Origin of the sequence: Leeia oryzae DSM 17879 (assembly GCF_000376945.1) — a bacterium.
Lineage (GTDB): Bacteria > Pseudomonadota > Gammaproteobacteria > Burkholderiales > Leeiaceae > Leeia > Leeia oryzae.
On record NZ_AQXU01000013.1, the window covers coordinates 1 to 57,671 of the forward strand.

At 55.0% G+C, this 57,671-nt stretch carries 49 protein-coding genes (1 of these 49 running past the window's edge); 28 read left to right on the forward strand and 21 right to left on the reverse strand.

Going from position 1 to position 57,671, the window contains the following annotated elements; translation table 11 throughout:
• The 3 genes from F552_RS20620 to F552_RS0101610 all read left to right on the forward strand — a co-directional run.
• Positions 1-1,076 (forward strand): putative Ig domain-containing protein (locus F552_RS20620; RefSeq protein ID WP_033374466.1); only part of this gene is annotated, 1,076 nt, incomplete at its 5' end.
• Positions 1,077-2,441, forward strand: coding sequence for an efflux RND transporter periplasmic adaptor subunit (locus F552_RS0101605; RefSeq protein ID WP_018149963.1), 1,365 nt, complete (start codon positions 1,077-1,079; stop codon positions 2,439-2,441).
• Entirely contained in the window at positions 2,441-4,540 is a 2,100-nt protein-coding gene (locus tag F552_RS0101610) for a site-2 protease family protein (RefSeq protein WP_018149964.1), read from the forward strand. Before F552_RS0101605 ends, F552_RS0101610 begins: the two co-directional genes overlap by 1 nt.
• A 13-nt stretch (positions 4,541-4,553) precedes the next feature.
• Here the strand turns inward: F552_RS0101610 and F552_RS0101615 are convergent, their stop codons facing one another.
• Positions 4,554-5,558 (reverse strand): sensor domain-containing diguanylate cyclase, encoded by a 1,005-nt coding sequence (locus tag F552_RS0101615; RefSeq protein WP_018149965.1) that lies wholly within the window; start codon positions 5,556-5,558, stop codon positions 4,554-4,556.
• 354 nt (positions 5,559-5,912) lie between these two features.
• Here F552_RS0101615 and F552_RS20895 point away from each other — a divergent pair, with 354 nt between their 5' ends.
• From F552_RS20895 to F552_RS20445, 4 genes are all read left to right on the forward strand, one after another.
• A complete protein-coding gene (locus tag F552_RS20895; protein WP_281168671.1) occupies positions 5,913-6,683 on the forward strand; it encodes a beta/gamma crystallin-related protein in 771 nt (256 codons plus the stop codon).
• 233 nt (positions 6,684-6,916) lie between these two features.
• Positions 6,917-7,231 carry a BON domain-containing protein gene (locus F552_RS0101625; RefSeq protein ID WP_018149967.1) on the forward strand — a complete coding sequence of 105 codons (315 nt, stop codon included), beginning with the start codon at positions 6,917-6,919 and terminating at the stop codon, positions 7,229-7,231.
• A gap of 195 nt (positions 7,232-7,426) precedes the next feature.
• A complete protein-coding gene (locus F552_RS0101630) occupies positions 7,427-16,246 on the forward strand; it encodes a glycoside hydrolase family 94 protein (protein ID WP_083917397.1) in 8,820 nt (2,939 codons plus the stop codon).
• 110 nt (positions 16,247-16,356) lie between these two features.
• Entirely contained in the window at positions 16,357-16,533 is a 177-nt protein-coding gene (locus F552_RS20445; protein ID WP_018149969.1) for a hypothetical protein, read from the forward strand.
• A gap of 97 nt (positions 16,534-16,630) precedes the next feature.
• Here F552_RS20445 and nhaA read toward each other — a convergent pair whose 3' ends face one another.
• The 4 genes from nhaA to F552_RS20900 form a co-directional block, all read right to left on the reverse strand.
• Positions 16,631-18,697, reverse strand: a complete 2,067-nt coding sequence (gene nhaA, locus F552_RS20270) for a Na+/H+ antiporter NhaA (RefSeq protein WP_018149970.1) — start codon at positions 18,695-18,697, stop codon at positions 16,631-16,633.
• Positions 18,698-18,809: 112 nt separating this feature from the next.
• Positions 18,810-20,234, reverse strand: a complete 1,425-nt coding sequence (cls, locus tag F552_RS0101645) for a cardiolipin synthase (RefSeq protein WP_018149971.1) — start codon at positions 20,232-20,234, stop codon at positions 18,810-18,812.
• A gap of 62 nt (positions 20,235-20,296) precedes the next feature.
• Positions 20,297-20,455, reverse strand: a complete 159-nt coding sequence (locus tag F552_RS20275) for a DUF3309 domain-containing protein (RefSeq protein ID WP_018149972.1) — start codon at positions 20,453-20,455, stop codon at positions 20,297-20,299.
• A gap of 47 nt (positions 20,456-20,502) precedes the next feature.
• A complete protein-coding gene (locus tag F552_RS20900) occupies positions 20,503-20,844 on the reverse strand; it encodes a collagen-like protein (RefSeq protein WP_018149973.1) in 342 nt (113 codons plus the stop codon).
• Between the two features lie 348 nt (positions 20,845-21,192).
• Here F552_RS20900 and F552_RS0101660 point away from each other — a divergent pair, with 348 nt between their 5' ends.
• From F552_RS0101660 to F552_RS0101685, 6 genes are all read left to right on the forward strand, one after another.
• A complete protein-coding gene (locus F552_RS0101660) occupies positions 21,193-21,573 on the forward strand; it encodes a hypothetical protein (protein WP_156802192.1) in 381 nt (126 codons plus the stop codon).
• 132 nt (positions 21,574-21,705) lie between these two features.
• The gene (locus F552_RS0101665; protein ID WP_018149975.1) at positions 21,706-22,410 is read left to right on the forward strand and encodes a Crp/Fnr family transcriptional regulator; all 705 of its coding nucleotides are present in this window, start codon (positions 21,706-21,708) and stop codon (positions 22,408-22,410) included.
• A 62-nt stretch (positions 22,411-22,472) separates the two neighbouring features.
• Positions 22,473-22,745, forward strand: a complete 273-nt coding sequence (locus F552_RS0101670) for a hypothetical protein (protein ID WP_018149976.1) — start codon at positions 22,473-22,475, stop codon at positions 22,743-22,745.
• A 200-nt stretch (positions 22,746-22,945) separates the two neighbouring features.
• Complete coding sequence (locus tag F552_RS0101675; RefSeq protein ID WP_018149977.1) at positions 22,946-23,200, forward strand: GlsB/YeaQ/YmgE family stress response membrane protein; 255 nt, start codon at positions 22,946-22,948, stop codon at positions 23,198-23,200.
• Between the two features lie 122 nt (positions 23,201-23,322).
• Positions 23,323-23,637, forward strand: coding sequence for a BON domain-containing protein (locus F552_RS0101680; RefSeq protein WP_018149978.1), 315 nt, complete (start codon positions 23,323-23,325; stop codon positions 23,635-23,637).
• Between the two features lie 167 nt (positions 23,638-23,804).
• Positions 23,805-24,356: a DUF1003 domain-containing protein gene (locus tag F552_RS0101685; protein ID WP_018149979.1), complete on the forward strand. Its 552-nt coding sequence runs from the start codon at positions 23,805-23,807 to the stop codon at positions 24,354-24,356.
• Here F552_RS0101685 and F552_RS0101690 read toward each other — a convergent pair.
• The 6 genes from F552_RS0101690 to F552_RS0101715 all read right to left on the reverse strand — a co-directional run bounded on the left by F552_RS0101690 (position 24,353) and on the right by F552_RS0101715 (position 27,421).
• On the reverse strand, positions 24,353-24,745 hold the full coding sequence (locus tag F552_RS0101690) for a hypothetical protein (RefSeq protein ID WP_018149980.1): 393 nt from the start codon (positions 24,743-24,745) through the stop codon (positions 24,353-24,355). The genes F552_RS0101685 and F552_RS0101690 overlap by 4 nt on opposite strands.
• Complete coding sequence (locus F552_RS18200) at positions 24,742-25,185, reverse strand: phage holin family protein (protein ID WP_018149981.1); 444 nt, start codon at positions 25,183-25,185, stop codon at positions 24,742-24,744. The genes F552_RS0101690 and F552_RS18200 overlap by 4 nt, the downstream gene beginning before the upstream one ends.
• Before the next feature lie 9 nt (positions 25,186-25,194).
• The gene (locus tag F552_RS0101700) at positions 25,195-25,497 is read right to left on the reverse strand and encodes an ElaB/YgaM/YqjD family protein (RefSeq protein ID WP_018149982.1); all 303 of its coding nucleotides are present in this window, start codon (positions 25,495-25,497) and stop codon (positions 25,195-25,197) included.
• A gap of 26 nt (positions 25,498-25,523) precedes the next feature.
• Positions 25,524-26,060, reverse strand: coding sequence for a ferritin-like domain-containing protein (locus tag F552_RS0101705; protein WP_018149983.1), 537 nt, complete (start codon positions 26,058-26,060; stop codon positions 25,524-25,526).
• Positions 26,061-26,094: 34 nt separating this feature from the next.
• Positions 26,095-26,961, reverse strand: coding sequence for an OmpA family protein (locus F552_RS0101710; RefSeq protein ID WP_018149984.1), 867 nt, complete (start codon positions 26,959-26,961; stop codon positions 26,095-26,097).
• A gap of 82 nt (positions 26,962-27,043) precedes the next feature.
• Entirely contained in the window at positions 27,044-27,421 is a 378-nt protein-coding gene (locus tag F552_RS0101715) for a DUF4398 domain-containing protein (RefSeq protein WP_018149985.1), read from the reverse strand.
• A gap of 262 nt (positions 27,422-27,683) precedes the next feature.
• On the opposite strand from F552_RS0101715, the gene F552_RS0101720 reads away from it, so the two are divergent.
• Positions 27,684-27,938, forward strand: a complete 255-nt coding sequence (locus F552_RS0101720) for a GlsB/YeaQ/YmgE family stress response membrane protein (RefSeq protein ID WP_018149986.1) — start codon at positions 27,684-27,686, stop codon at positions 27,936-27,938.
• Positions 27,939-27,991: 53 nt separating this feature from the next.
• A complete protein-coding gene (locus F552_RS19870) occupies positions 27,992-28,627 on the forward strand; it encodes a sterol desaturase family protein (RefSeq protein ID WP_018149987.1) in 636 nt (211 codons plus the stop codon).
• A 39-nt stretch (positions 28,628-28,666) separates the two neighbouring features.
• Here the strand turns inward: F552_RS19870 and F552_RS20675 are convergent, their stop codons facing one another.
• On the reverse strand, positions 28,667-29,479 hold the full coding sequence (locus F552_RS20675) for a Dps family protein (protein WP_018149988.1): 813 nt from the start codon (positions 29,477-29,479) through the stop codon (positions 28,667-28,669).
• A 365-nt stretch (positions 29,480-29,844) separates the two neighbouring features.
• On the opposite strand from F552_RS20675, the gene F552_RS0101735 reads away from it, so the two are divergent.
• From F552_RS0101735 to mgtA, 3 genes are all read left to right on the forward strand, one after another.
• Positions 29,845-30,552 (forward strand): Crp/Fnr family transcriptional regulator, encoded by a 708-nt coding sequence (locus F552_RS0101735; RefSeq protein WP_018149989.1) that lies wholly within the window; start codon positions 29,845-29,847, stop codon positions 30,550-30,552.
• A gap of 212 nt (positions 30,553-30,764) precedes the next feature.
• Positions 30,765-31,160: a hypothetical protein gene (locus tag F552_RS0101740; protein WP_018149990.1), complete on the forward strand. Its 396-nt coding sequence runs from the start codon at positions 30,765-30,767 to the stop codon at positions 31,158-31,160.
• A 156-nt stretch (positions 31,161-31,316) separates the two neighbouring features.
• Positions 31,317-33,908, forward strand: coding sequence for a magnesium-translocating P-type ATPase (gene mgtA / locus F552_RS0101745; RefSeq protein WP_018149991.1), 2,592 nt, complete (start codon positions 31,317-31,319; stop codon positions 33,906-33,908).
• A gap of 27 nt (positions 33,909-33,935) precedes the next feature.
• Here the strand turns inward: mgtA and F552_RS0101750 are convergent, their stop codons facing one another.
• Positions 33,936-35,408, reverse strand: a complete 1,473-nt coding sequence (locus F552_RS0101750) for an RNB domain-containing ribonuclease (protein WP_018149992.1) — start codon at positions 35,406-35,408, stop codon at positions 33,936-33,938.
• 310 nt (positions 35,409-35,718) lie between these two features.
• Between F552_RS0101750 and F552_RS18210 the strand changes: the two genes are divergently transcribed.
• Positions 35,719-38,265: a sensor domain-containing protein gene (locus F552_RS18210; RefSeq protein ID WP_018149993.1), complete on the forward strand. Its 2,547-nt coding sequence runs from the start codon at positions 35,719-35,721 to the stop codon at positions 38,263-38,265.
• Between the two features lie 204 nt (positions 38,266-38,469).
• On the forward strand, positions 38,470-39,123 hold the full coding sequence (locus F552_RS0101760) for a peroxiredoxin (RefSeq protein ID WP_018149994.1): 654 nt from the start codon (positions 38,470-38,472) through the stop codon (positions 39,121-39,123).
• An 84-nt stretch (positions 39,124-39,207) separates the two neighbouring features.
• Here F552_RS0101760 and F552_RS0101765 read toward each other — a convergent pair whose 3' ends face one another.
• From F552_RS0101765 to F552_RS0101780, 4 genes are all read right to left on the reverse strand, one after another.
• Positions 39,208-40,107 (reverse strand): transporter substrate-binding domain-containing protein, encoded by a 900-nt coding sequence (locus F552_RS0101765; protein WP_018149995.1) that lies wholly within the window; start codon positions 40,105-40,107, stop codon positions 39,208-39,210.
• A 193-nt stretch (positions 40,108-40,300) separates the two neighbouring features.
• A complete protein-coding gene (locus F552_RS0101770) occupies positions 40,301-40,765 on the reverse strand; it encodes a DUF7793 family protein (RefSeq protein WP_018149996.1) in 465 nt (154 codons plus the stop codon).
• A gap of 91 nt (positions 40,766-40,856) precedes the next feature.
• Entirely contained in the window at positions 40,857-41,201 is a 345-nt protein-coding gene (locus tag F552_RS18215; protein ID WP_051078240.1) for a ribbon-helix-helix domain-containing protein, read from the reverse strand.
• Between the two features lie 59 nt (positions 41,202-41,260).
• Positions 41,261-41,842 (reverse strand): DJ-1/PfpI family protein, encoded by a 582-nt coding sequence (locus F552_RS0101780; protein WP_018149998.1) that lies wholly within the window; start codon positions 41,840-41,842, stop codon positions 41,261-41,263.
• Positions 41,843-42,282: 440 nt separating this feature from the next.
• Here F552_RS0101780 and cysB point away from each other — a divergent pair, with 440 nt between their 5' ends.
• A complete protein-coding gene (cysB, locus tag F552_RS0101790; RefSeq protein ID WP_018149999.1) occupies positions 42,283-43,206 on the forward strand; it encodes an HTH-type transcriptional regulator CysB in 924 nt (307 codons plus the stop codon).
• 95 nt (positions 43,207-43,301) lie between these two features.
• Here cysB and F552_RS0101795 read toward each other — a convergent pair whose 3' ends face one another.
• Together F552_RS0101795 and F552_RS0101800 are read right to left on the reverse strand one after the other, a co-directional pair.
• Entirely contained in the window at positions 43,302-44,234 is a 933-nt protein-coding gene (locus F552_RS0101795) for an exopolyphosphatase (protein ID WP_018150000.1), read from the reverse strand.
• A 251-nt stretch (positions 44,235-44,485) separates the two neighbouring features.
• Positions 44,486-45,322: an HDOD domain-containing protein gene (locus F552_RS0101800; RefSeq protein WP_026182296.1), complete on the reverse strand. Its 837-nt coding sequence runs from the start codon at positions 45,320-45,322 to the stop codon at positions 44,486-44,488.
• A gap of 498 nt (positions 45,323-45,820) precedes the next feature.
• Here F552_RS0101800 and F552_RS0101805 point away from each other — a divergent pair, with 498 nt between their 5' ends.
• The 3 genes from F552_RS0101805 to F552_RS0101815 all read left to right on the forward strand — a co-directional run bounded on the left by F552_RS0101805 (position 45,821) and on the right by F552_RS0101815 (position 51,064).
• Entirely contained in the window at positions 45,821-46,954 is a 1,134-nt protein-coding gene (locus tag F552_RS0101805; protein ID WP_018150002.1) for an enoyl-CoA hydratase/isomerase family protein, read from the forward strand.
• Positions 46,955-47,177: 223 nt separating this feature from the next.
• The gene (locus F552_RS0101810; RefSeq protein ID WP_018150003.1) at positions 47,178-49,148 is read left to right on the forward strand and encodes an aminotransferase class I/II-fold pyridoxal phosphate-dependent enzyme; all 1,971 of its coding nucleotides are present in this window, start codon (positions 47,178-47,180) and stop codon (positions 49,146-49,148) included.
• A gap of 80 nt (positions 49,149-49,228) precedes the next feature.
• On the forward strand, positions 49,229-51,064 hold the full coding sequence (locus F552_RS0101815) for a phosphoenolpyruvate carboxykinase (GTP) (protein ID WP_026182297.1): 1,836 nt from the start codon (positions 49,229-49,231) through the stop codon (positions 51,062-51,064).
• Positions 51,065-51,146: 82 nt separating this feature from the next.
• Here F552_RS0101815 and F552_RS18220 read toward each other — a convergent pair whose 3' ends face one another.
• Together F552_RS18220 and F552_RS0101825 are read right to left on the reverse strand one after the other, a co-directional pair.
• Positions 51,147-51,365, reverse strand: a complete 219-nt coding sequence (locus tag F552_RS18220) for an MreC domain-containing protein (RefSeq protein WP_018150005.1) — start codon at positions 51,363-51,365, stop codon at positions 51,147-51,149.
• A 154-nt stretch (positions 51,366-51,519) separates the two neighbouring features.
• Positions 51,520-53,796: an arginine/lysine/ornithine decarboxylase gene (locus tag F552_RS0101825; protein WP_018150006.1), complete on the reverse strand. Its 2,277-nt coding sequence runs from the start codon at positions 53,794-53,796 to the stop codon at positions 51,520-51,522.
• A gap of 491 nt (positions 53,797-54,287) precedes the next feature.
• Here F552_RS0101825 and surE point away from each other — a divergent pair, with 491 nt between their 5' ends.
• From surE to rpoS, 4 genes are all read left to right on the forward strand, one after another.
• Positions 54,288-55,034 carry a 5'/3'-nucleotidase SurE gene (gene surE / locus F552_RS0101830; protein ID WP_018150007.1) on the forward strand — a complete coding sequence of 249 codons (747 nt, stop codon included), beginning with the start codon at positions 54,288-54,290 and terminating at the stop codon, positions 55,032-55,034.
• A complete protein-coding gene (locus F552_RS0101835; protein WP_211208204.1) occupies positions 55,027-55,686 on the forward strand; it encodes a protein-L-isoaspartate(D-aspartate) O-methyltransferase in 660 nt (219 codons plus the stop codon). Before surE ends, F552_RS0101835 begins: the two co-directional genes overlap by 8 nt.
• Before the next feature lie 37 nt (positions 55,687-55,723).
• Positions 55,724-56,698, forward strand: coding sequence for a peptidoglycan DD-metalloendopeptidase family protein (locus F552_RS0101840; protein WP_018150009.1), 975 nt, complete (start codon positions 55,724-55,726; stop codon positions 56,696-56,698).
• 201 nt (positions 56,699-56,899) lie between these two features.
• On the forward strand, positions 56,900-57,671 hold the 5' portion of the coding sequence (gene rpoS / locus F552_RS0101845; protein WP_026182300.1) for an RNA polymerase sigma factor RpoS. The gene runs 173 nt beyond the window's last position; only the first 772 of its 945 coding nucleotides appear in the window; the start codon lies at positions 56,900-56,902; its stop codon lies off the right edge, out of view.

Sequence of the window (57,671 nt, forward strand, 5' to 3'; positions counted from 1 at the left end):
CACAGACGATCACCGTCACGGTGACGAATGTAGATGAAGTGGCACCAGCCTTTAGCAGTGCGACGACCGGCAACGCTGACGAGAACCAGAACCTGCTGTATACCGCACAGGCCACCGATACGGTGGATTACACCAATCAAACGGTGACCTACAGCCTGAAAGCGAGCACAGGTGATATCAGTCTGCTGGACATCAATAGCAGTACCGGTGCAGTGACGCTCAAGAGCGGCAATCTGGATTATGAGTCCGGCAAGACCAGCTACAGCTTTACCGTTGTTGCTGCAGATGCCACGGGTAACCAGCGTGAGCGTGCAGTGACAATTGCCGTGAACAATCTGGACGAATCAACACCTGTTCCACCGCCACCAGCGCCTGATCCGTCACCTGCACCAGCACCGGTGACGGAGCCGGTTACGCCTCCAAGCACTGAATTGCCTACAGCGCCGCAGGAGCCGAGTGTTCAGCAAGCCGTAACAGATACAAAAGTTGAGGTGCCATTTGCAAACGTAGCGCCGGCATCTGTCGATCTGGCCCAGCCTGGTGACAGGGGTGATCGTCCGGTGGTCGAGACGCCATCGGGCTTGTCATTGCCCTCACAGTCCGAGATCAATGATCATCTGACGCAGCCAGCACCCGGGGCGTTCAGGATTGCCGTGCTTAAAGCCGATGATGTCAGCCTGATTGTCTTTAATGGTGTGCCTGATCAGGCGTTTGAAGTCAGTGCGACACTGGATTTCAAACTGCCAGCCGATGCATTTGTGCATACAAAAGAAGATGCGGTGGTCAAGATTTCTGCCCAGCTGGCCGATGGTCGTCCGCTGCCTGGCTGGATAAAGTTTGATGCAACCACAGGGCGTTTTCTGGGGCAAGCGCCAGACGGGCAGGAAATGGAGCTGCAGATTCTGGTGATTGCCAGAGACAATGACGGTAGAGAGGCATCGGCCATTTTCAAACTGAAGCTTGGCAAGCCAAGAGAAACCAAAGTTGGGTTGAATGACCAACTGATGCTAAGCAAACAGCTACCGGCAAACCTGCAACGGCTTGGTCGCTTGCTAAGTACCGCACGGAGTACGTAATTGGCAGACGTCAGTCAGGTACCCAATCCGCTTTTGTCTTTGATTGAACTCGGGCGCCGTGCGCGCCGGGCCAGCTCTGCTGCAGAGCTGGCTTTTTTGCTTGTCAATGACAGCATGTTGCTGGTGCCTTATCGTCAGGCGGCATTATGGCTTGAGCACCAAGGCATGGTGGCCTTGTCTGGCGTGATTCAGCCAGAACCCAATGCCCCATATGTACAGTGGCTGTCCCGTGTGTGCAGCCACCTGCACCAGACCCGGCAACAAGCCGAGCATATCGATGTCAGCAGCCTGCCGGAAGACTTGCAAGCGGAGTGGGGTAAATGGCTGCCGGCGCATGCACTCTGGCTACCCGTTACGAGCGGGACAACCGGGCAGGAGAGCGCTGGCGGGGTGATTTATGCGGGTGCAGACAACTGGCACGAATCCAGTATTCCCTTGCTCTCTGAGTGGGTTGATGACTGGACCCATGCCTGGCAGGGGTTCCATCGGCCAAGTGTAAAGCAACGCCTGCTAGCCTGGTGGATGGTGCATGGGCATCGTCCCGACTACCCCTGGTGGAAGCGCCCCAAGACATGGTTGCTGGCGGCTCTGGTGCTGATTTTGCTGTTTCCTGTGCATTTGAGCGTTTTGTCGCCCGGAGAGCTGATTGCCGCCCATCCGGTTGCCGTCCGGGTTCCCATGGATGGCGTGTTCGGCCAGTTTTTGGTAACACCCAATCAGATGGTCAAGAAGGGACAAGTGCTGTTCGAGATGGATCAGGTCGCCTTGCGCGGGCGCCTGGATGTGACCCGGCAGGAGCTTGCCACAGCCCAGGCCGAATACCGCCAGCAGGCAGCGCAGTCTCTGGAAGACGGCAAGACCAACATGCAGCTGGCCACCCTCTCCGGACGTATCGAGCAGAAGCAGTCCGAACTGGATTACCTGCTGGCCTTGCAGGGGCGTTCTCGGGTGGCAGCTTCCAAGAGCGGTATTGTGATTTTTGATAATCCGAGTGACTGGATCGGCAAACCGGTGCAGACCGGCGAGCGCGTCATGCGTATTGCGTCTCCGGATGATGTGGAAATCGAGGTATGGGTCGGGGTGGCTGATGCCGTGCCGTTTCCGGATCATTCCCCCGTAACACTCTACCTTTCATCGGCCCCGTTGTCGCCGGTTTCCGGACAGCTGACCTATATGGGCTATGATGCGATTGCGCGACCGGATGGCAACTTTGCCTACCGGTTGCGTGCCAAACTGCTGCAACCCTCGGCCGGTTATCGTATCGGCCTGAAAGGGACGGCCAAGGTCTCTGCCAACTGGGTACCGCTGGTGTACTGGGCTACCCGTAAACCCTTGGCCGTGATTCGTCAGGCGACAGGCTGGTAATGGCACTGCCCCCGTTACGACAAGAATTATCGCTGCTGCCTGGCCCCGCCTTGCTGGATGGCCAGCCCAGCCATACCTTGCATGATCCGGTGCGGAATGTGTACTTTCAGCTGGATTGGCCTACCTTCGAGATCCTGAGCCGCTGGATGATGTCAGACCCGGCGCATATCATTCAGGACATCGAGCAGCATACAACCCTCACCATTACCGAAGATGACCTGATTGCCGTTGCCGAGTTTCTGGCCCAGAACGAATTGCTGCAGGTACAACCCGGACAGGCCGGCAAGATGGCAGGGCACCTGCAAAAGCTGTCTGGTAACTGGTGGCAATGGCTGCTACACCACTATTTGTTTTTTCGGGTACCACTCGTCAAACCAGACCGCTTGATTACTCGGCTGGAAAGATACACCCGGTTTGTCTTTACCCCCTGGTTTGCCTTGGCAACCTTGCTGGCATTGCTGTTTGGCGTGGTGCAGATTTATCGTGGCTGGGACAGTTTTTCCAGCACCTTGCTGGATCAGTTTTCCATCAAGGGCGTGCTGGGTTACGGGCTGACGCTGATCCTCGTTAAGGTACTGCATGAGCTGGGGCATGCCACCACGGCCAAACGGTTTGGGTGCAAGATACCGACAATGGGGGTTGCCTTTCTGGTCATGCTGCCGGTTGCCTATACCGACACCAATGATGTATGGCGCCTGACCAGCAAACAGCAACGCCTTGCCGTGGCTGGCGCAGGTATCCTGACAGAGCTCATGATTGCAATCTGGGCCGGTTTTCTTTGGTATTGGCTGCCAGACGGGTTGGCCAGATCCATCGCTTTCATGCTGGCCACTACCACCTGGGTGGCGACCGTGCTGATCAATGCCAGCCCGTTCATGCGTTTTGACGGTTACTTCCTGTTGTCAGACTTTTTGGGGCTGCCAAACTTGCACACCCGTGCCTTTGCCTTGGCCCGCTGGCATCTGCGCGAAGTGCTGTTCGGGATCCATGCCCCAAAGCCGGAGGCGTTCTCCGCGGCACGAGAACGCCGGCTGATCCTGTTTGCATGGGCGACATGGATCTACCGGTTATCGCTGTTCATTGGTATCGCGTTTCTGGTGTACACCTTCTTTATCAAGCTGCTGGGCATCTTGCTGTTTCTGGTCGAGGTGATGTGGTTTATCTGGCGTCCGTTCAAGCTGGAGTTCAAGGTCTGGCGCGAGCTTTGGCCTGCTATCCGGCAAGGAAAGCACACCCGACGCACGATGATCCTGGCCAGTGGCATTGTGCTGGCGCTGCTGATGCCCTGGCAAGCCAGCGTGACATCCAGTGGCTTGTTGAGGCCGCAGCAGTATGAAGTCATCTACGCACCCAAACACAGCCGCCTTGCACACAAGTTTCTGCCTGATGATGCCGTAGTCAGGGCGGGCCAGCCCTTGCTGCAGCTGGATTCACCCGAACTGGCGTTTAACATGGCGAGTAGCGAAGCCAAATTACAGGCACTGCAAACGCTGGTAGCCGTGTCCGGATTTAGCGAAGAGCAAAAGAAACAGCTGCAAGGCATGCAGGGGCAAGTACTGGCCGCCATGTCAGAACAGCTGGCACAGCGAGACATCAAGGAAAAGATGTTGCGTGTCGCGCCGTTTTCCGGGCGTTTTCGCTGGATCAACCCCGACATTCGCGAAGGGGAATGGTTGTCCGAGTCTGAGCCGTTGGCACTGATGATCGGGCAGGGCGGATATCAGGTCACCATGATGTTGCCGGAAGACGATGTGGTCCAGCTGGTCAAAGGGGATGAAGGACGGTTCTACCCGGAAAGTGCGCCGTTGCAAAGTGTCAGCCTGAAAGTCGCATCGATTGCCGAAGAGCCTGTTCATTATCTGCAAGAGCCGTTGCTGGCGAGCCAGCATGGCGGGAGCTTGCTGGTAAGGGAAAAGAACAATGTGCTTGTTTCCGATGTGGCGCTTTATCAGGTCACGTTAACCGCAACAGACATGCCCAAAGATTTGCTCATGCATGGCTGGCGGGGCAAAGTGGTGGTGCATGGCCGCTCCAGAATTCCCGTTGTGTCGTGGGTTCGGCATGCTGTGGCGGTATTCTGGCGCGAGGCAGGCTTTTAGGTTGGGACTGTCATTAATGGAAGGCGCTGATATTTTCCGCCCGGTGTTCTTCCTTGATGCGGTACATCCGCCTGTCTGCCAGGTCTAGCAGTTGTTCCAGGTTGCTACCGTCAACAGGGAAGAGTGCACCGCCCACACTGGCATGCAAATGAAAGGTTTTTTCTTCATGGCTGAACGGGGTATTCAGCGTTTCATAAAATCGCTGAATCGTGACATCCAGGTCAGTCTGGTTGCTGATGGATGGCAGCAGCACGCCAAACTCATCGCCACCCAGTCGCGCGGCAGTATCTGTCTTGCGGGTAAAGTTGTCTAGCCGCTTTGCAAATTCCATCAGGAATACGTCACCTACCCGATGCCCGAAAACATCGTTGATCTGTTTCAAGCCATCCATGTCCAGAATCAGAATGCCAAAGCTGCGCGGGGTGCGGACATTTTGATGAACAAGGTTCTGCAAGCGGTCCATAAACAGGGATCGATTGGCCAAGCCCGTCAGCTCATCATGCGTTGCACGATAAAACAGGGTCTCTTTACCGTATTTGGTGGCAAAGAACATGGTTGCACCAATCACTTCGGATAGCTGTTGCAATAACTCGGCATCGTCTTCGGTAAACCGGTTGGTGTCGACTGACATGGCTTTTAGCACGCCAACCACCGCATCGCCGTGCTTGAGCGGTAGCGCAATCATGGAGCGCAAGCCAATGCGCTGGCAGGCCTTTCTGTCTACACGATGATCGGTTTCCGAATCTTCACAAACCACGGTTTTTCCGGAACGAATGCAGTAACCGGACAAACTGTTGTTTTTCCTGAGCCGCAGGCCCAACTGAGCTTGCGCGATACCTGAGGTGGCGCGGTAGACCATCTGGTTACCTTCGACCAATTCGATGACCGCTCCCTCTGCATCAATAATGGTGATCAGCCGATCTACCACCAGTTGCATGACACTCCCCAGATCCAGCCCGAGCTTGGAAATCTCTGTCTGAAGCTGAATGACAGACATCAACTGTTTTCTGGACAGCATATTGTCCTCCGCGTGGCCATCTGTGTCCGGGAGTATACGTCACTCCGCAGGGGTGAAAAAGCAAATGTTTGAAAATGTTATTGTACGGATCATATGCTTATTTTGTGGGGGTCTGCACTATCATGTGCTGACTTACTGTGTGCGCCAACCTGTTTTCAATATTCTACGCTTATGTCTGTCACCGTACAGATGCACCACTGTGAAGAGGCCATGATCAGGTATCCGGTCTTGTGCATGTCGTTATTGAAACCCGGGATAAGCTGAACACAGAGATTAGCTTTGACATGTGCACCTTCTTCAGGAGGCATCCCTATGAAAGCAATCTTTAAAATGGCGCTGACACTTGCCATTACGATGATTACCACCCAGGCGTTCGCCGATATTGTCTTTTATGAAAACGAAGGCTTTAGCGGTCGATCTTTTACAACGAACAGGCAAGTCAGCAATCTATACAACAATGGCTTTAATGACCGAGCCTCTTCGGCCATTGTCTTGAGTGACCGATGGGAGGTCTGTTCTGATTCTGGATTTAACGGGGATTGCATTTACTTGCGACCAGGGCGGTATTCGTCATTAGACGCGATGGGCATGAATAATAGTGTTTCTTCTGCCCGCATGATCAGCGGGACGGCCCGCTATGATGAGCAACGCTATGCCCCGGACCCTGAGCCCGTTTATGACAACCGTCGTCGCAATCGTGAGCGTTTGTATACTGCCTATGTGACGTCAGTCCGTGCGGTGATTGCAGATTCCGGACAGCGCTGCTGGATTGAGCGCGATCAGGTCGAGCCAGACCGTAGCCGTAGCAATGTGCCGGGTACCGTGCTTGGTGCCGTGATCGGGGGCGTACTTGGCCACCAGATCGGTAGCGGAAGTGGTCGGGATGTTGCCACTGTTGGCGGGGCAATTGCCGGTGGGGTGATCGGTTCAAATATCAGTCGTGACCGAAATAACCAGACCTATTCAAGAGATGTTCAGCATTGCAGTAACGCCAGCTATCAGACATCCCCTGACTATTGGGATGTGACGTATACCTTCCGAGGCATACAGCATCGAATCCAGATGACATACGCCCCAGGGCGCACCGTCACGGTCAATGCACGCGGTGAACCGCGCGCGTCGTAATTGCTGTTTCTTTTCATGGCCCTGCGGGGCCATTTTTTCTCATGCCATCTTTTTGTCCACCACCTGTCACGGATGTCTGACGGCATCCATCACCCGGGCTTATGTACGCTAGCGTACCGACCGGAGTCAGGGGGAAGGCTAGCCTTGTCTTGTTGGCGTACCCAATGTGTGTATTTGGGGCGCCGGGGTTGGTTGGTGGCATGCCTGATTCACACACTTCTGGAGGTTCCATCATGAAACCCATCGGTAAATATCTTTCTGCATTTTTCATCGCTTTTTCGTTGCTGTCTGTTGCGGGCTGCGGTTCCATGCACCGGCATCAGGAAACGGGCGCCTACATGGACGACAGGACCCTTAGCATCAAGGTGAAAGAGGCCATTTTTGATGACCCGACGCTGAAGGTGTTCGAAATCAATGTCACGACTTATCAGGGGGTAGTGCAACTGAGCGGATTTGTCCGCTCGCGGACCGATGCAAATCGGGCCATGACGGTTGCACGCAATGTCCGCGGGGTCACGAACGTAGTGGATGACATGCAGATCAAGTAAGTAAATCGTGATTGGCCACGGCCCCTGCAGAATCTGTTGTTCTGCCGGGGCCGTAGGCACATCTGCTTTTTGCCCGTGGTGCGCTGATGATCACCGGCAAGCTCCGGATGAGATGCATCTTTAAGGGAAAGGCCCCGACCATTGATTGCTGCTACCAGGTTTCTCGACACGCTCCGTGATTATCTGCAGCCTTGCATGACGCTGTTGCGTCGCGGCAGATGGTCTCCGGCCAGCCCGGAGGAAGAACCACCGCTAAGATCCGAATTGCTCAGTGCCGAGCAGATGGCAAGGCATGGCAAGGCGTTGGCGGCGTTGCACCCGTTGGCTAGCGGCTCCGCACCAGACCTGCTGCTACCACGGCTGGCGGCCAATGAAGCGGCATTGATCAGCGTGTGTGATGTCCTGATGCTCTCTGGCGCCCACAAGCGCCGCAGCACGCCGGCGGGTGGTTGGCTGCTGGATAACTTTTACCTGATAGAAGAACAGATACGTACCGCCAAACGGCACTTGCCCAGAGGATACAGCCGGGAGCTGCCCCGCCTGGCGCATGGCCCCTCTGCCGGGCGTCCGCGCGTGTACGACATTGCACTGGAGATGGTCTCGCATGGGGATGGCCGGGTTGATACCGAGAGCCTGAGCCGGTTCGTGACTGCGTACCAGAGCGTGACCCCGCTCAAACTGGGCGAATTATGGGCGATTCCGATCATGTTGCGGCTGGCCGTCATCGAGAACCTCCGCCGTGTCGGGATGCAGATTGCCATTGGCGCCAATGAACGTCATCTGGCCGATGTGTGGGCCGACAAGATGATCGCAATGGCCGAACAAGACCCCAAAAACCTGATTCTGGTGATTGCTGACATGGCGCACTCCGGCCCGCCAATGGTCAGCGCTTTTGTGGCAGAACTGGCGCGGCGATTACAGGGGCGCGGGCCGGCACTGGCTTTGCCGTTGAACTGGATTGAGCAGCGCCTTGCCGAATCCGGCATGACCATCGAGCAGCTGGTGCAGCTGGAAAACCAGCAGCAAGCGGCGGATCAGGTATCCATCAGTAACAGTATTGGCAGTTTGCGGGTATTGGGTGCCATGGACTGGCGCGAGTTTGTGGAAACCATGAGCCTGGTAGAACAGACCTTGCTGGATGACCCGAGTGATGTCTACCGGCATATGGATTTTGCGACACGGGACCGTTACCGTCATGCCACCGAAGCCATTGCCAGACAGGGACAACTGGCTGAAATCGAGGTCGCCCACAAGGCGGTCGCACTGGCGCGCGCAGGTGCCGGGCACCCGGACAGTGTGGGGGAACGGGCAGGGCATGTCGGCTTTTATCTGCTGGATAAAGGCTTGCCCATGCTGGAAGAGGCGGCTGGTGTACGCCTGCCGTATACCGAGGTTTGCCGGCGCTGGCTGGGCCGGGTGCCGCTGCTGCTGTATCTGGGCGGGATTACCCTGTTGACCGCGATCATGACGGTCACCATGCTGATGCAGATGGCCGCTGCGGGCGTACCCGACGCGCTGTTGTGGCTGACGGGTGGCTGTTTGCTGTTGGCGGGCAGCCAGCTGGCGGTGGCACTGGTGAACTGGCTGGCCACGCTGCTGGTGATACCCCATGCCTTGTCCAGAATGGACTACACCACCGGTATTCCTGCGCATGCACGTACGCTGGTGGTGGTGCCGACCATGCTGACCAGCGCGGCCAATGTCGACAAGCTGATCGAGGACCTGGAAGTCCGGTTTCTGGCCAACCGGGATGATTCGCTGCACTTTGGCCTGTTGACGGATGTACGGGACGCGCCGCAGGAAATTTTGCCGGAAGATGCACAACTGGTGGCGCTGGCCAGCAACCGGATTGATGAACTGAACGAGAAATATGGTCATGCCGAAGGGCGAGTCACCGATGATATTTTCTTCCTGTTTCATCGGGCACGGCGCTGGAACCCGCAGGAAAAGATCTGGATGGGCTACGAGCGCAAGCGGGGCAAACTGGCAGATTTGAATGCCCTGTTGCGTACCGACAAGCAGGGGGGCGGGCGCGAGGCATTTTCCCGCATTGTGGGCAATATCGGTATTTTGTCCAGCGTGAAGTATGTCATTACTCTGGATACGGATACGCAATTGCCACGCGATGTGGCGCGGCAATTTATCGCCGCCATGGCCCACCCGCTGAACCAGCCCTATTACCACGAGACCAAACAGCGGATTACCGAAGGCTATGGCATTTTGCAGCCCCGGGTTGCGATCAGCCTGCCGGGGACAAATCGCTCCCGCTATGCGCGTTTGTATGGGGGGGAGCCAGGCATCGACCCTTATACCCGGGTGGTGTCGGACGTATATCAGGATGTCTTTGGGGAAGGCTCGTTTATCGGCAAGGGCATTTACGATGTCGATGCGTTTGAACTGGCGCTGGGCGGACGCTTTCCGGAAAACCACGTACTGAGCCATGATCTGCTGGAAGGCTGCCACGCGCGGGCTGGCTTGTTGAGTGACGTGCAATTGTATGAAGAGTATCCGGCCCGTTATCACGCTGATGTAAGCCGCCGGCATCGCTGGATACGTGGTGACTGGCAATTGGCCGGCTGGCTGCTGCGGCGTGTGCCTTGCCAATGGCGGGCTATCGGGTCGCAACGCCGACGTAACCCGTTGTCGGCTTTGTCGCAATGGAAGCTGATGGATAACTTGCGCCGCAGTCTGGTGCCCACGGCGCTCACGCTGCTGTTGCTGCTGGGCTGGATGACTTTGCCATCGGCCTGGGGCTGGACCGCGGCTGTCATCGGTATCTTGCTGGCGCCCGTCTGGTGCGCTGCGATGCTGGATCTGATCCGCAAGCCGGATGATGTCTTGTTCCGGCAGCATCTGGCGGTGATTGTGCATTCGCTGGTGCGGCATTTCATGCAGTTTCTGTTTGAACTTGCCTGTCTGCCGTATGAGGCCTTTTATACGCTGGATGCGATTCTCCGCACCAGCTGGCGCATGCTGGTTATCCGCAAGCGTTTGCTGGAGTGGACACCGTCCAACGAGGCAGAGCACCATTGGGCCAGACGCAATGGGTTGCTGGCTAGTTATCGGGCAATGTGGTTTGCGCCACTGCTGGCGACCAGTGCCTGTGTGCTGATGACGGTCATTGCACCGCAAGCCTTGATCGTGGCAGCGCCCATTTTGCTGCTCTGGTTTGCCGCTCCGGGCATTGCCTGGTGGATCAGTCGTCCGCTGGTACGCCGGGACGCCGCATTGACGCTGGCACAGATCCTGTTTTTGCGTGCGCTCACGCGCCGGACCTGGGCGTTCTTTGATACCTTTGTCGGTCCGGCAGATCACTGGCTACCGCCAGACAATTATCAGGAATACCGGGTTGCGGCCATTGCCCACCGGACATCACCCACCAATATCGGACTGGCACTGCTGGCCAACCTGACCGCTTATGACTTTGGTTATCTTCCGTCCGGCAAGCTGATCGAGCGTACCACCCAGACCCTGGACACCATGGGCACCATGGAAAGGTTCCGCGGGCATTTTTATAACTGGTATGACACAGAAACGCTCGCGCTGTTGCCCCCGCTTTACATTTCTACCGTGGATAGCGGCAATCTGGCCGCGCATCTGCTAACCCTGCGTGCGGGCCTGGCAGTTCTGGACGATGACCGGATCATTCACCCCCGGCTGTTCGATGGCCTGAGCGATACCCTTAACCTGTTCAACGATACTGCAGCGGGAGTGGCGGCTGCCTCGCTGATCATGTTCCGGCGAGAGTTATCGGTTGCTGCCTTGGCACCACCGAAATACTTTGGGGATGCGTATCAATGCCTTACCCGTCTGTCCCGCATGGCTGTGGAATTGGCCGAGCATGTTTTGATGGGTGTGGTCGCCAAGAGCGATGAAACGCTGGAGTCACAGAACAACCGTCAGGATGCAACAGTATGGGCGACTGCATTGGAACGGCAATGCCAAGAAGCGCTGGATGAGCTGACGTATCTGGCCCCCTGGCTATTATTGCCCGCCGCGCCAGACGCTCTGCACACCCTACGCGACATGACCCAGCTTACCGCGATTCCGACCCTGCGAGGTCTGACCAGTCTGGATGCAGAATGGCGTCCGGAAATCATGCGGTGCTTTGCCTCCGCGGTCACCATGGAAGAACGCGACTGGCTGATTGAACTGCAAACCAGCCTGGCAACGGGGGTAGCACGGGCCAGGGCACGCCTGGATGCGATGGATCAGCTGGCCGGGCGATGCCTTGAGTTTGCCGAGATGAAATACGACTTTCTCTTTGACAAGACCCGGCATCTGCTGAGTATCGGTTACAACGTGGCAGAGCACCGGGCTGACCCCGGTTATTACGATTTGCTGGCGTCCGAGGCGCGGCTGGGCTGCTTTGTGGGTATTGCCCAAGGGCAACTGCCGCAGGAAAGCTGGTTTGCCCTTGGCCGCTTGCTCACCAGTACGGGGGGAGACCCGGTGTTGTTGTCCTGGAGCGGCTCCATGTTCGAATACCTGATGCCGCAGCTGATCATGCCCACCTACGACAACACCTTGCTCGACCAGACCTGCAAAGCCATGGTGGCGCGGCAGATCGAATATGGCAAGCAGCGGGGCGTGCCGTGGGGGATGTCGGAATCGGGTTACAACATGGTTGATGTGAACCTGAACTACCAGTATCGGGCCTTTGGCGTGCCTGGTCTGGGGCTCAAGCGCGGGTTGGCAGAAGATCTGGTGGTGGCCCCGTATGCGTCGGTACTCGCGCTGGTAGTGATGCCGGAAGCCGCCTGCCGCAACCTGCAAAAAATGGCGGCTGCCGGTTTTGTGGGGCAGTTCGGCTTTTTTGAAGCCATTGATTACACACCCGCCAGACAGCGGCGCGGGCAGTCGAGTGTGGTGGTACGGTCTTTCATGTCGCACCATCAGGGGATGAGCCTGCTCGCACTGTCTTATCTGTTGCTGCACCAGCCGATGCAACGCCGGTTTGAGTCGGACCGCTTGTTTCAGGCAGTGATGCCGTTGCTGCAAGAGCGCATTCCCAGAACCACCACGCTATTCCCGCACACGGCCCGACGGTTTGATGTCCATACCGCATGGACTGCCAACCAGACACCTATCCGGATATACAGCACGCCAGATACCCCCATACCCGAAGTTCAGCTGTTGTCCAATGGCCGTTTCCACGTCATGGTCACCAATGCCGGAGGGGGCTACAGCCGCTGGAAGGATCTGGCCGTGACACGCTGGCGGGAAGATGGTACCCGAGATAACTGGGGGAGCTTCTGTTACATCCGTGATCTGGCCAGCGGCACCTACTGGTCGAGCAACTATCAGCCAACGCTGGTGCAGCCAGACCATTTTGAGGCGATTTTTGCCGAAGGCCGGGCCGAGTTCCGCCGGCGTGACAAGGTGGCTAATGGCGATGTCGAAACCCATACCGAGATGGTTGTCTCGCCGGAAGACGATATCGAGCTTCGCCGGATACACCTGACCAACCGGTCGTCCCAACGTCGCGAGATAGACATTACCAGTTATGCCGACGTGGTGCTGGCCCCACCGGCAGCTGATGCCTCGCATCCTGCATTCAGTAACCTGTTTGTACAAACCGAAATCCTGCCGGTGCAGCACGCCATTCTGTGTACGCGGCGCCCCCGCTCGTCGGACGATCAGGTGCCCTGGATGCTGCATCTGATTGCGCTGCACGATGCCCATGTCAGCGACGTGTCTTACGAGACAGACCGTCTGCGTTTTATCGGCAGGACCAGAACCCCTGTTGCCCCGCTCGCCATGGAAGATGATCACGCCTTATCGGGTACCGACGGTTCGGTACTGGATCCGATTGTGGCCATCCGCTGTCTGGTCGTGCTGGAACCGGACGAGTCGATTGTGGTGGATGTGGTCACCGGGATGGCAGAAACCCGCGTGGCAGCGATGGCGCTGGTCGAAAAATACCAGGACCGGCATCTGGCAGACCGGGTGTTTGATCTGGCATGGACCCATAGCCAGGTCGCGTTGCGGCAGCTCAATGCCACCGAAGCAGACGCCGAATTGTATGCGCGTCTGGCCAGTAGGGTCATCTACGCGGATATGGCGCTGCGTGCAGATGCCGCCGTGCTGGTGCAGAACCGGCGTGGCCAGTCGGGTTTGTGGGGGTATGCCATTTCGGGGGATCTGCCAATCGTGCTGTTACAGATTGCCGATGCTGGCAATATTGATCTGGTCCGCCAGATGGTGCAGGCCCATGCATACTGGCGTTTGCGTGGCCTGGCGGTGGATCTGGTCATCTGGAATGAAAGCCATGCCGGCTACCGGCAAAACCTGCAGGACCAGATCATGGGGCTGATTGCCTCTGGCATTGATGCCAGCGTGATCGACCGTCCTGGTGGGGTCTTTGTCCGACCGGCAGAACAGATTGCCACCGAAGACCGCATCCTGATCCAGTCGGTTGCCCGCGTCATCATTACCGATAGCCGTGGCTCGCTGGCCGAGCAACTGGACCGGCGGCCCCCAGCGGAGCCGCGTGCGCCCAAACTGGTACCCAGCCGGCAACGCCGCCTGGAGACGTATCCGGACATCTCGTTGCCACAGTGGCCGCTGCATCTTGCAAACGGACTGGGCGGTTTTAGTGCCGATAGTCGCGAGTATGTCATGACGCTGGCGCCAGATGAGGTCACGCCGGCACCTTGGGTCAATGTGCTGGCGAACCCGCATTTCGGGACGGTGATATCGGAAAGCGGGATGGCCTATAGCTGGCGTGAAAATGCGCACGAGTACCGGCTGACACCATGGCATAACGACCCTGTCAGCGATACGGGGGGCGAAGCCCTGTACCTGCGGGATGAAGAAACCGGCAGTGTCTGGTCGCCTGCGCCGCTGCCAGTGCGGGCCGACAGTCCCTATGTAGTCCGGCACGGGTTTGGCTACAGTGTGTTCGAGACCTGTCATGACGGCATTTGCTCAGAACTCTGGGTCTATGTCGCCACGGATGCACCGGTCAAGTTTTCGGTGCTGAAGCTGCGCAATGCCTCTGCCCGTTTACGCAAACTGTCTGCCACCGGGTATGTGGAATGGGTGCTGGGGGATCAGCGGGCCAAATCGGCCATGCATGTCATGACGGAGGTCGATGCCCAGAGCGGGGCCCTGTTTGCGCGCAATCCGTACAACACCGAGTTTGCAGACCGGGTCGCGTTTTTTGACCTGGATGAACCGGGCCGAACCCTGACCGGTGACCGGCTGGAGTTTTTGGGGCGTAACGGCACACAGCAAAGACCGGCGGCACTTAAGCGTACCCGGTTGTCTGGCAAGGTAGGGGCCGGGCTGGACCCTTGTGCCGCCTTGCAAACCGGCATCGAGCTGGCCGTGGGACAGACGCGAGAGATCATTTTCCGGCTGGGCGCCGGGCGTGATGCGGCTGATGCCGCCCGGCTGGTGAAGCGGTTCCGTGGGGCGCTGGCGGCCAAAGATGCACTGGAGGCCGTCCATCTGCAGTGGCAACACACGCTTGGCGCTGTACAGATAGAGACGCCGGACCCGGCGATAGACACCTTGGCCAATGGCTGGCTGGTGTACCAGACGCTGGCATGCCGCATCTGGGCACGCAGTGGCTACTATCAGTCTGGTGGCGCGTTCGGGTTCCGCGACCAGCTGCAAGACATGATGGCGTTGGTCCATACTCAACCCGCGCTGCTGCGCGAACACCTGTTGCTATGCGCCAGCCGGCAGTTCAAGGAGGGGGATGTTCAACACTGGTGGCATCCGCCCGCAGGCCGCGGCGTACGGACGCATTGTTCGGATGATTATCTGTGGCTGGCGTTAGCTGTGTGCCGCTATGTCAGCTGCACCGGGGATACGGGGGTGCTGCATGAACAGGTGCATTTTCTGGAGGGTCGGCCGGTCAGCCCGGATGATGATTCGTATTACGACCTGCCGCATCAGTCGATTGAAATGGACAGCTTGTATCAGCATGCTGTGCGGGCCATCCGGCACGGCATGCGTTTTGGCGCACATGGCCTGCCGCTGATGGGGTCTGGCGACTGGAACGACGGCATGAATCTGGTCGGGCTACATGGCAAAGGCGAGAGTGTCTGGCTGGGCTTTTTCCTGTGTGATGTGCTGCGGCAGTTTGAAGGGCTTGCCCGTGCCCATGGAGACGCCATATTTGCTGACCATTGCCAGCAAGAGCACGGAGAACTGCGTTTGCGCATCGAGCAGCATGGCTGGGATGGCGAATGGTATCGTCGCGCCTATTTTGATGATGGTACGCCACTGGGTTCTGCCAGTAACAGCGAATGCCGGATTGACTCGATTTCCCAGAGCTGGTCGGTACTTTCTGGTGCCGGTGACGTGAACCGGTCACGCATGGCCATGCAGGCGGTCAATACACATCTGGTCCGTGATGAAGATGCACTCATCCAGCTGCTGGACCCGCCCTTTGACACGGCGGCACTGAATCCGGGTTATATCCGGGGTTACGTACCCGGGGTACGTGAAAATGGCGGGCAGTACACTCATGGCGCAATCTGGGCTGCCATGGCATATGCAGCCCTGGGCGAGCGGGAGCGGGCATGGGCTCTGCTGGACATGATCAACCCGGTCAACCATAGCCAGACCCGACAGCAGGCTGATACCTACAAAGCAGAGCCCTATGTGGTGGCGGCCGATGTCTACGCGCTCTCGCCCCATACTGGCCGGGGGGGCTGGAGCTGGTATACCGGCTCGGCCGGCTGGCTGTATCGGCTGATCGTGGAATCCCTGCTCGGGCTCAGGCTGGAAGCCGACCGGCTGTATCTGGTCCCGTGCCTGCCAGCCGATTGGCCAGCTTGCAAGATTCACTACCGCTATCGTGCCACCACCTACCACATGGTGATTACGCAGCTATCTGGCGACGCAGAGGGCAATGTGTCTGGCATGCAGGTGACGGTGGATGGTATCCGCCAGCCAGCCTCCTGGATTTTGCTACAGGATGATCAGGTGGATCATCAGGTGTCTGTGGTGATTTGCTTGCCGACCATGGTGCCGGTGGGTACGGGCGGTGAGCGGTGATATGTGGGATGGCGAACCGACGCCACACGGCTTTACTGTCACAGTGGATAAGCAACACCGGCCTCGTTAAATCCGCATGTGGCGGATTCCAGAGGTCATCAGAGGCAATCATGACCAAGCAAAACGAACAACACCACCCCAAAATCCCGGACATCCATCCGACGACTGCCGTTCCTGCGGCACCATCTCCTTTTCCGGGGCTGGCCACCAAGCTCGGCGTCAAACCGCCGGGGCGACGCATTCTGCATCTGCCGCACCAGCAAGGCCGTGCAAGAGGCAGTAAATAACCCAACATCCGGTGCTGAAAATCACCGGATTTTTTTACGTTTTTTTCAGCCAACAGGGATAAATGCATGGGGCTGGAGAGACTGGCCGACGCAGTGTCTATGCTGCCCGGGCAGAGGCTAGCATCGGGTCACCCAGCACTGTAGGCGGGCGTTGCTCGGCCACCTGTAACCGTTTGGGTGTGGTTAGCCAGGCCAGTACCGATAGGCCGGCGGTGGCAGAGACGATAGAGGCGCCCAGTATGCCCAGTTTGGCGGCGTTGAGCAGGGCCGGGCCAAAGGCCAGTTCTGCAATCAGCAACGCCATGGTAAAACCGATACCCGTCAGCAAGCTGCCCGCCGCCATCAGTTGCCACGAGAGTTCAAGTGGCCGCAGCGCCAGCCCTAGCCGAACCGCCAGATAACTGAATAGCATCACCCCTGCCGGTTTGCCAAATACGAAGCCCGCAAAAATGGCGAGGGTAAGTGCGCCATCTGCTGCCTGGAAATTGATGGGCAAGCCGGCATTGGCCAGGGCAAACAGCGGGATCACTGCATAGGCAACCCAGGGATGCAGCGCGACCTCCAGCCGCTCTACCGGCGGTAATGCTTCCCGGGTGGCAATGCTGGCCCGGCGAAGGTCCAGCCGGTCCGGTGTATTGCCCTGCCAATGATTGCCCAGCGGGTAGGCCATTACCCGAGCTAGAATGGCATGCAGGCGGCTGTCGCTGACCCAGCTTTGCGCGGGCGTCATCAGCCCAAGGATCAGCCCCGCCAGCGTAGGGTGCAGGCCGGAGACATCCAGCGCCAGCCAGATGGCAACGCCAGCGATGGCATACATCAGCAGGCTGCGTATGCCCAGTCGCGACATGCCAGCCACCATTGCCAGCCCGACTGCGACCAGACCCAGCGCCTGCCCGTTCAGGGCGGTCCCGTAGCCGATCGCTACCACCAGAATCGCACCGATATCATCGAAGATGGCCAGTGACAACAGAAACAGCCGCAAGCTCTGGGGTATGCGCGGCCCGAGAATGGCCAGACAACCGATCAGAAAGGCCGTATCGGTGGCCATGACGGTCCCCCAGCCATGTGCCCCGGTACCTCTGCCTTCCAGTGCCCAAAAGAGCATGGCAGGCATGATCATCCCTCCCAATGCACCCGCCAGGGAGAGGGCCGCCATGCGTAGATTGCGCAATTCGCCTTGTACCATCTCCCGCTTCAATTCCAGCGTTCCCATAAAAAAGAACAAGGTCATCAGTCCGTTATTGATCCAGTGTTTCAGGCTATGGGTCAGTACCAGCGGCCCCAGGCGAACGCCCAATGGCTGGTCCCAGAAGGACAAAAACGGTATTGACCACGGCGAGTTGGAGAGGGCAAGCGCGAGCAGGGCGCAGAACAGCAAGGCAGCCCCGGCCGTAGCCTCGATGTGCAGGAAGCGGGTGAAACTTTTGGTGAACAGGTCTACCGGTTCTGCAGGGAGGCTGGCGAGTACTTTGTTCATGCTGCCCAACGCCTTGTGCTGACGTTTGGGCTGGCTGGAACGGTACTTGGCGGGGCGGTGTTTGCGCAATATCGGCAAGGAGATTCGTTTTTTCAGCGTGGTTGGCTTGCGGTGGTGGCTGGCGGTGATGGGTAATCCGTGCCGGATTTGCTTGCTACGGTACATTTCCAGGTCCGCCTGCTCGATCAGCTGGCCAAGTTGCTGATGATCTTTATATACCGCCACGCCGATGCTGGCACCCACAGCCAGAGATTCATCCGCAATCCGGTAAGGTACTGCCAGGCTTTTGCGCACTTTGGCAATCACCACGGCGATGGAGGTTTTACCCTTGATTTCCGGCAGCATGATGGCAAACTCATCACCCCCTAACCGGGATGCGGTATCGGTGGCCCGCAGGTTGCTGGTCAGCCGTTTGGCCAGTTGTTGCAATAACTGGTCACCCGCGTCATGGCCCAGGCGGTCATTGATCGCCTTGAAATCATCCAGATCAATCATCAATACCGCGAGCTGGCGCTGTTGCCGTTCAGCAATGGCCATGGCTTGTCCGAGACGGTCGTGAAACAGTCGTCGGTTAGGCAAGCCGGTCAGCACATCGTGATTGGCGCTATAGCGTGCCAGGCGCACCATGCCGGCCAGTTTGACCAGGCGTTTGCGTAGCCGCAGATTGGATTCTTTCAAGGTTTCCATGGATATGCAGCTTCCCGGTCAGGTGGTGGTGGCGTATGAGCCGGCAACAGGCCGCTCGTCGTGATCCGGTTCAGTACATCAGACGCAGCATGCTGTCCAGCATGCTGGCGGTTCACAGCCAGTACTCCCAGATTCGGGCAAAGGTTTCTTTGAGATGCTGACCCAACGAGCGATGCAACCATTTTTCCAGGGTAATTTCATCGGATTCCGCCAGGTCTTTGTCAAACATGGCTTGTAGCTGATTGCCAAATTCGCTCCCCAGCACCACCGCGTTCAGTTCATGGTTGTGCAGAAAGCTGCGCCAGTCCAGATTGGTGGAGCCGACCGTCGCCCAGACACCATCAATGAGCGCCGTCTTGGCGTGCAATATCACCCCGCGGCGTTCATAGATTTTGATGCCGGCGCGTAATAACTGCTCGTAGTAACCATGGCCTGCGTTGAGTACCAGCCAGGAGTCCGTCTGGCTCGGGAGAATCAGTTTGACATCGACCCCACGCCCGGCTGCCGCAATGAGCGCAGCTAGCAGTTGCGGGTCCGGGGCAAAATAGGCATTGGTCAGCCGTATGCTGGTTTCTGCACTGCCGATGGCAGAGAGCAGCGTGGCATAGATCAGGCTGTAAGGCTCATCTGGCGAGCTACCAATGGCACGGACAACCTGTTTGCCGGCGTGTACGGGGGGCGGGTAATAGTTTTTGGCTGCTAACGGACTGCCTTTCTGGTTCTCCCAGGTGGCAAGAAACAGTTTCTGCAACTCGGCCACCACCGGCCCTTCTAACTGCAGGTCAGTATCGCGCCAGGTCGGGGTACTGCCGTCTGACTGGGGGTGGGATGCACGGGTGAGCGAGCTGCCGGAGTAGACCCCGCTGATATTGATGCCACCCAAAAATGCAATCCGGCCATCGACAATCAATAGCTTCCGGTGATCGCGCTGGTTGAGTGTCCATGTCTTGCGGCTGACCAGCGGGTTGAGGGGGTTGAATTCGAGTACCTGGATGCCACTGTCAGCCAGGCGCTGAAAGAACGCCGCCGGGGTGCTCAGGGTGCCGAGGCTGTCGTGAATCAGGTTCACCTGTACGCCTTGGCGCTGCTTGTCGATCAGGGCTTGTGCAAAGCGCTGGCCAACCGTGTCGTCATCCATGACGTAGGTTTCGATGTTGATATGGTCCTGCGCCGACTGGATGGCCGCGAACATGGCCTCATACGTGGCTGGCCCGTTTTGCAGCAACTGTACCTGGTTGTCCGTGGTCAGCGGACTGCCGACAATGGCTTCTTCCAGCGCAAGATGGCGTTCAAAAATATTGGTTGTCTGCCCACTGCTGTTGAGATGGTCAAGAATGGCTTTGCTTTGGGTGGCCGACAGCGGCCCATGGAGACCATCGAGCTGGACTGGCCGGTCTGAATGCAGTGCCAGATCCGGCACGATGGTGGGCAGGCTGCTACAGCCTGTAAATAGGCCAAACAGGCACAGCAAACCGAGCCAGCGAACGATGGCGACTGCCTGATATCGCACAGATCGGAACGAAGGGACGGATGCCATGTTTGCTGTCCTGTGTTTGGCCGCAGATGGAGGATGCGTCTGGATGACGGTTACTATCCTGCCTAAATCCTGCCGGCCAGCAGCAGAATGACCAGAATGAAGATCACGATCCCCACCCCGCCGGATGGCCCGTATCCCCAGCCCCGGCTATGTGGCCAGGCCGGAATGGCGCCGATCAGCAGCAGAACCAGAAGAATCAATAAAATGGTGCCTATGCTCATGATGTTCTCCTTGATGTGTTGATTGCCAAGCTGTGCAACCGTCCGCTTCAGTAGGCGGATTCAGCAGGTGGCTGTACCACAATGACAGTGGTGTCTGTGCCGGTTTTACCGGTAGCCCCACTGGCCCCCGTTTCACCGGTACGGCCTTTGTCACCCGTTGTACCTTGTGCCCCTGTATAACCCTTGTCGCCCGGTACGCCTTGCGCTCCGGTATAACCATCAGCACCCTGAGAACCGGTCTCTCCTGCTGGGCCGGCAGGCCCGGGTACCGGTACGGCCACCACGGTGGGGTCAGGTGCGGCAGCAGGCACTGCGATGACCGTAGGCCTGTCGCAAGCACTCAGTCCTAATACGGTGATCAATGCCAATAGTGTTATCGAATGTTTCATGGGGTGTCCTTTAAAAGCGCGTAAAGCCAGGTTGGCGTAACCGTCTTCTCTGTGTGCGCTCCCGTGTCTGAAAGTCATGGGGCGCACTTTGTATAAGGACAGCGTAGGCGTATGCCATGCACAGTTCGGTGCGCCAGCGAACACATTGGGTAAATTAATGCGGGAGACGGTAGCTGAAGGGTGCGCCAGTGGCCGATCAACGCCATCCATGACGGCGCTGACGCAGGCGTATCGGGCTTGGTTCGTTAGCGAACAGACGGCTATGCGCTTTGGTTGCATTGTCATAGCTGTGACAACCTCCCCGATACGCCACATGTTGCGGCAAGCGGGGCTCAGTCAGAGGCTTGTATGAATACCTATACGCACAAATACAGAACGACTTCCATGCCGCATTACGCATTTTCTGCATTCGGGACGCCCAGCGGACCAGACAGCTCAGCGGTGGTTACTGCACCGGTCGAGCCAGAGGATGACGGATATGAAGATCACCCCTTGTATCCATTGCATTGGCAAACCACGCCCACCCGGGAAAAATTCCAGACCAAAAAGCTGCATGCAGCCGCACCGCATGCAAATGGTGGTGGCAAGCATGGCGCCAATCGCCGCTCGTCTGAAGAAGATCGCCCGCAAAAACAGCACGGGTCACCCAAAGACCGTTACGACTTTGCGCTGGATGCAACGGATACACACGGCAAAGTGAAAACCTCGCGGCATGGCAGTGCAAGATAACGTCACCACGCTGCCATGACAGGCACCACCCGTCTTCACAGAGGCCACTCTGGATGCTTACCCGGCTGACGCAGTTGGCCGGTTTGCCGCCGGCGTGGCTGCCCGCTATTTCTGAATACAAAGAGGGTCTCCATGCTACCAACGCTGGTTCCAGAAAATAATGGTCTGCTTTCCGCCTTGCCGCACAAAGATCGCCAACGATTACTGGCGTTGTGTGAACCGGTAACACTGGCTTTTGCCGACGTACTTTCCAGCCCTGGCGAGCGGATTCGTCAGGTGTATTTTCCGACGGGCAGCATTATTGCCCTGAGTGCGCCCCTGGATGACCAGGTCAGCCTGGGGGTAGGGTTGGTGGGGGACGAAGGCATGCTGGGTGTTTCGCTCATTCTGGGCGTCAGCCGTGCCCTGCAACATGCTGTCGTACAGGGGGCCGGCTCTGCCTTGCGCATGGACCGGGTACCTTTCTGTCAGGCGCTCAAGCACAGCGAACCCCTGCAAGACGCACTAAAGCACTATTTGTATGTGCTCATGGTTCAGCTGGGCCAGAGTGCCGCCTGCTCGCACTTTCATGTGGTGGTGGTGCGTTTGGCGCGCTGGTTGCTGATGACGCAAGAGCGAGCCCATTCGGACCATTTTCATGTGACCCATGAGTTTCTGGCTGGCATGCTGGGGGTACGCCGTGTCGGCATTACCAAGGCAGCCATGGCGCTACATGACCAGCATCTGATCAGCTATAGCCGGGGCGAAATCCGGATACTGGATCAGCACGGGCTGGAGGATGCGTCCTGCGGGTGTTACGAGGCCGACAAGGCCATCTATGAACGTCTGATGGGCTAGCGGGAACCCGGCATGACATGGTTGCACATATCCCGCCATTCAATTTTGCAGGAGAACGTCTCATGAGCACGCATCTATTACTCCCCCCGCTGGAAACCGGCGAAACGGGCGGCTTGCACCGTCACCTGACCACGCTGGAAGCCGCGCTGGATTATGCCCTGATCAAAAAGGGCAGTGCCCGAACGCCAAATCGAGAAACCTGGCAAGTCACGTTTACCGCACTGGCCAAAGCCGCCAGTCGCCGGAGTACGTCTGCAGACATGTCAGTGGCACACCGTCTGCTGGCAAGCGCCATAGACGAGACCTTGCGGGCGAGAGAGTCCCGGGCTTCCTGACCAGGCAGCAGATGCCCCTGTTTATGTACGCTAGCGTACCGACAGCCAAGTGTCAGGCGCATAGCCTAGCAGTGTTATCCCTTGATTCCAACCAAACGGCAGGCCGACCGGTGAAACACGCCTGCGGAATCTCCCTGTACGTGATTCAGGCAGGCGGTCATCTGCCTGAGCCGGCGACTACTTCATAAGGACTTCTTATCATGACATTACTGATCTGGATTTTACTGGGCTTAATCGCCGGCTTTATCGCCAGCCTGATTGTCAGTGGTTCGGACAAAGGGCTCATCATGGACATCATTCTCGGTATTGTGGGGGCTGTCCTGGGGGGCTGGATTTTCAGCCTGTTCGGCAAAAGCGGTGTGACCGGCCTTAACGGATACAGCCTGCTGGTCGCCGTGGTCGGTGCGATTGTGCTGCTGGTGCTGTCACATGCATTCAATCGCCGGTTTCACTGACCGTATCTCGCTCTGGGTACGGATATCAATTAACCCCCCGTTGCCTGTCTGTATCCCTGTTTCAGGATGGGGCCAAAGCTTGTCACCATTTTTATCTACTATCTAACGCAGGAGGCAACATCATGAAACAAGTCGCAAAATATCTGTCCACCATTCTTATCGCCGTGTCGGCACTCAGCATGGTCGGGTGCGCTTCTACGGCCAGACACGAAGGCACTGGCGAATACATGGATGATACGGTCATTACCACCAAGGTAAAGGCAGCCATCTTTGATGATCCAATGGTCAAAGTATTCGAAATCAAAGTCGAGACCTTCAAGGGTGTGGTTCAGCTCAGCGGTTTTGTGAGCTCGCGTACCGCGGCAAACCGGGCGATTGAAATCGCACGCGGCATCCGTGGCGTGGTTTCCGTCAAGGACGACATGCGGATCAAATAATTACGCTGTATTAACGGGGTGTATTGCGGCCACCTCCGGCGTCATGTCCGGGCGTGGCCGCAATACGTTGATGTACCCACGCAGGATCATCGCCGCGTGGTAACACCCGGCGGGCAAGCAGTTGGTAGTAGATGGCCCGGCCGGATGACGCTATCTGGAGTGCAATCATGCAAAGAACCAACGAGGTAGCAGCAAAACTCTTGGGTGTGCCTTATGAATCGCTGGATGAACGTGCCCAGAAAGTGGCGCGCCATATTGCAGAGCGCAAGCACATCGCAAGAAATATCGTGAAAGAGCGGGAGGAAAAGTCAACGCGCGGCCAGCGTGCGGCAGACCGTGTGACGGCGTTTGGCGGCTCATGGCTGTTCATTTCTCTTTTTGTATTGACCATGGTGGTCTGGATTGGCTTGAACTCGTTCGTACTGGCCCGGTATGGCAACCGCTTTGATCCGTATCCGTATATTCTGCTGAATCTTTTTCTCTCCATGCTGGCAGCCATTCAGGCCCCCATCATCCTTATGTCGCAAAACAGGCAAACCGAGAAAGACCGCATGAGCGCAGAGCATGACTATGAGGTTAACCTCAAGGCCGAGCTGGAAATCATGTTGCTGCATGAAAAAATGGATGCACTGCGGGAAGAACAATGGACAGAACTTTTGGCAATTCAGCGAGAGCAGATTACCTTGCTGAAAAATCTGCTGGTCACCAAAGCGGTTTAAGAAGCAGGACGGGCCGGTGGGGCGGATGCGGGTGGGCTCTCCGTGCGGGACAATGCACGGTGATTGGCATACCAGAGCGTCAGGATACCGAGCGGGATACCAGCTAGTACCAAGGCTTTGATGCGCGTATGCCGTTTCAGAAAAATGAAAGCCTGCACCCCGAGCGACATCAGCCGAGGGTAACCCGAGATGATAGACGCCGCTTCGCCCATCGGGCTGGCCAATAGGGTTAACGACATGGCGACGCGTTGCAGCAGCGTCACCCTGTGCCACTCGAAGGCCATCAACGCGTAGGTACCCGCCATGTCGTTGCGATACTGGCGGCTATCGCGGATTAGTCTGGCTTTATGCAGGGACAAAGCAAGAAGCGCTGCGCGGGTGGTTTTCATGGCAAGGGTTCCTCTGGGGGGGGGGCACTTGCGGCCGGGGGATGCCCGGCTTGCAGCACTTGCCGGTCGGCTTCAAACTCGGCCATGGACGCCGGCATGGATAATCGGCCCAGCCGGATCTCACTCAGGATATACATGAACAGCACCAGACTTACCACGGCGAACAGTATCGCCAACAAAGCCAGGCTGATCCAGCCCAGCTGTGCCCAGGTAAGATACACCAGCAACAGGCTGGCGTACGCAATGGCAAACCAGGCTGACATCACTGCCATGGAAAACAGGATAAACAACCGTATCAGCTGGTGACGTACTTCAGAGAACTCGATGGCAAGCAGTTCCAGCCGGGTCAGCAGCAGACCCAGCCCGTTCCTTGCCAGACGAATCAGCCCCGTGCGCAAATCGGGCGCACGGGGCGGCAGGGTTTTATCTGGCGGGTTCATGGCATCTGCCTATTTGCGGCCAATGAGGAGGCCGGTGACCAGCCCGATACCGGCGGCAGCGGCAATCACGCGCCAAGGGTTTTCTTTCACGTAGTCATTGGTCGACGTTGCGACTTCCTTGCCGAGCACCACGGCATTCTCTTGCAGGGTTTGCGCCTTTTTCATGGCGATATCCAGCAGATTCATGCCACGGTGGCGATAATCATCAGCTGTTTCTCCGGTGGCTGTGGCGGCGTTATGAAACAGGTCCTGGGCATCTTTGACCAGTGCCTGAAAGTCGGCATTCATGGTATTGGGTGTATTGTCGGTCATGGTAGTTTCCTTGGGTTTGCCTGCGTTCAGGCTAAAAGGTCACGCATGTCATCTGCGTGCTGTTCTTCGGATGCCATGATCAGGGTCAGCATCTGGCTGGTGGTCGGGTCTTTGTCCCCGATGAAGTGAATCATCTGCCGGTATGCTTCGATGGCAATCCGTTCTGCAATCAGGTTGGCTGTGATCATGCCCTTGATCTGGATATCATCGTTGTATTCGGCATGGCTACGCTCGATGAGCGTGGCAGGGTTAAAGTCTGGCTGGCCATTGAGCTGGACGATGCGCTCGGCCAACAGGTCGGCATGTACTTGTTCTTCCTGGGCATGGCGCAAGAATTCCGTCTTGATCGGACCATTTTGCAGGCCATTGGCGATGAAATAATGGCGCTTATAACGCAATAAACAGACAAGCTCGGTCGCCAGCGCGTTATTCAGCAGTTTGATCACTTCTTTTCGGTCGGCCTGATACCCTGGCGTCACGGCCCCGTCAGTGATATTGCTGGCCGCTACACGCAGCGCGGCCTTATCAATCAGGATCAGAGGTGTTGATGGGTTATTTGGCATGGTTCTCTCGTTCGGTAAGGTGGGCAGGGACGAACTAGCGCGGGGTCAGCCGGCCAGCTTCATCAGACAACACAATCTCGACCCGGCGGTTTAGCTGCCGGTTGCTGTCACTATCGTTTGCAGCGACCGGAAACTCTTCCCCGTAGCCTCTGGTTTCGATACGGTCTCTGGTTACCCCCATGCCAAGCAAGGCGGAGAGGACAGCATCGGCGCGTCGTTCGGACAAGCCCTGGTTGTAATCTGCCGTGCCTACGCTATCGGTAAAGCCTTCTATCAGCAGGTGCCGCTGTGGATTGTCATGCAGAACATCGGCGATTCTTTGCGCATTGCGCATGCCATCCGGCGTCAGGCGTGACAGGTCAGTACCGAACAGCACATCCCCGAAGGTAATGACGATCCCTCGTTGGGTTTTCTGAGTGGCCATACCGGCAAGTTGAAGCTCCAGCTGGGCGTTGCGTTCCTCACTGGCTTGCATGGCGAGTTGCGTATCCCGGTTTTGTGCGTTGGCCAGTTTTGCAGCTGCCCAGGATTGATCAGCTTCATCGGTCCGTTGGGCCAGTAAGAGGCTATTGCGTTCTGCCGTTGCATCGCGGCTATCTGCTTCGGCCTGTTTTTGCCGGGCCACCTGTTGTGTGAGTTCAATTTTCTGTCTGGCCAGGTAAGCCAGCCGGTCAATTTCTGCGCTACTTTTATGCTGTGCCGCAGCGCCATTGGCCATGGCCAGTGCATCGCTCGCGTCTCGTAATTCAAGCGGCGCATATTGCATGACGGCGGGGTTTCTTTGTGCCATCTGATATTCTTCCTGGGTATGTTCCAGCAGGCTGGTACTTCTGGGTGTGGTGCCGCACGCGGTTAAAATACCGGCAAACAGCAAGAGAGCAGGTGTCAGGTTTCTTCTCATGATGTATTCCTTCAGGGTGGTCGTCAGGTGGCGCTACGATGCGGTTCCTGCCTTGGGTCTAAGGGGGCCAGCCTGCCGATGTTTACGGTCCCACCGGGTCATTGCCTGCCGTCAATGTATAGATATCGTGCCGTAGTGCATTTCTGATGCTTTCCGCTTTGGCGGCATTGGCTTTGCCTTGGGCCAGCCGCGCATCCACTTCTGCTTCTTTGGCCAGCGCGCTGGCCATCTGATAATCTTTTTGTGCCAATGCAGCTCGCGCACTGGCCAGTTTTTCTTTTGCCAGATTCATTTCAAACCCGGCATGCTGTGTCGCATGAAGCGTTTCGGCCTGGTTCATGGCTGCGCTTGCCATCGCAATATCCCGTCTGGCTGGCGTGGCCAGGCTGCTACAGCCTGCCATCAGCTGCAAAAACAGCGTGACCAGTAATGCTGATCCCCATCGTGCTTGTTTCTTCATGGTGTTTCCCCGGAAAAAGCCGCCCTTGACGTTAAATCCGTCCGGCCCTTCTTCAGTAGCTACAGTTATAGGCTGCTTTAACAGATGCATCGGTACGTTGACGCACATAGCGTCGTCACGATGTGTTCTTTACTGGCAGGCATATCCGCTTGTGTTTCCTACCGCACCGACAGAACTGACCGACTCACGGTTTCATAAGAGGGTTAATGGACCTCGCTACGCATCTTTGATCTGTCAATGTCCGGAATGAAAGGAGGGCAGGATGTCACTGCTCGCATGGATTGCTTTGGGTGTTTTCATCGGCTTAATCAATAGCAAGGCATTCAAACGCCCTGATACCAATAGGCTGGTAGATATTTCGCTGGGCGTGACGGGCGCAATGTTTGGTGGCGCCATATTTTCTGAGTATGAAGTGGCAGGATTTACCGGCATCGATTTTTACAGCCTGATTGCAGCGGCATTTTGCGCCATTCTCGCTTTGATACTGTATCGGGCCTGTTTGAAACTGCCAGTCTGAGGCCGCAGTGACCGGGCTTTAGATGCACTGGCCAGGAGAAAAGAGTCGAATGTATGTATCTGTTTAAACTGGAGCACAGCAGAACGGCCTATCTCACGGACTTTGCGCTATATGCGCTGGTGGTGCTGTTGCTGGCATTGTTTTTGATGCTGGGCAGTCCGGTTCAGCACCGGGTTACATTGCTGGCCATGGTCTTGCTAGGCTTGATGGGGTGGGGGTTGGTAGAGTACCTGCTGCACCGCTTTGTCTTGCACGGCGTGCGCCCGTTTAGCGACTGGCATGACGCGCATCACCAGCGTCCAGCCGCGTTAATCTATACACCGACCTTGCTCAGTGTCGGGCTGATCGTGATATTGGTTTTTTTGCCCTGGCTATGGTTAACCAATGTCTGGGATGCCACGGCGGTGACGCTCGGGCTGCTGGGTGGTTATTTTGAATATACGCTGACCCACCATGCCATTCATCACTGGCGCAGCCATTCCGCCTGGCTAAAACAGCGCAAATTGTGGCACGGCAGACATCATTACATCCATTCAAATCTGAGCTGTTTCGGGGTGACAAGTACCTTCTGGGATATCGTGTTTAATACAGGTAAAGAAAACCGCATGAACCTGTCGCAATCGTTACGATTACTGGGGATTACCTGCGGGTTTACCTTATTGCTGGGGGTCATTTATTTTACGCACTAGCCAATATCGCTTTATGTGGTATTGGCTAGTGTTAACGGGTCAGGTGCCATCCATGCGGCCATGGCAGCTGGCCTCGAATAACGCGCGGACACGTCCTTCGGCTTTGTCTGTCCATTTGGCCAGATGGGTCATGCTGCCAAGGTCACTGTGCTCTTCGCAAACCATATAGGCATCTTTGAGAAACGCGATCAGCAGTTTGTTGTCTTCGCGCAGTTCGACCAGCATTTCCTGCACGGACAGAGTGTCGGCATCGTTATCCAGCAGGCGCTGTTTCTGGCTGATGTGTCCGATAGAGCGCAGGGTATTTCTGCCAACCTTGCGGACACGTTCTGCGATGAGGTCAGTCATGCCGATCAGTTGCATGGCCTGCTGACCCAGCATGACATGGTAAGCAAAGAAATCCGGGCCATGCATGTGCCAGCGAAAGCCCTGGGTTTTCAGGTACAAGGCAAAAACATCGGCTAGCAGCGGGTTGAGGACGCTTGTTATGTCATTACTTGCCAGCGGATGAAAATCCGTCTGCATGACCTGCCGGACAATATGTGGCCGGACCTGCGGATGCGGCGTGCGTGCGTCACCGGTCGGGATGGACGTGATGATGGGGTGGATATCTTCTTTTGTATTGATGGTGGTACATACAGCCTGCGAGTCGTGATCATCTTCTATCCCGCAGGGCAAACCACTGAAGAAGTAGGGCGTCGGGATGATGCCTGCCTCTGCCGGGGTGGTCTGCGTTGGGTCGAGGGTTTCTGGCATCCGCTGGTTGGGTTGCCGCGCTTGTTCAGGGGTCCTGAACTGTGACCAGCGTCGGTCATTGTGTGGCTGTGGGGTAGAAATAAGGTTGGTCATCATGGGTTCTCCAGTATTGCGCAGGGTTTGGTGAAGGAAATGAAATGAAGGGAAGGACGGCTGAGTAGCGGTATGGTTCATCGTGCCACAGTCACCTATTGGATTCTGTGCGCTGACGAACGCAGGGTTTCTGATTGGTCCGGGCATGGTCAAGCATCAAGAAAATACCAACACAAGGCAGAGATACCGGTTGTACGGTTACCAAACCGGTATGATGGTGGTATGCTGGACTTATGTGCCTTAGCGTACATAAGTCCAGCAAGCCTCCATCTATCCATGTGCGATACTGCACAAAGCATGTTGTCATCGTCAGTTGTCTGTACCCGTAAAGCGTTAGTTTTTTCATTCATATGACGCAGGAGATGCCTATGGCACCCAGACAGAATCAATTGTTATCCGTTCTGCCACCAGAGCAATGGGAACGGATTCAGGATCAGCTTGAGCTGATCGACATGCCGCTTGGAAAAGTGATTTATGAGTCAGGCAGCAAGCTGTCTCATGTGTACTTTCCGACTACCGCCATCGTGTCTTTACTCTACGTGATGGAAAACGGTGCCTCGGCCGAAATCGCTGTGGTCGGCTTTGAAGGCATTGTCGGCGTGTCGCTCTTCATGGGGGGGGAAACTACCCCCAGCCGGGCGGTGGTCCAAAGTGCCGGCCAAGGTTACCGGCTAAAAGCGAGTCTTCTGATGCAGGAGTTCAACCGGGGCGGGCCAGTCATGCACTTGCTGTTGCGATACACCCAGGCATTGATTACCCAGATGTCGCAAACCGCGGTGTGCAACCGTCACCATTCACTTGACCAGCAACTGTGCCGCTGGCTGTTGCTGAGTCTGGACCGGCTGGCATCCAACGACCTGGTCATGACACAAGAGCTGATCGCCAATATGCTAGGAGTGCGCCGTGAGGGTGTGACAGAAGCCGCCGGACATTTGCAGGAAGCAGGACTGATTGCCTATCGTCGTGGCCAGATTACCGTGCTGGATCGCGCAGGTCTGGAAAAACGCACCTGCGAATGCTATGCCGTGGTGAAAAAAGAGTACGACCGCCTGTTACCCCTGACTACCGCCACCTGACCATGCGTGGCCCGGCAGGCAAGGTTGTATGTTTGGGGTAACTGGTTGTTATGGATGACTTTTCTGACCTCAAGCGTGAGTGTGATGCGCGATGCTAGTTATCGCGTTGCAGACGTTTTGCCTGATGCTGTTGAGTCCCGTCCATGTTTGATATACATCAGTAGCAAGCTATCCGGGCAGGCATAGACTGAAATCTTTGCAAGGAGACAATCATGGCTTTTCACCACGCAGTCGTATGGATTGATCACCGGGAAGCACACATCATTCATTTCAACGCGGAAGACAGTACGGTTGAAATCGTGAAGACGCATTCCAAGCAGGCGCATCTGCATCATCACAGCGGTACGCTCGGTAGCGGCAAAGCCCCTACAGACCATACCTTTCTTCATGAAGTGGTTCAAAACATGGCGGATGCAGCAGAGATATTGGTGGTGGGGCCAGGTTCAGCCAAGCTGGAATTGATCAAGCATGTGCACACGCATGACCCGGCCATCTCGGACAATATTCTGGGGGTAGAAACCGTAGACCACCCGAGTGACCCGCAAGTGCTGGCATACGCCAAAAAGTATTTTTTGAAGGTAGACAACCTGCGTGGTGATCGTTTCTGATCATGCTCACATGTGGTTGAAATGATCTGTTAACTCAGGCAGCAGGGAGCAGACCATCCGTACGATGATGTCTGCTCGCCACCCCGGACGCCATGTCACGCCATGCATTGGCGTGCATACCGGCTGGGGTGGCATGTTTTCTCAAGGAGAAAACCCATGCGTTGGTTAAACCGGATGTTTCCACCTGCCTCCACCACAGATTCCCGCCAACCCGCAGTGCCCGATGCTTACTGGAGCCTGCCCGCAGACAAACTGATGGGCATGCTGGGCGCAAAGCCCCAAGGTTTTTCCCAGCGTGAAGCGGCCGACAAGCTCAAGCGGTATGGCCCTAATGCGCTCGATACCAAAAAACACGCCACCGCCCTTGGCTTGTTCTTCAACCAGTTCAAAAACCCGTTAGTGTTGATCCTGATCGTGGCTTCCGTCATTTCGATGGTCGCTTCAGAATGGATCGATGCCGGCGTGGTGCTGGCCATCGTCTTTGGTAGCACCATCCTGGGTTTTGCCCAGGAGTTTATCGCTGGCAATGCCATCGAAAAGCTCCGTTCCAAAGTCACCATACACTCGAACATCCTGCGTGATGGTCAACCGCATACCTTGCCTTCCTACCGGGTGGTACCGGGCGATGTGGTGCTGTTGTCTGCCGGTAGCCTGATTCCGGCAGATGGGCTGGTGCTGGAAGCCAATGATTTCTTCGTCAACCAGGCTGTCCTGACCGGCGAGACCTTTCCGGTTGAAAAACGGGCAGGGGAGCTTGCGGCCAACGCATCGCTGGCCGAGCGCAGCAACTGTGTCCTGATGGGCACCAGTGTCAGCAGTGGTTCTGCCCGGGTGCTGATTGTGCATACCGGCAAATCCACGGTCTTTGGCCAGATTGCCGACAAGCTGGCATTGCGCCCGCCAATGACCGAATTCGAGCGCGGCATCCAGCGTTTTGGCTATTTGCTGACGCGCATCATGCTGGTGATGGTAGTGGTGGTGCTGGCGGTGAACATCTTCATGGCCAAACCACCCATAGCATCACTCCTGTTTGCACTGGCACTGGCGGTCGGGCTCACCCCGGAACTGCTGCCGGCCATTGTCAGTATCACGCTGTCGCATGGGGCCAAGCGCATGGCCAAACTCGGGGTGATTGTCCGCCGGCTGAATTCGATCGAAAATCTCGGCAGCATGGATGTCTTGTGCACGGACAAAACCGGTACCTTGACGGCGGGTGTGGTCGAGCTGGATGGTGCGGTGGATATTGACGGGCAAGCCAGCGAGACGGTATTGCGACTGGCGGGCATGAACGCCCGCTTTCAGACCGGGTTGTCCAACGCGCTGGACGAAGCCGTGAGTGCCGCCGTGACCAAGGCGGGCATCAACTTTGATGCTGTTCAGAAACTGGACGAGATTCCCTACGACTTTGTCCGTAAATGCCTGTCAGTGGTGGTGAGCGATGCCAAGGGCGAGCGCACCCTGATTACCAAGGGGGCGCTCGACAAGGTGCTGGCGCTTTGTAGCCATGCCGGCACAGAAACAGTACCGCTGGATCAAGCCGCCAGAACCAGTATCGAATCCCGCTTTGATGCGTGGAGCGAGCAGGGGTTTCGTGTACTGGGCGTGGCGTCACGCGTAGTGGAGTCGCGTAGCGGGGCTTACACGCGAGAGGACGAGACAGGGCTTTGTTTTGCTGGTTTCCTGCTGTTTCTGGATCCGCCCAAACCCGATGTCCGCCAGGTTATTCTGGATCTGGCGCAGCGTGGCGTCCAGCTCAAGATCATTACCGGGGACAACCGCAAGGTGGCCCGGCACGTGGCAGAAACGGTGAATTTGCCCGTTTTAACGGTCATGACGGGGCGAGAGCTCAACGATATGGGGGACGATGCCCTCATTCACGCCGCCTGGAACACATCGGTCTTTGCAGAAGTAGACCCCAACCAGAAAGAACGCATCATCCTGGCGCTCCAGAAAACCGGGCATGTTGTCGGTTATATGGGCGATGGCATAAACGATGCACTGGCCCTGCACACGGCAGACGTGGGCATTTCGGTAGATACGGCGGTGGATGTCGCCAAGGACGCGGCGGATTTTGTATTGCTGCGCAAGGATCTGGATATCTTGCGCCAGGGTATTGATGAAGGGCGGATGACCTTTGCCAATACGCTCAAGTATATTCTGACCACGGTCAGTGCCAACTTTGGCAACATGTTCAGCATGGCCGCGGCATCGCTCTTTCTACCTTTTCTGCCGCTGCTGGCCTCCCAGATTTTGCTCAACAACTTTTTATCGGATATTCCCGCCACCACCATCGCCAGTGACCGTGTCGACCCGGAGTGGGTCGCCAAGCCGCGTCGGTGGGATACGATATTTATCCGGGACTATATGGTGTTGTTCGGCCTGCTGAGTTCCCTGTTCGATTTTCTGACCTTTGGCACGCTGCTATGGCTGTTTCAGGCAGCGCCAGAGGAGTTCCGTACCGGCTGGTTTCTGGAATCTCTGCTGACCGAGCTGGTCATCGCGCTGGTGGTACGTACCCGGCGGCCATTCTACAAAAGCCGGCCCGGGAATCTGCTGCTGGTCAGTACCGTGATCGTGATCGGCATTGCCTTGATCTTGCCGTATCTGCCCTTCAGTGCCATCTTTGGTTTTGTGCCGCTGCCAGCCCCGCTCATGTTGGGGATGGTCGGCTTAACCTTGGGCTATGTGGTGACCGTTGAAGCCGCCAAGAAACGTTTTTATGCGCGGGCAGTCAACGCAAACAATTAGGGGGCATCCATCACCGATCGAACCGGTTTAATGCTCCAGCACAAAATCAATGAATCCTCGTTCAACTGACGTGGATACCAGCCGTACACGCACGGATTGCCCGACTTTGAGCGAGGGCAGGCTGCCCTTGAGTCGCCCCTCTGCCGGTGGGGCAAAGATACGTACCCAGGTGCCCTTGTCGCTGTGTCCTGTAATGAGGGCATCGAACCGCTGGCCAATGCGGGAATGCAATAGCAGTGCTGCTTCTGATTTACGCATCTGGCGCTCGACCTTTTTGGCCGCATCCTCTTGCGAGGTACAGTGGGTGGCCAGTTCATCCAGCTCATCGTTGGTATAGGGCGGTTTGGTGCCGGTAATGGCCGCCTTGAGCAGACGTAAGGTCACCAGGTCAGGAAAGCGCCGGTTGGGCGCCGTCGAGTGCATGTAGTCCTGCACTGCCAGACCAAAGTGGCCAATGGGGGCGCCATGGGGATGTTCCACCACATATTCTCCAGACCCCATCAGTTTGACGATGACCAGCGACAGGTCCGGAAATCTGAGCGGGTCTGTCTTGTGCTGCTGGGCGAGAAATGCTTCCAGTGCCTTGCCATCCGGTTGTGCCGGCAGGGTGACACCGTATTCGTGTGCCACGTCGACAATGCGCTGCCAGCGCTCAGGCGAGCGGACAACCCGCCGGAGCGATGCACTGCCTTGTTCGGCCAGAAACCGTGCGGTACAGCCATTGGTAGCAATCATCAGTTCTTCAATCAGCTGCCGGGCACGGTTCTGCACCTGTTGCCGGATATCGGTGATCCGGTCATCTTGAAACAGCGCCTTGGGCTGAAACGTTTCGAACTCCAGCGAGCCCTGTGCACGGCGCAGCACCCGCAATTTCTGTGCAAGCTCATCCTGCATGCGTAACTGGGCATCCATGCCGGGGATGCGCGCCGCCGCAGCAGGCAAATCTCCTTTACCCTCAATCCAGTCAGAGACTGCATCGTAAGCCAGTTGCGCCTTGTTGCGTACCAGCGCCCGGTAGAGGGTCGCACTTACCAGTACGCCATCATCGGTAAAGGTCATCTCGTTCACCAATGCCAACCGGTCTTCGTCTGGGTTAAGCGAGGTCAGGTTGGTACTTAGCTGCTCGGGGAGCATGGGGAAAATACGGGCAGAGGTATACACCGAGGTGGTATTCAGCCGGGCATGCGCATCAATCTCAGTCCCTTTTTTCACCAGCGCATCTACGTCGGCAACGGCCACAAATACGCGAACCTCACCATGCGATAACGGCGCTATGGTACTCAGCTGGTCAAGGTCGCGGGAGTCATCATTGTCAATCGAGCACCAGAGCAGACGGGTCAGGTCACGTATGCCGGGGTCACTGTCACGGGCCGGGGCAGTTAGCAGGCTTAACTGTTGCAGCACCTCAGGGGAGAATTCCGGTTCCAGTCCGCGACTGAACATGGCCCAGGTGGCGATGGTCGCCAGATTGATACGGTGGTTGCTAAGTGTTCCGCGCATGTCTCACCTCTTTGGCTGTCAGCGGATGCCCGCTGATTCGATTGTCCGCCTTGCCTGGCATCTTGTCACGGACTCATCCGGATGCTGGGGGCAAACCAGAAAGGTTGGCAGGTACACGAATGTTCACGTCGGCGTTGGTTGCACACGCATGACTCGGGTTTGCTTGTCTGTACGATAAACGAACGACAATATTTTGCCCCCCAATACATTTAGCACATAGATCAACCGGGCTTAGATGCTATAACTCACCTATGGTTGTGCAATCTGTGCTTGGTATAATCAGTCATAATCCGCGGATGGAACATAAAGCATGATGGATGGTACCCAAATACCAGATAAAGCTGGCGCTGCGCTCGATGAAAGCAGTATTGCCAGGTTATTGCTGCTTGGTTCCGGTATTGGCACCTGGGTCTGGAATATCCAGACCGGTGAGACGCGTTTTAACGAGCGTTGGGCACAGATTATCGGGTACACCCTGGCAGAGCTTGGGCCAACCAGCATCGATACCTGGGTAAAGTACACCCATCCCGATGACCTGGCTTTGTCCAACCAGATGTTGCAACGCCATTTTAGCGGGCTGGATGCGCATTACGAATGTGAAGCCCGCATGCGCCACAAGGATGGTCACTGGGTAAAAATTCTGGATATGGGCCAGGTGCTGGTCTGGGATGATCAGGGCAAACCTCTGTGGATGTTTGGTTCGCATCTCGACATCACCTCCAAATGGCTTGCAGAGCAGTCTCACGATGAATTGCTGGACCGGCTGCAGCGGTTATCGGCACATTTACCTGGTTTTTTGTATCAGTATCGCGTCCGGCCTGATGGCACTTCACATTTTCCCTTTGCCACGCCGGGTATTTCTGCTGTCTATGGCTGCACGCCGGAAGACGTTGCGCAAGATGCCGCCCCGGTATTTGCCGTTCTGCACCCGGATGATATTGGCCGGGTAGCGGCCAGCATCCATGAATCTGCCAAGACCCTCACCCCATGGATTGATCGTTACCGGGTCTGTCACCCGGTCCGCGGGGTGCTCTGGGTAGAGGGTAATGCCGGCCCGGAAAAAGAGGCGGATGGCAGCATCATCTGGCATGGCTATTTGCGGGACGTTACGCTCGAGCAGATGCACGATGAACAGTTGAAGCTGCTGTCTACCGTGTTTGCCGCCAGCCAGCAGGGCATCATGATTGTCGATGCACAGGTAAACATTGTGGAAGTGAACGATGCGTTTACCCGCATCACGGGATACACACGAGAAGAGGTGCTGGGCAAGCAGCCTTCTTTGCTCAGTTCTGGCCGGCAGACAAAAGATTTTTATCATCTGCTATGGTCAGACGTGAGCCAGAAAGGACGCTGGCAGGGAGAAATCTGGAACAGGCGCAAAAGTGGCGAAATTTATGCAGAATTACTGTCCATTGATACGGTAAAAGACGAGCAGGGTCATCTGCAAAACTATGTGGCCATCTTTACCGATATCAGCCAGATCAAGGCCTATCAGAATGAACTGGAGCGGATTGCCCATTTTGATGTCCTGACCGGGCTTCCCAACCGGCGGTTGCTGGGTGACCGACTGGAAATGGCCATCAACCACGCCAGAAGCAGGGGAGAACTGGTAGCGGTCAGTTTTCTGGATCTGGACGGCTTCAAAGCCATCAATGATTATTATGGCCATGCCATCGGTGATCATGTACTGGTGGTTTTGGCGGAAAGAATGCGCAAGGTCATTCGCGGGCACGATACCATTTCCCGGATCGGCGGCGATGAGTTTGTGCTGCTGATGACCGAAATCCATTCGTATATTGATGCGCTGGAAATTATCGAACGGGTATTGGTGTCTTGCAGCGAGCCCATTACCTTGCCGGATTCTTCAGATACCGTGTCTATCTCTGCCAGTATTGGGGTCGCGCTCTATCCGGATATCCAGTTTGCCGACGAGTTGCTGCGATGTGCGGACCAGGCCATGTACCGTGCCAAGCAGCAAGGGCGCAATTGCTTTGTACTCTTTGACGCGACCAAGGAAGACGCCCAGCGCGAGCGCCACCAGTTGCTTCGGCAAATTGAGTCCGCGCTGGAGAACCATGAGTTCGAACTCTTTTACCAGCCCAAAATCAACGTCATGTCCGGTCTGGTCAGGTCCACAGAAGCACTGATTCGCTGGCGTCAACCCGATGGCAGTTACCGCGCGCCGGGTGAGTTTATCGACGTCATGTATGGTTACCCGGTCGAGCTGAAAGTAGGCCGATGGGTCATCGAGACGGCTGTGCGCCAGTACCACGAGTGGCACAGTCAGGGCCTGACCTTGCCCGTCAGTATCAACGTCTCTGTAGACCACCTGCTCAGCAAGACCTTTGTTGGCGATCTGGCAACCATTCTGAAACAGTATCAGATTGCACATCCGGAGCATCTCACGCTAGAAATCCTGGAAACCTCGCAAATTGATGATTTCCAGCGGGTGAGAGAACGGTTGCTGGACTGCAAAGTGCTCGGGGTACGTTTTTCGCTGGATGATTTTGGTACCGGATATTCGTCACTCACCTATATGCGGCAGTTACCGGTAGACGCCTTGAAAATCGACCAGAGTTTCGTCAAAGGCATGCTGAGCAATCCGGAGGACGAGAGCATCGTGCAGGGGATTATCGCGCTGGCGCATGCATTTGATCGTGTGGCCATTGCAGAGGGGGTCGAGACCCTGGCGCACCTGCAAAGCCTCAGGGCGCTGCATTGTGATGCCGCCCAGGGATATGGCATTGCCCGTCCCATGCCTGCCTTGCTGATCCCGGAATGGGTTGCGTCATGGAACCATTCGCTGGAAACAAGCTCACTGATGGACATGCTCCCGAAACAAGGCAATCCCCCTTGAGGCCTTGGTTCTGCTTGTCTGTAAATCTTTGAACATAAACAAAAATATCTGATTTCCCCGCATGTCGGTGTATCGGCGTCTTTTTCAGACATACGCCAGCGTACGGTATGCGGGTTCATGTAAACCGGCGGTCCGCATTACATCGACATTACCGTCCAAGTCAGGCAAACTATTAGTTCGTCATGTTCATCGGAGGTAAATTCCATGTCTTTGCGAATCAATGATCTGGTCCCCAACTTCAAGGCTGATACTGATCAGGGACCTATAGATTTTCATGAATGGATCGGCTCTGGCTGGGCCATTCTGTTTTCTCATCCAAAAGATTTTACGCCTGTTTGTACAACCGAATTTGGCGCAGTAGCGACGCTTGCGGACGAATGGGCCAAGCGGGGTACCAAGGTCATTGGCGTCTCTGTCGATGGTGTGGAAGCCCACAAAAAGTGGAAAGGGGACATTGAGGGGTTCTGTGGCAGCAAGGCCGGCTTCCCCATTATTGCCGACGAAGGTCTGGCGGTCTCCAAAGCGTTTGACATGCTACCTGCTGAAGCCTACCTGCCGGATGGCCGTACCGCTGCAGACACGGCCACGGTCCGCTCGGTATTCATTATCGGGCCGGACAAAAAACTCAAACTGTCCATGACTTACCCAATGTCGGTAGGCCGCAATTTTGCAGAGGTGCTACGTGCACTGGATGCCTTGCAACTGACCTATAACGTACCACTGGCGACACCCGCCAACTGGACGAGCGGGCAGGATGTCATCGTGGCACTATCGCTTAACGATGACCAGGCTCGCGAGAAATATGGCAGTATCGATATCAAACTGCCTTACCTGCGCACCACAAAAGCCCCAGGCTAAGGTGACGCGCAGCTAACACATGCAACGCTGCGATGCGGTGGGTAACCACGCATCGCGGTGAGGTGCATATGTTCGCAGATGCGTTCACTGAGCCGGATTAAACCAGAACTCGGCCTGATCATAGGGCTGCGGCGTGGTCAGTCTAGGATTGGGGATCTTGAAGAGTTTTCGCTGTTTGAGGTTCAGTGATGCCAGTACTTTGCTGAATTCTGCCCTGAACATCTGGTCGAGGGTACCATTCTTGATCAAGAGGCGCATGCCTTCTTCTACCCGTTTGGCCCTAAGCAAACCGTTGTCGGTTTTGGGAAAGAAAAAATACATCGGCAGCGGGTAGTAAAGCATCAGCTGGTTTTCAATCATCATGTCCGGAAATTTGTTTCCAAACGTGATCATTTCATCTGCCACCTCGTTTACGCCGCGGCCAATTGCATCAAAACGCCCGAACATCAGCATCGGGAACAGGCTTTCATAGGTGCTTGCCGGGGTCACATTAAACCCCGCTGCCTTGTAGATACTGACGTCAGACCAGTCAGCCCCTTGCCCGACCGTGAACTGCTTCAAGTCTTCCAGTGACGCTACCCGAGAAAATTTGGGCTGGTCTTCCGCACGAATCAGAAAGACCCGATACCCGATCAGCCCTTTATCAATGGGGATTTTGACCGGGTATAAACGCTTTTCCAGGTCGTCGGTAGAGTCGAGCACCATGGTATTGATCAGTCCGCGGTCAGACGTCATCTCGATGACCTGGCGGCTCTCGGTCATGCTCTTGGCAGACTTTATCTGGTAGGCCCCGTATTTGAATCTCGTGATGTCCAGTGCGGCCTTCAATACCCGCCAATGGTATGCATAACGCTTGTCATCCGCACTTTCCGGGCCATTATGAATAAATACATGTTCCATGGCCCTGGCGGCATGCACGCTGGGAATGCAGCAGAAACATAAGGCAGACAACACCAGCAATCGGGCGATATGCAATGGTTTCATATTGGTTTTGCCCTGGTTTCAAGATGCTGAACAAGAGACATCCGACAAGTGCCGGTCGTCCTGCACATGTCCTTCTTATTATCTTAGTGCGTAAACCGAAGTTTTGACAGGGGAGATTCCGGGGGCTGCAAGAGCACATTTGACATCCATGCCCGGATAATGACTGATTGGCAAGGAGAAGCGTCTTATCCTGTTATGGGATTTCATGGTAAATAAAACGGGCAAGCCAAGGCACAGCTTCTTCCTCTGTATCAAAAATGAATAACGGGAAGGGGGGCTTGTTGACCTTGAGGTGGATATTGATCAAGTGCTGGATGTACCACTCGGTGGTGACATAGGCGACTGCGGTGGTAATGGAACGATAGCGTTCTTCATGCATCACGCTGGTCTGATTCGGTGTTACAACGGGGCGCCCCGTCATGCTGACCAGTACAGGGGTAGGAGTTCGGGTAATCGCCAGACGACGTTCAACGACACTCAGCAGGCCTTCTGTCGACAACACAGGGTTGTGACCATAGTTGACCCGCATGATCCCATCCTTGCCTAAGTGAACCTTGGGGAAGGTGGTGGTGTCTGGATTCGTCATGTCTTCTTTATCTGGATTCATTGGTTCGATCATGTAGCGCGCAAGCAAAAAGCGCTGTGCATGATACTCCATATTATAAAGATTTCTCCTTCAATGATTCGTTATAAAAAATATAAGCTGTTTTGTCTGTAGTTATTTATCGTGTTTTTATGTCTGGGCAGGTTTACATATGCCGTGCCGGTGGCGCATGTTGTAGCACCGGCATGGTCTCCACCACGGCCAGGCTTGGGCGTTCACCGGGTTTTTGATGTCGCAAGGTCAGGTATCGCAGGCAGGTCACACGCAGAAAAGAGGCAAAGTTGTCTACCTCGCCACGGTATTCAATGATCTCGCCATACAGTTTGGTCACCAGCTGGTTCGTGGTCATGCCCTCAGACCCGGCCAGCTCAGCCAGAATGTCCCAAAACAGGTTTTCCAGACGGATCTTGGTCACAAAGCCATGAATGCGTAGCGATCGGGACCGCGACTCATACAAAATGGGGTCAGCCTTTACGTAGATTTCACACATCATCCCCTCCGGATAATACAACGGGTGGCGTGAGATGCAGATGCCACCCGCGGCCATCATCAAAGTTCGATACGAGTACCCAACACTTGCAGGAACTTGGCCAGCCAGTCAGGGTGGGCAGGCCAGGCGGGTGCAGTTACCAGATTACCATCAATGTGTGCCTTGTCGACCGGGATGTCAACAAAGTTGCCACCCGCAGCTTTCACCTCTGGTCCGCAAGCCGGATACGCACTGCAGGCGCGCTCTTTGATGACGCCAGCAGCGGCCAGTAATTGCGGGCCATGGCAGATGGCTGCAATTGGTTTGTTTTGCAAGGCAAAATGCTGGACGATGGCAATTACCTCGGGGTTGAGGCGCAGATATTCCGGGGCACGTCCGCCCGGAATGACCAAGGCATCGTAATCTGCTGCCTTGATGCTATCGAAAGAGGCGTTCAGCGTGAAATTGTGCCCGGGTTTTTCGCTGTACGTCTGATCGCCTTCAAAGTCATGGATTGCGGTACGAACGGATTCTCCTGCCTTTTTGCCGGGGCAGACGGCGTGTACGGTGTGTCCTACCATCAACAGGGCCTGAAAGGGGACCATGGTTTCATAGTCCTCTGTGTAGTCACCTGTCAGCATGAGTATTTTCTTTGCAGCCATGGTATCTCCTCTGTCTGGTTGTTGTTCGCACTGCATCCTGATGCCAGTACGTAAAACATTATGCGCGCAACCACCGGGTATGCGGGTAGCATCCGGCTGCTACTCGACAGCTATTTCAAGGCACTGCCAAAGCGGGGCATTCGCACACGGCGGGTCTGGCGTTTGTGTGCGTTGCTCAATCTGCAAATCCGCTACACGGCACAAGAGAAATGTGCAAATAGTAATATGCTTATTGTTATATATTCTAAATACGGTTTTTCGAAGGCTGACAGACGTTTTGTTTTTTAACTTGTTGATATAAAAATATAAATTTAATCTCAATCCATAATTTATATGGAAAATATTTGTGATAAATATGTTTATTTATTTCCAACAGGAATATAAAATCCTTCTCATTGTTTAACGTTATTGTCCGTCTGACCGCACACACAGGATAAATCATGAAACTGCAACAACTGCGCTACATGGTAGAAGTCGCCAAGCAGGGTCTGAATGTATCGGATGCCGCTGAAAAACTGCATACCTCGCAACCCGGCATCAGCAAGCAGGTACGTCTGCTGGAGGATGAACTGGGCATCGAGGTGTTCATTCGTCATGGCAAGCGGGTGGTAGGGATCACCAAACCGGGTAAAGCCGTGCTGGAAATCTCCGAGCGCATCTTGCGTGAGGCCTCCAACCTCAAGCGGGTTGGGGATGAATTCTCCAGTCAGAATGCCGGTAGCCTCACCATTGCCACCACGCACACTCAGGCACGTTATGCACTGCCAAGCGTGATCCAGCAGTTTCTCAAGGCGTATCCGAATGTGAGCCTGTCCATCAAGCAAGGCAGTCCGACCCAGATTTGCGAGATGGTACTGTCTGGCGAGGCCGATCTGGCCATCGCGACCGAAGGTATCGAGCTTTTCAAAGAGCTGGTGATGTTGCCTTGTTACCAATGGAACCGCAGCGTGATCGTGCCGGAAGGGCATCGCCTGCTGGATTTCTCTGAAATTACGCTGGAAGACATCGCCAAATATCCGTTGGTGACATATGACTTTGCCTTCTCTGGCCGCAGCAAAATGCAGAAGGCGTTCCATGCCGCCGGGCTGGAGCCCAATATCGTCCTCACGGCGATTGATGCTGACGTGATCAAGACCTATGTCAGCCTGGGGCTTGGGGTCGGTATTGTGGCAACCATGGCGTTTGAGCCCGCCAGAGATGTCGGATTACGCGCCATTGATGCCAGCCATCTGTTCGAACCATCTACTACCCGGATCGGTTTTCGCAAAGATACCTATCTGCGCGGCTTCGCTTATGACTTCATCCATCTGTTTGCGCCACACCTGACGCGTGATGCCATCGAAAGACAATTAACGACAGACTAATGACGTCTTAAAACACCAAGGGCCGGTTGTGAACATCACAACCGGCCCTTGGTGTTTATCGGGTTTGCTAGCCTTGCAGGCCTGGCTTATCGTGTTTAGCCTGCTGCCGTAATTTGCGCCACCAGTTCAGCCAGTGTTGCCGCGGCTTTGTCGTTATCAACCTGACAAGTACCGGCATTGGCATGACCACCGCCACCGTATTTCAGCATCAACTCGCCTACGTTGGTTTTGCTGCTACGGTTCACAATGGATTTGCCGGTAGCAAACACGGTATTTTGCTTGTCACGGCCCCACATCACATGGATGGAAATATTGGTTTCGGGGAACATGGCATAAATCAGGAAGCGGTTAGCGGCAAAAATCGTTTCTTCTTCACGCAAGTCCAGCACCACCAGATTGCCATGGCGAGTTGAACAGCGCTGAATCTGTTCTTTGGCCTTGGCTTCATGTTCCTTGAACAGTTCCACGCGCTCTTTGACATCCGGCAATGCCAGAATGTCGCTGATGCCATGGTTCTTGCAATACTTGATCAGATCCATCATCAGCGTGTAGTTGGAGATGCGAAATTCGCGGAAGCGGCCCAAACCGGTACGTGCATCCATCAGGTAGTTCAGCAGTACCCAGTCTTTCGGGTTCAGGATTTCATCCAGCGAGAACTGGGCAGAGTCGGCTTTATCGACGGCTTCCATCATGTCATCGCTGATATGTGGAAACTTGGCTTTGCCGCCATAGTAATCGTACACAACACGCGCGGCTGAAGGAGCTTTTGCATCAATCACATGATTTTTGTTGTCACCGGTATTGCGGATGGTTTCAGACAAATGGTGGTCAAATGCAATGTGCGCCCCTGCCACATATGGCAGGTTAGTGGTGATGTCACGATTGGTGATCTCGATTTTCCCGTCCTGCATGTCTTTAGGATGCACAAACAGAATGTCATCAATCAAATCCAGCTCGTTGAGCAGTACGGCACAAACCAGGCCATCAAAGTCACTTCGGGTCACAAGACGGAACTTTTGCGCAGACATAAATTGATTACTCCCTGTGTATTGGCCAGTTGTTCACTGTGCTTGATTGTTCCGGTTCATTATAGAGAACTATCATGACAGAACAAGGCTAAAAGTCGTGGTGCTGGCAGATTTCTGGCTGTCATTTAACCCCGTGCAGCCATGACCCCACACACCGATGGTATTGCATGTTCAAAAAAAATGACCCCAAGTCCAGCGGACTTCAGGTCACGATTCGGTTTGTTGCCCGGTAGCCGGATGCAAAACGCCAATCACACCAGCTCGTCCAGATCGTGTGCCATGGCGGTTAGCTCTGGCAGGGCGGCCTGCATCATTCCTTTGGTAAAGTCGAACTGACTGGCAATGGCTTCAGGAAAGCTGTTTTCCAGCGCGTCTTCAATATTGTGATGTTCAATACCTGCAGCCATGAATACCGCGATATGCGTGAGCGATGCATACAGAGACGTACCCTCAGGTGCGGCCTCAGGGGCAGGATGGTAGGCAATGGCGGTCTGGATATCTACCGGGAAATTCCAGCGTCTGGCCAGTTCAGCCCCAATCTGGCAATGGTCAAACCCGAAGGTAGTCTGTTCTAACTTGATCAGATCTTGCTGACAACCAATCTCGTGACTGGCATTCAGGGCTGCCGACTCTTTAGGATGGCTGATATGGATCAGCAATTGGCCAATGCCATGCATCAAGCCGGCAGTAAACGCCAGTTCGGGGTTCATTTTCTGCGTGCCATGCTTGGCCAGCCATTTGGCAATCGCGCCAGCATGCAGGCTGTGCTTCCAGAACGCGCCTGTATCCATTCCCGGAATGGTAGAGAACGCACCGGTAATTCCAGAGGCAATCACCAGTGTTCTCAGGCTGTTAAAACCCAGAATCACAACGGCATCTTCAACCGAGCCAATCTTTCTGCTCGCACCATAATGGGCGGAGTTTGCCAGGCGCAATACTTTGGCCGTCAATACCTGATCTAGTGCCACTTTTTTGGCAATGGATGAAATATCCACATTTTCTTGATTAAATGTATTGATCAGATCCTGTACGACCTTGGGAATCGTTGGCAATTGATGTGTTTTCTCGAAAACGCTTGCCATTGTCATTTTTATAACTCCGTTATTCATGTCTTGCCCGTATTCTTCATATTAGGGAGTGCTGTGCGGGCATGCAACCGCAAATTTGTAGATAATTGTGTCGTATTCACGGTGAAAACCGGCTTTGCTGCTCATTCTGACATTTAATGGCATGCTGTGCGCTCAATGGATGGCCAATCCCGACGCATCTGGAAAAAACGCATGGAGTTAAAACAAGACATTTGGGTCAGTAAGCACTTTGCCATAATCGCCTTCGGCTTATTTGCGTGATGTCAAACATCGTGCACATTCCGGTTCATAAAAATCCGGTTTTCTCCAGGTTGCTTGTTCTGTATTCGATTGACTGTCAAAACACATTGGATGGCGACTGATTACGGAAAGTGCCCCAAGGCAATGGCTAGGCAAATGGTCAATCAAAAGCTAAGCTATTAATAGGGCTGTTTAATACATTCGACGATCCAGGCAGATGCAAAAAGATGTACTGCCTTTTAATCATCAGGAACCTCCATGGATATCCATGTCTCAGAAAAACAGATAGCCAACGGTTTGGCCATCGGCATGATTGTCCTTGACCGGCCTACTGCACTGAATGCGTTGTCTCACGAGATGATGATGGCGCTGTCGGCGGCGTTTCATCGCTGGGCCAAAGATGATCATGTGGTCGCCATTGTTTTGCAAGGTACGGGCGAGCGGGCATTCTGCGCCGGTGGTGATATCCGGGCCATGCATCAATTATTGCAATCCCATACCGAAGCCGAAGTATTCGAGATTGCCAGTGACTATTTCTCGGTGGAATACCAGCTGGAATACCTGATTCATACCTATCACAAACCGATTCTGGTCTGGGGGCATGGCGTGGTCATGGGGGGCGGCTGGGGTCTGTTTGCTGGTGCATCCCATCGCGTGATTACCGAAACAACCAAAATGGCCATGCCGGAAGTCCATATCGGCCTCTACCCGGATGCTGGCGGAAGCTGGTTTTTGTCCCGTCTGCCCGCCAGGCTAGGCTTGTTTCTGGCGCTCACGGGCACTGCCATTGGCCCGAGAGACATCATGCGGCTCGGCATTGCGGACTACTGCATGGCGGGTAGCCAGCATGAGCAGATATTGCAAGAGTTGCATGTCATGCCCTGGAGCCGGGATACAGCACTGAACCATGACATGCTGTCCAAAATGCTGGCAGCCAAAACACAGGAGTGCACATTGACGCTGCCCGATGCAGAACTGTTCATCTTCCGTGACCAGATCAGTCAGGCGCTGCATGCCGGCAATGTCGAATCTGCCATCTCAAGGCTATTCAGTCTGAGAGGCAAAAGTCCCTGGCTGGACAAGGCACTGGATTCGATGGCGGCCGGTTGTCCGTTATCCCAGATTTTGGCGTACGAGTTGCAACGCTACGCCAAGCATCGCTCGCTTGCCGATGTATTCCGCATGGAATGGTGGGTGTCCATCCAGTGCTGCCTGAACCCGGATTTTTCTGAAGGTGTCCGTGCCCGGCTGATTCATAAAGGGGATACTCCCAAATGGCAGGCGGCCAGCGTGGCAGAGGTAAGCGACAAACTGCTGAACCGTTTCCTGACGATTCCGCCAGAGACGCCCAACCCTTTGGCCAAACTGGGACTCGCCTCCAACGGCGGATAATGCATGGTGTAAGTCGATGATTACTAACACGAGTTTATTCGCTGTATGTTTTTTGTCGCTGCGGTAAACCAACATTGAATGATGTTTTAGTTTCCCTCTTGCCGTAATGTGCAATTTGTTGCACACTATCGTTTATTGAAACTCGATTCTGCATGGCGGTACGTTCTGTGCAGGTTGATCAGAAGACAAAGCAGCGTTCAAAGAAACTGGAAGAGGCATACTCATGGCAAAACCCGTCAGCAAAGTGTTGGTCATCAACGATGAAAAAATGGTACTTCGGAGCCTGACCAACGGGCTTAACAGTGCCGCCAAACATCTCGATAATCCGTTTGGCATTACCTTCACTGGCGTTACCTCTGCGCAAGAAGCGCTGGACGTACTGGGTACGGATGGCGACATCCAGACCGTGCTGATTGATGACAACCTGTATGCCTTGAACGGGGCTAAACACTCAGAGCAGAAAAGCGCACTGGAGCTGGTACATTGCATCCATAACCTGCGCCCTGAACTTGGCATTTACATCATGATTGATGAAGCCAAGCAAGACGAAGTAGTCGACGTCCTGTTCAGCGAAGCCATCGAAGGCTACTTTTACCGCGAAGAGCGTGACTACCGTGGCTGGTTCCGCATCATCCATGCGCAGATCCGAGACAAATCCCGCACACCTTTTTATGATGCCCTGCATGATTACGTGCTGATGGCCAAAGACGCATGGCATACTCCGGGCCACTCGTCCGGTGATTCTCTGCGCGGCAGCCCTTGGGTCAATGACTTCCATGAATTTATGGGCGAACACGTGTTCCGTGCCGACTTATCTGTATCTGTCGATCAGCTGGATTCCCTGCTGCACCCCACCGGTGTGATTGAAGAAGCCCAGGCACTGGCCGCCAAAGCATTTGGTGCGCGTCGTACCTTCTTTGCCACCAACGGCACGTCTACCGCCAACAAGGTGATTTTCCAGACCCTGCTGACCCCGGGCGACAAACTGCTGCTGGACCGCAACTGTCACAAGTCCGTGCACCATGGTGTGGTTCTGTCTGGCGCGCATCCGATTTACCTGAATTCATCTGTGAACAAGAAATACGGCATTTTCGGTACTGTGCCTAAAAAAGCCATTTTTGAGGCGATCGAAAACCACCCGGATGCCAAAGTCCTGATCCTGACCAGCTGTACCTACGATGGCCTGCGCTACGATTTACCGCCCATCATCAAGGCTGCGCACGAGAAGGGCATCAAGGTCATCATCGATGAAGCATGGTATGGTTGCGCCCGTTTCCATCCTGCTTTCCGCCCGACCGCGCTGGAAGCCGGTGCCGACTACGCTACCCAGTCTACCCACAAAGTGCTGTCAGCCTTCTCTCAGGCCAGCATGATCCATGTGAACGACCCGGAATTCGACGAGCACAGCTTCCGCGAAAACTTCAACATGCATACCTCCACCAGCCCGCAGTACAGCATGCTGGCCAGTCTGGATGTCGGTCGTAAGCAGGCTACCATGGAGGGTTTCAAACTGCTGTCCAGAACCCTGGAACTGGTCAGTGAGCTGAAAGCCAATATCAACGCCTCAGGCGTATTCCGTGTACTGGATCTGGACGACCTGCTGCCAGAAGAAATCAAGCACGATGGCGTGCAGCTTGATCCAACCAAGGTCACCATCGACATCACCAAATCCGGTTACACCTCCGAAGAGTTCCAGAAAGAACTGTTCGAGCGTTATAACATCCAGGTCGAGAAATCCACCTTCAATACGGTGACGCTGTTGCTGACCATTGGTACCACCCGCAGCAAGGTCTCTCGTCTGTACGATGCCCTGATGCGCATTGCCAGAGAAGCACGTCCGCCACGCCGCTTGCACCGTGCGCCGGATATTGCCGGTTTTACCGGGCTGAAATTCCTGCCGCGTGATGCCTACTATGTGGCAGGGGAAATGATGCCGATGATCGACGATGAAGATCACCCGAATCCGGCCATGTTTGGCCGCATCTGCGCCGATCAGATCGTGCCTTACCCGCCAGGCATTCCAGCACTGGTGCCAGGTCAGGTAATTACCGAGGAAATCCTGTCGTTCCTGCTGGGCTTGATGAGAAGCCACAAACGGACCGAAATGCACGGGGTTGTTTTTGACGGTTATGTGCCTACATTGAGGGTATTGACCCAGGCAGAAATGTCGCAATTGAAGCCTTTGGTCGAATAAATACAAAATTGAGCGTGAGAAATGTAACCGAAATGTAGTAAAATAGTGTTCCCCCATTACTACATGAAGTCATTAAAATCATGTCTCAATCCCCCCTGATGCAAGCACCGGCGTTCGTCCGACATGAACGCCTGATCGCGTGGGTGGCCAAGGTGGCTGCCCTGACAGAACCAGATCGTATTCACTGGGTAGATGGCTCTCAAGAAGAATACGATGCACTGGCAAAACAGATGGTAGATGAAGGGCGCTTGATCCGGTTAAACCCGGAACTGCGCCCTAATTCATATCTGGCCTGGTCTGATCCTTCAGACGTTGCCCGTGTAGAAGACCGCACCTTTATTTGCTCCAAAGACCCGAAAGACGCTGGCCCGACCAATAACTGGACCGAGCCTGACGAAATGCGTGCCACCCTCAACGGCCTGTTCAAAGGCTGTATGCGTGGTCGTACCCTGTATGTGATTCCATTTTCCATGGGTCCGCTGGGTTCGCCTATCGCGCATATTGGTGTCGAGCTGTCAGATAGCCCGTATGTGGTGCTGAACATGCGCATCATGACCCGTATGGGCCGTGCCGTGTATGACGTACTGGGGACGGATGGAGAATTCGTACCGTGCCTGCATACCGTGGGCGCACCGCTTGCAGAAGGTCAGGAAGACGTTCGCTGGCCATGCAACGATACCAAATATATCGTGCACTTCCCTGAAACCCGCGAAATCTGGTCTTACGGCTCAGGTTACGGTGGCAATGCCCTGTTGGGTAAAAAGTGCTTTGCCTTGCGTATTGCGTCAACCATGGCGCGCGATGAAGGCTGGCTGGCAGAACACATGCTGATTCTGGGGGTAGAAAACCCGCAAGGTCAGAAAACCTACGTGGCGGCTGCATTCCCGTCTGCCTGTGGCAAAACCAACTTCGCCATGCTGATTCCGCCAAAATCCTTCAACGGCTGGAAAGTTACCACGGTAGGCGACGATATCGCCTGGATCAAACCGGGTGCAGATGGCAAGCTGTACGCCATCAACCCTGAATATGGCTATTTTGGTGTGGCACCTGGCACGTCTGAAAAGACCAACTTCAACGCCATGGCTACCCTGAAAGAAAACGTCATCTTCACGAACGTCGCGCTGACGGACGAGGGTGATGTCTGGTGGGAAGGCATGTCCAAAGTGCCTCCAGCCCATCTGACGGACTGGACCGGCAAAGACTGGACACCGGATTGCGGCCGCAAGGCAGCGCATCCGAATGCCCGTTTTACCGCACCGGCAAGCCAGTGTCCTTCTATTGATCCTGAGTGGGAAAATCCGGCTGGCGTACCGATTTCTGCTTTCATTTTTGGTGGTCGTCGTGCAACGACTGTACCGCTGGTGTACAAGTCATTCAACTGGAATTTTGGTGTTTACATGGCGGCAACGCTGGGCTCCGAGACCACTGCCGCAGCTGCTGGCCAGCAAGGCGTCGTGCGTCGTGACCCGTTTGCCATGCTGCCATTCTGCGGCTACCACATGGGGGATTATTTCAACCACTGGTTGAAGATGGGTAGCACTGTAGAACATGCACCAAATATTTTCTGCGTGAACTGGTTCCGCCTGAATGAAAAAGGCGAGTTCATGTGGCCAGGGTTTGGCGACAACATGCGCGTGCTGAAGTGGATTGTGGATATCTGCCAGGGCAACGTCTCTGCGCGTGAAACCACACTGGGCTGGATGCCAAAATTCGAAGATATCGACTGGACCGGCAGTGATGTCACCAAAGATCAATTCGAGGCACTGACCAACGTTGACGTGGAAGCCTGGCAGAAAGAACTGATTCTGCACAAGGAATGGTTCGACAAGCTGGAAGACCGTCTGCCACGTGATCTGAACCTGAAGCGCGAGCTGCTGGAACTGTCCGTCAAGCGCGAAAGCGAAACTGTCATCTGACAGTCCGGATGGTAAGTCAGCAGCAACCACAAAGAACCCGCTTCGGCGGGTTTTTTGTTGCATAAACCTTCAGATACCGCGTTCAGGCAACAATCGGTTCAAGGTTTTGTACATGTTCCAGCGTCTGTTCGCCTTTTGGCCAGCGCACCTCTGCAAACTCTTCATGCACCGCAACCACGACGCCATCGGTCTGTGTCAGCCAGCCATAAGAAGTAACCCGGTTAACCGGCATATTGCGCCGGATGCCATGTTGTTTACCCATCACCAGAAACTGGCATAGCTGCGAGAATAGCATTTTCATGTGTTCATTCCTTGATGTTACCCGGCAGGCGTGTGCGCCAACCGATATTGCATTGCAGCATATCAAGTGAATGTTACAAACAAATGGCCTGACACAATTTCGTGTGTCAGGCCATTTGGGTTACTGCTTTCTTTGCCTGTTAAGGCGAAGGGGGTCAGTTTTCTGTGCTATCCGTCGTCACACAGTCAACATAGTAGGTTTTGACGCCGTCTACGTGCTCAACTACCAGACCGTGAATATCTGCTTCAAAGCCAGGGAAGCGCTCGTTGAAGTCACGCGCAAACTTCAGGTATTTCACGATGGTGGTATTAAAGCGCTCACCTGGAATCAACAATGGAATGCCCGGTGGGTAAGGTGTCAGCAGAATACTGGTGATGCGGCCTTCCAGCTCGTCAATGGACACCCGTTCAATCTCGCGGTGTGCCATTTTGGAGTAGGCTTTGGATGGCTTCAGGGCCGGTTCCATGTCCGATAGGTACATCTCGGTGGTCAGGCGTGCCACATCATTGGCCTTGTAGATACCGTGAATCTGATCACACAGGTCACGCAGGCCAACACGCTCGTATTGCGGGAACTTGGCCACAAACTCCGGCATGGTGCGCCATAGTGGCTGGTTACGGTCGTAGGCATCCTTGAACTGTTGCAGCTCGGTCACCAGTGTATTCCAGCGGCCTTTGGTAATGCCGATGGTGAACATGATGAAGAACGAATACAAGCCAGTCTTCTCGACAATCACACCGTGTTCAGACAGGTATTTGGTCACAATGGCGGCCGGAATGCCTTGCTCGGAGAACGAGCCATCCACATCCAGCCCCGGGGTGATCAGGGTTGCCTTGATCGGGTCCAGCAGGTTAAAGCCGTCGGCCAGGTTGCCAAAACCATGCCAGCGGTCATTGGCCTTCAGTACCCAGTCTGCCCGGTCTGCCATGCCTTCATCGGCCAGGAATTCCGGTCCCCAAACCTTGAACCACCAAGAGTCGCCCAGCTCGTCATCTACCTTGCGCATGGCGCGGCGGAAATCCAGGGATTCGGAAATGGATTCTTCTACCAGTGCCGTCCCGCCAGGCGCTTCCATCATGGCCGCCGCAATGTCACACGATGCGATAATTGCGTATTGCGGGCTGGTTGAGGTATGCATCAGGTACGCTTCGTTAAAGCGGTGACGGTCCAGCTGGCGGGTTTCGGATTCCTGCACCAGAATCTGCGAAGCTTGCGACAGGCCGGCCAGCAACTTGTGCGTGCTCTGGGTGGCAAACACCATCGGGTCTTTGCTGCGCGGACGGTCGCGGCCAATCGCGTGCATGCCATGGTAGAAATCATGGAAGGTCGCATGTGGCAGCCAGGCCTCATCAAAGTGCAGGGTGTCAATGAAATCACCCAGCACTTCCTTGATCATGTCCACGTTGTAGAGCACGCCATCGTAGGTGCTCTGGGTAATGGTCAGAATGCGCGGCTTTTTGTTCGGGTTCTTGGCCAGTGCTTCACGGGCAAACGGATTGGCCTCGATCTTTTTCATGATGTTCTCTGGTTTGAACTCGTCCAGAGGAATCGGGCCGATAATGCCGTAATGGTTGCGCGTTGGCGTCAGAAACACCGGAACCGCACCACACATGATGATCGAATGCAGAATGGATTTGTGGCAGTTACGGTCCACTACCACGATATCGCCCGGTGCAACGGTTGCGTGCCAGACCATCTTGTTAGACGTAGACGTACCGTTGGTCACAAAAAACAGGTGGTCAGCATTGAAAATGCGGGCTGCATTGCGTTCAGAAGCCGCTACCGGGCCTGTGTGGTCCAGCAGCTGGCCCAGCTCGTCTACCGAGTTGCACACGTCAGCGCGCAGCATGTTCTCGCCAAAAAACTGGTGGAACATCTGGCCAACCGGGCTTTTCAGAAACGCGACACCACCAGAGTGGCCCGGGCAATGCCATGAATAAGAGCCGTCTTGTGCATAGTCTGTCAGTGCACGGAAGAACGGAGGCATCAAGCCATCAAGATACTGTTTGGCCTCGCGGATGATGTAGCGGGCCACAAATTCTGGCGTATCTTCAAACATATGGATGAAACCGTGCAGCTCGCGCAGCACATCATTCGGGATGTGGCGGCTGGTACGGGTTTCACCATACAGGAAAATCGGGATATCACTGTTACGGAAGCGAATCTCTTCCATGAAGCTGCGAAGCGCTTTAACGGCTTCAGACTCTTCACCTGGTTCGGAGACAAACTCTTCATCATCAATGGACAGCACAAAAGCAGAGGCACGGCTTTGTTGCTGGGCAAAACTGGACAGGTCACCATAGCTGGTCGCGCCCAATACTTCCATGCCTTCTTGTTCGATGGCATGGGCCAAGGCACGAATGCCTAAACCGCTGGTATTTTCTGAGCGGAAATCTTCATCAATGATAACAACCGGGAAACGAAACTTCATTGGCTTTAGCCTTCTATCGCGAACTGCGCTTGTGGATGGAGGGACTTTAAAACGCGCGGATTGTTGCACACTTTAGTAACGTTATAATGATAAATTGCATATCTGGCAATTTACTGTTGCAGATAGGTCAGTGTTTTGGCATTTTATGCCATTTGACTTTCAAATGACATCAAAATACACGTAAAACCTTGATCAGAGGCCAGAAGAAAACAGGACTCTCTGGTAAACTTGCTGGTTAAAATGCTGCAATGTAATCTGCTGGTTTCCATTTGAACGGGGTCGCGCGCATCAAATGGTAGACAGCCTTAAAAAGTACATATACAAACGCATATTAACAAGGGAGTCACAAGCGTTACGGATCGTTCATGAGACGAATATACGCGCTTGTGAGGGAAGCAGAATGAATAAGATACGCTAACGGACAATATGTTCCCAAGCGTTGTCATTTATTTTCCTGCCTCCGTCATTCAATAACAGGTAGAGCCTTCTGCATGAAATTCCTGATCAGTAACGATGATGGCTACTTTGCGCCGGGTATCGCGCATCTTGCCAGTGCCATGCAGTCGCTTGGTAACGTCCGGGTTGTCGCACCGGAGCGTGACAGAAGTGGTGCCAGCAACTCGTTAACCCTGGACCGCCCTTTGTCATTGCGTCAGGCAAGCAACGGTTTTCAGTATGTGAATGGCACGCCAACCGATTGTGTCCATCTGGCTGTCACGGGCTTCCCGCAAGATCTGCCAGACCTGGTACTGGCCGGCATCAACCATGGCGCCAATATGGGGGACGATACCCTGTATTCCGGAACGGTCGCAGCGGCAACGGAAGGGTTTTTGCTGGGTATTCCGGCAATGGCGTTTTCGCTGGTGGGCCGGGCGGGGCAGCACTTTGATACGGCCGCCAAAGTCGCCAGCATACTGGTCGAACAATGGCAGAAAAATCCTTGGTCATCCGTGCGTCTTCTCAATGTCAACATCCCCGATGTCCCCTTTGATGAATTGCAGGGTTTTGAGATCACGCGTCTGGGCAAAAGGCACAAGGCAGAATCCGTGATCGAATCCCGCAATCCTCGTGGCGAAGTCATCTACTGGGTAGGGCCTGCGGGGTCGGAGCAAGATAACGCACCAGGCACTGACTTTTATGCCGTCAGTCAAAAGAAGGTCTCCATTACCCCTCTGCAAATGGATCTGACCGCAAAATTACAATTAACAGAAATGAGCGATTGGTTACAGCATGGCTAATAATCTGTCTACGGGGGTAGGGATGACCTCCCAACGGACGCGTTTGCGTATGATTGAACGCTTGCGTCAGCAAGGCATCAGTGACGAGGTCGTTTTAAGCGTCATGGCTGAACTTCCTCGTCATTCGTTTGTCGATGAAGCATTGATGAGCCGTGCGTACGATGATGTTTCCTTGCCGCTCGGGTTCGGACAGACCATCTCCCAGCCTTATATTGTGGCGCACATGACCAGCTTGCTGCGTAACGGCAAGAAACTGGGCAAAGTGCTGGAAATCGGCACGGGCTGCGGATACCAGACGGCCATTCTGGCCAAACTGGCAAAAGAGGTTTATTCGGTAGAGCGAATCGGCCCGTTACTAGAGAAAACCCGTCTCAGACTGAGAGAGTTTCGCTTTACCAACATCCGGTTAAAGCATGCAGACGGTCATCTTGGGCTGCCCGAAGCTGCGCCTTTTGACGCCATCCTGATGACGGCTGCAGCAAGTCATGTGCCCGAAGAACTATTGGCCCAACTGGCGCCCGGCGGCCGGCTGATCATGCCGATCGGGGCCAATGAGCAACGCTTGCATTGTATCGACCTCTCTAGCGAAGGGCCGGTGCAAACCGTGCTGGAACCGGTCAAGTTTGTACCGTTGCTGCCTGGCCTGGGTTGATACAAGAATTTAGCTATTTCAATTTTGGAGTAATACCTTGCGATTTTCGCTGTGTAAAGGTTTATTGACCGGTGTTCTGTCCCTTTTGCTGCTGGCAGGTTGTGCCAGCTCATCTGGCCCAGCCCCTGTAGAGGCCCGGCAAAAGAATGGAGGGGATAACAAGGTAGTAACCGCTTCTGGCACGGCTGCGCCTGTGGTAGACCGGAAATCGCAAGACAAAGGGGATCCTCGCCCCAAGACGCATACTGTCAAAAAAGGGGAGACGCTCTACAGCATTGCACTTGAGTATGGTTTTGATTACAAAGATCTGGCTGCTTGGAATGCCATCGACAATATTCACCTGATTAAAGTAGGCCAGGTATTGTCATTGGTTGCGCCGGAAGGGGGCGTGATTACCAAGCCATTAGTCGATGCACCCGTGACGACTACCCCCATGGTATTTGATGAGCCGAAAGCTGTCCGGCTACCCTATTCGGAAAAGAATCAGGCGCAACTGCTTGCCGGTAATCCGGTGCCAGACAAAGCCAAGCCTGCCAGCAACGCAACTGATACAAAGCCTGCGGCGCCAGCCGTTCGCGGCAATGCGCCAGAAACGGCAGCCTCGGCTTCTACCGGTACTTCTTCTGCCCAGGCCGCAGTTGATGGCCTTGCATGGCAATGGCCCGTTCAGGGCAAGGTGTTAAGCCAGTTTAACCAGACCCCGCAGGCGAAGGGGATTGATATCAGTGGCAAAAAAGGTTTGCCAATTTTTGCCAGTGAAACCGGCAAAGTCGTGTATGCGGGCAGTAATTTGCGCGGCTACGGTAAATTTGTCATTGTGAAGCATGCAAACGAATACCTTAGCGTGTATGCCCACAACGACAAGTTACTGGTCAAGGAAGGGCAGCAGGTGACTAAGGGCCAGAAGATTGCTGAAATGGGAGATTCAGAATCCGATCAGGTCAAGCTGCATTTTGAAATCCGGCGCTATGGTAAACCGGTTGATCCCATTAAATTGCTGCCAGCCAGATAGTAATTTGCCAGATATGATTTTGAGCCCTATATATAATTGGTTTGATATAAATTAAACCTGATAAAAAAAATTAAAAATCCTCTAGCTAATTTTATTCGGACGCCTATAATCAAAAAAACTGCCGCAATATTTGCAGTAAGAACTGACCTTTAAGGTCAGCAAAAGGCTGTATCAACGACGATACACATGGAGGAGGGCACCATGTCTAAAGATGATTATCTAGTTGATGAAAGCGTTCTGGAAGATGAGCTGGAAGAAGCAGCAGCTCAAGAGGACGGCGACGCGGTTCATGCAAGTCAAGCATACAATCTGGAAGCGTTAAGCGATGTTACCCAGATGTATCTCAATGAAATTGGTCAGAACAGCCTGTTAAAACCCCATGAAGAGCTCGCTTTGGCGCGCCGTGTCGTTCAGGGGGATGATCGTGCTCGTTGTGAAATGATCGAGCGCAACTTGCGCCTGGTCGTTAACATTGCCAAACGTTATGCCAATCGGGGCATGAATCTTCTGGATCTGATTGAAGAAGGCAACATCGGGCTGATGCATGCACTGGAGAAATTCGATCCAGAGCGCGGCTTCCGCTTTTCAACATATGCAACATGGTGGGTTCGTCAGAGTGTTGAACGTGCCATCATGAATCAATCCCGTACCATTCGGTTACCCGTTCATGTCATCAAAGAGCTGAACGTGTATCTGAGGGCTCAGCGCCATCTGGAAGCTACCACCGGCAGAGATCCGTCATTTGAGGATATTGCCCATTTGCTGGGCAAGTCGTTGCATGATGTGCAGTCCATGCTGGCCTTGAATGAACGTGTTACTTCACTGGACGCTCCGCTGGACATTGACCCGCTGTTGACGGTGGGTGAATCCATTGCTGACGATGAGCAGGATTCTCCGGAAGACTTGTTGCACTCAACCGAGATGCAGGCACTGGTCCAGTCCTGGCTGATGAAACTCAATGAACGGCAGCGTG

Bases quoted from the DNA above. Each gene is read 5' to 3' on its own strand.
- F552_RS20895 (WP_281168671.1), top strand. From the start codon at position 5,913: ATGATTACCACCCAGGCGTTCGCCGATATTGTCTTTTATGAAAACGAA.
- F552_RS0101625 (WP_018149967.1), top strand. From the start codon at position 6,917: ATGAAACCCATCGGTAAATATCTTTCTGCATTTTTCATCGCTTTTTCG.
- F552_RS18200 (WP_018149981.1), bottom strand. From the start codon at position 25,185: ATGAACCCGCCAGATAAAACCCTGCCGCCCCGTGCGCCCGATTTGCGC.
- F552_RS0101705 (WP_018149983.1), bottom strand. From the start codon at position 26,060: ATGCCAAATAACCCATCAACACCTCTGATCCTGATTGATAAGGCCGCG.
- F552_RS0101780 (WP_018149998.1), bottom strand. From the start codon at position 41,842: ATGGCTGCAAAGAAAATACTCATGCTGACAGGTGACTACACAGAGGAC.
- cysB (WP_018149999.1), top strand. From the start codon at position 42,283: ATGAAACTGCAACAACTGCGCTACATGGTAGAAGTCGCCAAGCAGGGT.
- F552_RS0101825 (WP_018150006.1), bottom strand. From the start codon at position 53,796: ATGAAGTTTCGTTTCCCGGTTGTTATCATTGATGAAGATTTCCGCTCA.
- F552_RS0101805 (WP_018150002.1), top strand. From the start codon at position 45,821: ATGGATATCCATGTCTCAGAAAAACAGATAGCCAACGGTTTGGCCATC.
- F552_RS0101715 (WP_018149985.1), bottom strand. From the start codon at position 27,421: ATGAAGAAACAAGCACGATGGGGATCAGCATTACTGGTCACGCTGTTT.
- F552_RS0101765 (WP_018149995.1), bottom strand. From the start codon at position 40,107: ATGAAACCATTGCATATCGCCCGATTGCTGGTGTTGTCTGCCTTATGT.
- F552_RS18210 (WP_018149993.1), top strand. From the start codon at position 35,719: ATGATGGATGGTACCCAAATACCAGATAAAGCTGGCGCTGCGCTCGAT.
- F552_RS0101690 (WP_018149980.1), bottom strand. From the start codon at position 24,745: ATGAAAACCACCCGCGCAGCGCTTCTTGCTTTGTCCCTGCATAAAGCC.
- F552_RS0101710 (WP_018149984.1), bottom strand. From the start codon at position 26,961: ATGAGAAGAAACCTGACACCTGCTCTCTTGCTGTTTGCCGGTATTTTA.
- F552_RS0101700 (WP_018149982.1), bottom strand. From the start codon at position 25,497: ATGACCGACAATACACCCAATACCATGAATGCCGACTTTCAGGCACTG.
- surE (WP_018150007.1), top strand. From the start codon at position 54,288: ATGAAATTCCTGATCAGTAACGATGATGGCTACTTTGCGCCGGGTATC.
- cls (WP_018149971.1), bottom strand. From the start codon at position 20,234: ATGGCATCCGTCCCTTCGTTCCGATCTGTGCGATATCAGGCAGTCGCC.
- F552_RS0101770 (WP_018149996.1), bottom strand. From the start codon at position 40,765: ATGGAGTATCATGCACAGCGCTTTTTGCTTGCGCGCTACATGATCGAA.
- F552_RS0101610 (WP_018149964.1), top strand. From the start codon at position 2,441: ATGGCACTGCCCCCGTTACGACAAGAATTATCGCTGCTGCCTGGCCCC.
- F552_RS19870 (WP_018149987.1), top strand. From the start codon at position 27,992: ATGTATCTGTTTAAACTGGAGCACAGCAGAACGGCCTATCTCACGGAC.
- F552_RS0101800 (WP_026182296.1), bottom strand. From the start codon at position 45,322: ATGACAATGGCAAGCGTTTTCGAGAAAACACATCAATTGCCAACGATT.
- F552_RS0101835 (WP_211208204.1), top strand. From the start codon at position 55,027: ATGGCTAATAATCTGTCTACGGGGGTAGGGATGACCTCCCAACGGACG.
- F552_RS0101735 (WP_018149989.1), top strand. From the start codon at position 29,845: ATGGCACCCAGACAGAATCAATTGTTATCCGTTCTGCCACCAGAGCAA.
- F552_RS0101630 (WP_083917397.1), top strand. From the start codon at position 7,427: ATGACGCTGTTGCGTCGCGGCAGATGGTCTCCGGCCAGCCCGGAGGAA.
- F552_RS0101685 (WP_018149979.1), top strand. From the start codon at position 23,805: ATGCAAAGAACCAACGAGGTAGCAGCAAAACTCTTGGGTGTGCCTTAT.
- F552_RS0101670 (WP_018149976.1), top strand. From the start codon at position 22,473: ATGAGCACGCATCTATTACTCCCCCCGCTGGAAACCGGCGAAACGGGC.
- F552_RS20675 (WP_018149988.1), bottom strand. From the start codon at position 29,479: ATGATGACCAACCTTATTTCTACCCCACAGCCACACAATGACCGACGC.
- F552_RS20445 (WP_018149969.1), top strand. From the start codon at position 16,357: ATGACCAAGCAAAACGAACAACACCACCCCAAAATCCCGGACATCCAT.
- F552_RS18215 (WP_051078240.1), bottom strand. From the start codon at position 41,201: ATGTGTGAAATCTACGTAAAGGCTGACCCCATTTTGTATGAGTCGCGG.
- F552_RS0101760 (WP_018149994.1), top strand. From the start codon at position 38,470: ATGTCTTTGCGAATCAATGATCTGGTCCCCAACTTCAAGGCTGATACT.
- F552_RS0101750 (WP_018149992.1), bottom strand. From the start codon at position 35,408: ATGCGCGGAACACTTAGCAACCACCGTATCAATCTGGCGACCATCGCC.
- F552_RS0101615 (WP_018149965.1), bottom strand. From the start codon at position 5,558: ATGCTGTCCAGAAAACAGTTGATGTCTGTCATTCAGCTTCAGACAGAG.
- F552_RS0101815 (WP_026182297.1), top strand. From the start codon at position 49,229: ATGTCTCAATCCCCCCTGATGCAAGCACCGGCGTTCGTCCGACATGAA.
- mgtA (WP_018149991.1), top strand. From the start codon at position 31,317: ATGCGTTGGTTAAACCGGATGTTTCCACCTGCCTCCACCACAGATTCC.
- F552_RS0101720 (WP_018149986.1), top strand. From the start codon at position 27,684: ATGTCACTGCTCGCATGGATTGCTTTGGGTGTTTTCATCGGCTTAATC.
- nhaA (WP_018149970.1), bottom strand. From the start codon at position 18,697: ATGGAAACCTTGAAAGAATCCAATCTGCGGCTACGCAAACGCCTGGTC.
- F552_RS0101660 (WP_156802192.1), top strand. From the start codon at position 21,193: ATGAATACCTATACGCACAAATACAGAACGACTTCCATGCCGCATTAC.
- F552_RS0101795 (WP_018150000.1), bottom strand. From the start codon at position 44,234: ATGTCTGCGCAAAAGTTCCGTCTTGTGACCCGAAGTGACTTTGATGGC.
- F552_RS20900 (WP_018149973.1), bottom strand. From the start codon at position 20,844: ATGAAACATTCGATAACACTATTGGCATTGATCACCGTATTAGGACTG.
- F552_RS0101810 (WP_018150003.1), top strand. From the start codon at position 47,178: ATGGCAAAACCCGTCAGCAAAGTGTTGGTCATCAACGATGAAAAAATG.
- F552_RS0101675 (WP_018149977.1), top strand. From the start codon at position 22,946: ATGACATTACTGATCTGGATTTTACTGGGCTTAATCGCCGGCTTTATC.
- F552_RS18220 (WP_018150005.1), bottom strand. From the start codon at position 51,365: ATGAAAATGCTATTCTCGCAGCTATGCCAGTTTCTGGTGATGGGTAAA.
- F552_RS20275 (WP_018149972.1), bottom strand. From the start codon at position 20,455: ATGAGCATAGGCACCATTTTATTGATTCTTCTGGTTCTGCTGCTGATC.
- F552_RS0101740 (WP_018149990.1), top strand. From the start codon at position 30,765: ATGGCTTTTCACCACGCAGTCGTATGGATTGATCACCGGGAAGCACAC.
- F552_RS0101680 (WP_018149978.1), top strand. From the start codon at position 23,323: ATGAAACAAGTCGCAAAATATCTGTCCACCATTCTTATCGCCGTGTCG.
- F552_RS0101665 (WP_018149975.1), top strand. From the start codon at position 21,706: ATGCTACCAACGCTGGTTCCAGAAAATAATGGTCTGCTTTCCGCCTTG.